This is a genomic window from Micromonospora sp. SCSIO 07396, assembly GCF_053667945.1.
This window is the reverse complement of the sequence record NZ_CM132210.1, coordinates 1-55,410: the sequence shown is the minus strand read 5'-3', so window position 1 is coordinate 55,410 and position 55,410 is coordinate 1. Positions and strand designations below refer to the sequence as shown.

General features: G+C 70.9%; 61 protein-coding genes and 1 riboswitch. Of the genes, 9 read left to right on the top strand and 52 right to left on the bottom strand.

Translation table 11 applies throughout. The features are described from left to right. Positions 1-14: 14 nt before the first annotated feature. Positions 15-1,046 carry an ABC transporter substrate-binding protein gene (locus ACWCHM_RS00305; RefSeq protein ID WP_281902779.1) on the bottom strand — a complete coding sequence of 344 codons (1,032 nt, stop codon included), beginning with the start codon at positions 1,044-1,046 and terminating at the stop codon, positions 15-17. A gap of 260 nt (positions 1,047-1,306) precedes the next feature. On the opposite strand from ACWCHM_RS00305, the gene ACWCHM_RS00300 reads away from it, so the two are divergent. From ACWCHM_RS00300 to ACWCHM_RS00285, 4 genes are all read left to right on the top strand, one after another. Next, entirely contained in the window at positions 1,307-2,092 is a 786-nt protein-coding gene (locus ACWCHM_RS00300) for an ABC transporter ATP-binding protein (protein ID WP_204957719.1), read from the top strand. After that, positions 2,089-3,045: an LLM class F420-dependent oxidoreductase gene (locus ACWCHM_RS00295; RefSeq protein WP_421490067.1), complete on the top strand. Its 957-nt coding sequence runs from the start codon at positions 2,089-2,091 to the stop codon at positions 3,043-3,045. The genes ACWCHM_RS00300 and ACWCHM_RS00295 overlap by 4 nt, the downstream gene beginning before the upstream one ends. After that, positions 3,042-3,350, top strand: coding sequence for a cupin domain-containing protein (locus tag ACWCHM_RS00290; RefSeq protein WP_204957717.1), 309 nt, complete (start codon positions 3,042-3,044; stop codon positions 3,348-3,350). The genes ACWCHM_RS00295 and ACWCHM_RS00290 overlap by 4 nt, the downstream gene beginning before the upstream one ends. 86 nt (positions 3,351-3,436) lie before the next feature. Then, positions 3,437-5,605, top strand: coding sequence for a hypothetical protein (locus ACWCHM_RS00285; protein ID WP_454221226.1), 2,169 nt, complete (start codon positions 3,437-3,439; stop codon positions 5,603-5,605). Between the two features lie 328 nt (positions 5,606-5,933). On the opposite strand, the gene thiC is transcribed toward ACWCHM_RS00285, so the two are convergent. The 7 genes from thiC to thiE all read right to left on the bottom strand — a co-directional run bounded on the left by thiC (position 5,934) and on the right by thiE (position 11,704). Continuing rightward, positions 5,934-7,526, bottom strand: a complete 1,593-nt coding sequence (gene thiC / locus ACWCHM_RS00280) for a phosphomethylpyrimidine synthase ThiC (RefSeq protein WP_454221225.1) — start codon at positions 7,524-7,526, stop codon at positions 5,934-5,936. A gap of 17 nt (positions 7,527-7,543) precedes the next feature. Beyond that, on the bottom strand, positions 7,544-8,332 hold the full coding sequence (gene thiD, locus ACWCHM_RS00275; RefSeq protein WP_454221224.1) for a bifunctional hydroxymethylpyrimidine kinase/phosphomethylpyrimidine kinase: 789 nt from the start codon (positions 8,330-8,332) through the stop codon (positions 7,544-7,546). Further along, positions 8,329-9,030, bottom strand: a complete 702-nt coding sequence (locus ACWCHM_RS00270; RefSeq protein WP_454221223.1) for a thiamine phosphate synthase — start codon at positions 9,028-9,030, stop codon at positions 8,329-8,331. Before ACWCHM_RS00270 ends, thiD begins: the two co-directional genes overlap by 4 nt. Next, positions 9,027-9,797 (bottom strand): thiazole synthase, encoded by a 771-nt coding sequence (locus ACWCHM_RS00265; RefSeq protein ID WP_421490062.1) that lies wholly within the window; start codon positions 9,795-9,797, stop codon positions 9,027-9,029. Before ACWCHM_RS00265 ends, ACWCHM_RS00270 begins: the two co-directional genes overlap by 4 nt. 5 nt (positions 9,798-9,802) lie before the next feature. Further along, positions 9,803-10,003 (bottom strand): sulfur carrier protein ThiS, encoded by a 201-nt coding sequence (gene thiS / locus ACWCHM_RS00260; RefSeq protein WP_204957712.1) that lies wholly within the window; start codon positions 10,001-10,003, stop codon positions 9,803-9,805. Between the two features lie 10 nt (positions 10,004-10,013). After that, the gene (thiO, locus tag ACWCHM_RS00255; protein WP_454221222.1) at positions 10,014-11,084 is read right to left on the bottom strand and encodes a glycine oxidase ThiO; all 1,071 of its coding nucleotides are present in this window, start codon (positions 11,082-11,084) and stop codon (positions 10,014-10,016) included. After that, positions 11,078-11,704 carry a thiamine phosphate synthase gene (gene thiE / locus ACWCHM_RS00250; protein ID WP_454221221.1) on the bottom strand — a complete coding sequence of 209 codons (627 nt, stop codon included), beginning with the start codon at positions 11,702-11,704 and terminating at the stop codon, positions 11,078-11,080. The genes thiO and thiE overlap by 7 nt, the downstream gene beginning before the upstream one ends. Next, positions 11,699-11,808, bottom strand: a riboswitch (TPP riboswitch). It overlaps the preceding gene by 6 nt. Before the next feature lie 337 nt (positions 11,809-12,145). On the opposite strand from thiE, the gene ACWCHM_RS00245 reads away from it, so the two are divergent. Together ACWCHM_RS00245 and ACWCHM_RS00240 are read left to right on the top strand one after the other, a co-directional pair. Further along, positions 12,146-17,965, top strand: a complete 5,820-nt coding sequence (locus tag ACWCHM_RS00245; RefSeq protein ID WP_204957709.1) for a ThuA domain-containing protein — start codon at positions 12,146-12,148, stop codon at positions 17,963-17,965. A gap of 75 nt (positions 17,966-18,040) precedes the next feature. After that, positions 18,041-18,583 carry a hypothetical protein gene (locus ACWCHM_RS00240; RefSeq protein WP_454221220.1) on the top strand — a complete coding sequence of 181 codons (543 nt, stop codon included), beginning with the start codon at positions 18,041-18,043 and terminating at the stop codon, positions 18,581-18,583. 159 nt (positions 18,584-18,742) lie between these two features. Here ACWCHM_RS00240 and ACWCHM_RS00235 read toward each other — a convergent pair whose 3' ends face one another. The 3 genes from ACWCHM_RS00235 to ACWCHM_RS00225 form a co-directional block, all read right to left on the bottom strand. Then, positions 18,743-19,705: an aldo/keto reductase gene (locus tag ACWCHM_RS00235; RefSeq protein ID WP_204957707.1), complete on the bottom strand. Its 963-nt coding sequence runs from the start codon at positions 19,703-19,705 to the stop codon at positions 18,743-18,745. Between the two features lie 86 nt (positions 19,706-19,791). Further along, positions 19,792-21,471, bottom strand: coding sequence for an ABC-F family ATP-binding cassette domain-containing protein (locus ACWCHM_RS00230; protein ID WP_204957706.1), 1,680 nt, complete (start codon positions 21,469-21,471; stop codon positions 19,792-19,794). Positions 21,472-21,512: 41 nt separating this feature from the next. Continuing rightward, a complete protein-coding gene (locus ACWCHM_RS00225) occupies positions 21,513-22,118 on the bottom strand; it encodes a class I SAM-dependent methyltransferase (protein ID WP_204957705.1) in 606 nt (201 codons plus the stop codon). A 154-nt stretch (positions 22,119-22,272) separates the two neighbouring features. Here ACWCHM_RS00225 and ACWCHM_RS00220 point away from each other — a divergent pair, with 154 nt between their 5' ends. Then, positions 22,273-23,376 (top strand): hypothetical protein, encoded by a 1,104-nt coding sequence (locus ACWCHM_RS00220; protein WP_454221219.1) that lies wholly within the window; start codon positions 22,273-22,275, stop codon positions 23,374-23,376. Between the two features lie 79 nt (positions 23,377-23,455). On the opposite strand, the gene ACWCHM_RS00215 is transcribed toward ACWCHM_RS00220, so the two are convergent. Further along, a complete protein-coding gene (locus ACWCHM_RS00215; RefSeq protein WP_239484969.1) occupies positions 23,456-23,950 on the bottom strand; it encodes a GyrI-like domain-containing protein in 495 nt (164 codons plus the stop codon). Positions 23,951-24,104: 154 nt separating this feature from the next. On the opposite strand from ACWCHM_RS00215, the gene ACWCHM_RS00210 reads away from it, so the two are divergent. Together ACWCHM_RS00210 and ACWCHM_RS00205 are read left to right on the top strand one after the other, a co-directional pair. Further along, a complete protein-coding gene (locus ACWCHM_RS00210) occupies positions 24,105-24,914 on the top strand; it encodes a phytanoyl-CoA dioxygenase family protein (protein WP_454221218.1) in 810 nt (269 codons plus the stop codon). After that, positions 24,911-25,753 carry a TrmH family RNA methyltransferase gene (locus ACWCHM_RS00205; protein WP_454221217.1) on the top strand — a complete coding sequence of 281 codons (843 nt, stop codon included), beginning with the start codon at positions 24,911-24,913 and terminating at the stop codon, positions 25,751-25,753. The genes ACWCHM_RS00210 and ACWCHM_RS00205 overlap by 4 nt, the downstream gene beginning before the upstream one ends. Here the strand turns inward: ACWCHM_RS00205 and truA are convergent. From truA to ACWCHM_RS00005, 40 genes are all read right to left on the bottom strand, one after another. Beyond that, positions 25,750-26,580 (bottom strand): tRNA pseudouridine(38-40) synthase TruA, encoded by an 831-nt coding sequence (gene truA, locus ACWCHM_RS00200; RefSeq protein ID WP_454221216.1) that lies wholly within the window; start codon positions 26,578-26,580, stop codon positions 25,750-25,752. The two genes, ACWCHM_RS00205 and truA, sit on opposite strands and share 4 nt — an antisense overlap. Positions 26,581-26,654: 74 nt before the next feature. Further along, complete coding sequence (gene rplQ / locus ACWCHM_RS00195; protein WP_204957699.1) at positions 26,655-27,224, bottom strand: 50S ribosomal protein L17; 570 nt, start codon at positions 27,222-27,224, stop codon at positions 26,655-26,657. Positions 27,225-27,258: 34 nt separating this feature from the next. After that, complete coding sequence (locus ACWCHM_RS00190) at positions 27,259-28,281, bottom strand: DNA-directed RNA polymerase subunit alpha (protein ID WP_007073009.1); 1,023 nt, start codon at positions 28,279-28,281, stop codon at positions 27,259-27,261. 96 nt (positions 28,282-28,377) lie between these two features. Further along, the gene (gene rpsD / locus ACWCHM_RS00185) at positions 28,378-29,004 is read right to left on the bottom strand and encodes a 30S ribosomal protein S4 (RefSeq protein ID WP_067301470.1); all 627 of its coding nucleotides are present in this window, start codon (positions 29,002-29,004) and stop codon (positions 28,378-28,380) included. A gap of 14 nt (positions 29,005-29,018) precedes the next feature. Then, the gene (rpsK, locus tag ACWCHM_RS00180; RefSeq protein WP_030329919.1) at positions 29,019-29,426 is read right to left on the bottom strand and encodes a 30S ribosomal protein S11; all 408 of its coding nucleotides are present in this window, start codon (positions 29,424-29,426) and stop codon (positions 29,019-29,021) included. A 69-nt stretch (positions 29,427-29,495) separates the two neighbouring features. After that, positions 29,496-29,876, bottom strand: coding sequence for a 30S ribosomal protein S13 (gene rpsM, locus ACWCHM_RS00175; protein WP_088646990.1), 381 nt, complete (start codon positions 29,874-29,876; stop codon positions 29,496-29,498). Between the two features lie 263 nt (positions 29,877-30,139). Beyond that, positions 30,140-30,253: a 50S ribosomal protein L36 gene (gene rpmJ / locus ACWCHM_RS00170; protein WP_012184307.1), complete on the bottom strand. Its 114-nt coding sequence runs from the start codon at positions 30,251-30,253 to the stop codon at positions 30,140-30,142. Between the two features lie 93 nt (positions 30,254-30,346). Then, positions 30,347-30,568, bottom strand: a complete 222-nt coding sequence (gene infA / locus ACWCHM_RS00165; RefSeq protein WP_007073013.1) for a translation initiation factor IF-1 — start codon at positions 30,566-30,568, stop codon at positions 30,347-30,349. A gap of 251 nt (positions 30,569-30,819) precedes the next feature. Next, the gene (locus ACWCHM_RS00160) at positions 30,820-31,422 is read right to left on the bottom strand and encodes a DUF1707 SHOCT-like domain-containing protein (protein WP_281902747.1); all 603 of its coding nucleotides are present in this window, start codon (positions 31,420-31,422) and stop codon (positions 30,820-30,822) included. 509 nt (positions 31,423-31,931) lie between these two features. After that, a complete protein-coding gene (gene map / locus ACWCHM_RS00155) occupies positions 31,932-32,783 on the bottom strand; it encodes a type I methionyl aminopeptidase (RefSeq protein WP_204957698.1) in 852 nt (283 codons plus the stop codon). A gap of 95 nt (positions 32,784-32,878) precedes the next feature. Next, the gene (locus ACWCHM_RS00150) at positions 32,879-33,532 is read right to left on the bottom strand and encodes an adenylate kinase (protein ID WP_204957697.1); all 654 of its coding nucleotides are present in this window, start codon (positions 33,530-33,532) and stop codon (positions 32,879-32,881) included. After that, positions 33,533-34,861 (bottom strand): preprotein translocase subunit SecY, encoded by a 1,329-nt coding sequence (secY, locus tag ACWCHM_RS00145; RefSeq protein WP_145921749.1) that lies wholly within the window; start codon positions 34,859-34,861, stop codon positions 33,533-33,535. It abuts the gene before it with no gap. Positions 34,862-35,095: 234 nt separating this feature from the next. After that, positions 35,096-35,539 (bottom strand): 50S ribosomal protein L15, encoded by a 444-nt coding sequence (gene rplO, locus ACWCHM_RS00140; RefSeq protein WP_088646994.1) that lies wholly within the window; start codon positions 35,537-35,539, stop codon positions 35,096-35,098. Beyond that, a complete protein-coding gene (gene rpmD / locus ACWCHM_RS00135) occupies positions 35,539-35,721 on the bottom strand; it encodes a 50S ribosomal protein L30 (protein ID WP_088646995.1) in 183 nt (60 codons plus the stop codon). The genes rplO and rpmD overlap by 1 nt, the downstream gene beginning before the upstream one ends. Next, the gene (gene rpsE, locus ACWCHM_RS00130) at positions 35,721-36,335 is read right to left on the bottom strand and encodes a 30S ribosomal protein S5 (protein ID WP_088646996.1); all 615 of its coding nucleotides are present in this window, start codon (positions 36,333-36,335) and stop codon (positions 35,721-35,723) included. Before rpsE ends, rpmD begins: the two co-directional genes overlap by 1 nt. Positions 36,336-36,368: 33 nt before the next feature. Further along, positions 36,369-36,758: a 50S ribosomal protein L18 gene (gene rplR / locus ACWCHM_RS00125; protein ID WP_110563093.1), complete on the bottom strand. Its 390-nt coding sequence runs from the start codon at positions 36,756-36,758 to the stop codon at positions 36,369-36,371. Continuing rightward, positions 36,755-37,297 (bottom strand): 50S ribosomal protein L6, encoded by a 543-nt coding sequence (gene rplF, locus ACWCHM_RS00120; RefSeq protein ID WP_204957696.1) that lies wholly within the window; start codon positions 37,295-37,297, stop codon positions 36,755-36,757. The genes rplR and rplF overlap by 4 nt, the downstream gene beginning before the upstream one ends. Before the next feature lie 16 nt (positions 37,298-37,313). Next, on the bottom strand, positions 37,314-37,721 hold the full coding sequence (gene rpsH, locus ACWCHM_RS00115) for a 30S ribosomal protein S8 (protein WP_067301438.1): 408 nt from the start codon (positions 37,719-37,721) through the stop codon (positions 37,314-37,316). Between the two features lie 96 nt (positions 37,722-37,817). After that, positions 37,818-38,003, bottom strand: coding sequence for a type Z 30S ribosomal protein S14 (locus ACWCHM_RS00110; RefSeq protein WP_007073023.1), 186 nt, complete (start codon positions 38,001-38,003; stop codon positions 37,818-37,820). A 1-nt stretch (position 38,004) separates the two neighbouring features. Continuing rightward, positions 38,005-38,574: a 50S ribosomal protein L5 gene (gene rplE, locus ACWCHM_RS00105; RefSeq protein WP_204957695.1), complete on the bottom strand. Its 570-nt coding sequence runs from the start codon at positions 38,572-38,574 to the stop codon at positions 38,005-38,007. Beyond that, positions 38,574-38,894, bottom strand: a complete 321-nt coding sequence (rplX, locus tag ACWCHM_RS00100; RefSeq protein WP_194821781.1) for a 50S ribosomal protein L24 — start codon at positions 38,892-38,894, stop codon at positions 38,574-38,576. Before rplX ends, rplE begins: the two co-directional genes overlap by 1 nt. Continuing rightward, positions 38,891-39,259, bottom strand: coding sequence for a 50S ribosomal protein L14 (gene rplN, locus ACWCHM_RS00095; protein WP_007073026.1), 369 nt, complete (start codon positions 39,257-39,259; stop codon positions 38,891-38,893). Before rplN ends, rplX begins: the two co-directional genes overlap by 4 nt. Positions 39,260-39,359: 100 nt before the next feature. Beyond that, positions 39,360-39,641 carry a 30S ribosomal protein S17 gene (gene rpsQ / locus ACWCHM_RS00090; RefSeq protein WP_088646999.1) on the bottom strand — a complete coding sequence of 94 codons (282 nt, stop codon included), beginning with the start codon at positions 39,639-39,641 and terminating at the stop codon, positions 39,360-39,362. Beyond that, complete coding sequence (gene rpmC, locus ACWCHM_RS00085; protein WP_013288628.1) at positions 39,638-39,874, bottom strand: 50S ribosomal protein L29; 237 nt, start codon at positions 39,872-39,874, stop codon at positions 39,638-39,640. Before rpmC ends, rpsQ begins: the two co-directional genes overlap by 4 nt. Beyond that, entirely contained in the window at positions 39,874-40,299 is a 426-nt protein-coding gene (gene rplP / locus ACWCHM_RS00080; RefSeq protein ID WP_088647000.1) for a 50S ribosomal protein L16, read from the bottom strand. Before rplP ends, rpmC begins: the two co-directional genes overlap by 1 nt. Positions 40,300-40,302: 3 nt before the next feature. Beyond that, positions 40,303-41,175 (bottom strand): 30S ribosomal protein S3, encoded by an 873-nt coding sequence (gene rpsC / locus ACWCHM_RS00075; protein WP_088647001.1) that lies wholly within the window; start codon positions 41,173-41,175, stop codon positions 40,303-40,305. Beyond that, the gene (rplV, locus tag ACWCHM_RS00070; protein WP_088647002.1) at positions 41,175-41,633 is read right to left on the bottom strand and encodes a 50S ribosomal protein L22; all 459 of its coding nucleotides are present in this window, start codon (positions 41,631-41,633) and stop codon (positions 41,175-41,177) included. Before rplV ends, rpsC begins: the two co-directional genes overlap by 1 nt. A gap of 40 nt (positions 41,634-41,673) precedes the next feature. Beyond that, positions 41,674-41,955, bottom strand: a complete 282-nt coding sequence (gene rpsS, locus ACWCHM_RS00065) for a 30S ribosomal protein S19 (protein ID WP_007073032.1) — start codon at positions 41,953-41,955, stop codon at positions 41,674-41,676. A 12-nt stretch (positions 41,956-41,967) separates the two neighbouring features. Next, entirely contained in the window at positions 41,968-42,807 is an 840-nt protein-coding gene (gene rplB / locus ACWCHM_RS00060; RefSeq protein WP_204957694.1) for a 50S ribosomal protein L2, read from the bottom strand. Between the two features lie 12 nt (positions 42,808-42,819). Continuing rightward, a complete protein-coding gene (gene rplW, locus ACWCHM_RS00055) occupies positions 42,820-43,122 on the bottom strand; it encodes a 50S ribosomal protein L23 (protein ID WP_067301418.1) in 303 nt (100 codons plus the stop codon). Beyond that, positions 43,119-43,799, bottom strand: coding sequence for a 50S ribosomal protein L4 (gene rplD, locus ACWCHM_RS00050; RefSeq protein ID WP_204957693.1), 681 nt, complete (start codon positions 43,797-43,799; stop codon positions 43,119-43,121). The genes rplW and rplD overlap by 4 nt, the downstream gene beginning before the upstream one ends. Beyond that, entirely contained in the window at positions 43,796-44,461 is a 666-nt protein-coding gene (gene rplC, locus ACWCHM_RS00045; RefSeq protein WP_454221215.1) for a 50S ribosomal protein L3, read from the bottom strand. The genes rplD and rplC overlap by 4 nt, the downstream gene beginning before the upstream one ends. Before the next feature lie 11 nt (positions 44,462-44,472). Beyond that, complete coding sequence (rpsJ, locus tag ACWCHM_RS00040) at positions 44,473-44,781, bottom strand: 30S ribosomal protein S10 (RefSeq protein WP_007073037.1); 309 nt, start codon at positions 44,779-44,781, stop codon at positions 44,473-44,475. A gap of 354 nt (positions 44,782-45,135) precedes the next feature. Continuing rightward, positions 45,136-46,329 carry an elongation factor Tu gene (gene tuf / locus ACWCHM_RS00035; RefSeq protein WP_204924855.1) on the bottom strand — a complete coding sequence of 398 codons (1,194 nt, stop codon included), beginning with the start codon at positions 46,327-46,329 and terminating at the stop codon, positions 45,136-45,138. 220 nt (positions 46,330-46,549) lie between these two features. Then, a complete protein-coding gene (gene fusA, locus ACWCHM_RS00030) occupies positions 46,550-48,646 on the bottom strand; it encodes an elongation factor G (protein WP_204924854.1) in 2,097 nt (698 codons plus the stop codon). Between the two features lie 75 nt (positions 48,647-48,721). Then, complete coding sequence (rpsG, locus tag ACWCHM_RS00025; RefSeq protein WP_088647009.1) at positions 48,722-49,192, bottom strand: 30S ribosomal protein S7; 471 nt, start codon at positions 49,190-49,192, stop codon at positions 48,722-48,724. Position 49,193: 1 nt separating this feature from the next. Beyond that, positions 49,194-49,568 (bottom strand): 30S ribosomal protein S12, encoded by a 375-nt coding sequence (rpsL, locus tag ACWCHM_RS00020; RefSeq protein ID WP_007465318.1) that lies wholly within the window; start codon positions 49,566-49,568, stop codon positions 49,194-49,196. A gap of 475 nt (positions 49,569-50,043) precedes the next feature. Continuing rightward, positions 50,044-50,415 carry a DUF4190 domain-containing protein gene (locus tag ACWCHM_RS00015; protein ID WP_145923052.1) on the bottom strand — a complete coding sequence of 124 codons (372 nt, stop codon included), beginning with the start codon at positions 50,413-50,415 and terminating at the stop codon, positions 50,044-50,046. A 623-nt stretch (positions 50,416-51,038) separates the two neighbouring features. Further along, positions 51,039-51,407 (bottom strand): hypothetical protein, encoded by a 369-nt coding sequence (locus tag ACWCHM_RS00010; RefSeq protein ID WP_421490054.1) that lies wholly within the window; start codon positions 51,405-51,407, stop codon positions 51,039-51,041. A 112-nt stretch (positions 51,408-51,519) separates the two neighbouring features. Next, on the bottom strand, positions 51,520-55,410 hold the full coding sequence (locus tag ACWCHM_RS00005; RefSeq protein ID WP_088644796.1) for a DNA-directed RNA polymerase subunit beta': 3,891 nt from the start codon (positions 55,408-55,410) through the stop codon (positions 51,520-51,522).

Here is a 55,410-nt window from a genome sequence, read left to right as displayed (position 1 = left end):
ACCGTCGGTGCCGGTCAGGCCTTCGGTACGAGGTCGAAGTTGATGATCTGGTCCGGCGTGATGTTCGACTTGAGCGCGCCGGCGCCTTGGAGGATGGCGATGCTCTTGGCGACCCGGTCACTGTCCAGGGTGCCGATGGCGGTGCCGGAGTTGCTGGAGCGGACGTAGCCGGCCATCAGCTGCAGCTCGGCAGCGGCGGCGGCCGGGTTGGTGGCGTCCACGTTCTTCTTCAGGATCGTGGCCGCCTCCTGCGGGTTGGCCAGGGCGTACTCCAGGCCCTTGAGCAGGGCGGCGGTGAACTTCTTCACCTTCTCCGGGTTCTCCTTGGCCATCTTGCTGGAGGTGATCAGCGCGTTGCCGTAGAGGTCCTGCATGACGTTGCTGTACGGCAGCACGACGGGCTTCTTCTTGGTGACCGCCTCGACGGTCGGCTGGCCGACGACGAACTGGCCGATCCCGTCCACCTGGCCGGAGGCCAGCGTGCCCATCAGGTTCTGCGCCTGGTCGTTGACCCAGGTGACCTTGGTGTAGTCCACCCCGGCCATCCGGGCGTAGGTCGGGAAGAGGTTGCGCACGACGGAGCCGGGGGTGTCCGCGAGCTTCTTGCCCTCCAGGTCCTTCGGCGTGGCGATGTTCTTGCCCTCGACCGAGACGATGGCGGCCATGGTGCGCTGCTGGATCGCGGCTACCGCCACGAAGTCCTTGGCCTGCCCGTTGCCGACCTGGAGCAGGCCACCGGTCAGGTCGATCGGGCCGAAGTCGGCCTGGCCGCCGACGATGGTCTGGATGACCGCGCCGGTGCCCTGACCGGGCTTGATCTCCACGTCGAAGCCGGCCTCCTTGAAGAAGCCCTTGTCCTTCGCCACCCAGGCGTAGGAGTCACGACCGAAGTTGCCGAACGAGGTGAGGTAGGTCACCTTCTCCAGCGACGAGCCGTCGCCGGTCTTTGCTGCATCCGCCGAGTCGGACCCGCCACTGCAGGCGGAGACCAGGGCGAGGGCGGTGGCCAGGGTGGCCGCGGCGACCGTGCGGGTCAGCCTTGTCATCTGTGCACCATGTCCTTTCCGACCGGGCGGTGTACCCGGAGGGGGTTGTCGGTCGGCGGCACGGCGTGAGGGGGCACCGAGCCGCCGTCGTGAAGGGACTCTTCGCTGGCACAGCGTACGAGACACCCACCGTCACCACACCAGGCGGATCGGGTTGCGGAACGGAAACAACTCCACTCCACCCCGGACAGTGAGCGGCCAACACGCTGGGGATATCCTTGTCGGATTCCTGACCGCCGAATCAGGGGAGACCGACGGCGATGATCCGACTGTCCGATGTGTCGCGTACGTTCGACGGCCGTTCCGGGCGGGTCGAGGCGTTGCGCGGGATCAATCTCGACGTGGCCGAGGGCGAGTTCGTCGCCGTGCTCGGCCGCTCCGGATGTGGCAAGTCGACACTGCTCCGGATGATCGCCGGGCTGCTTCCGGTCAGCGGTGGCGAGATCACTGTAGCCGGCAGCCGGATCACCAGGCCCCGCCGGGACGTCGCCATGCTCTTCCAGAAGCCGGCCCTGCTCCCCTGGCGCAGCGTGCTCGACAACGTGCTGCTGCCCGCCGAGATCTTCGGCTGGAGCCGGGCCAAACACCGCGACCGTGCCCGCCAACTGCTGGAACTCTCCGGCCTGGCCGGCTTCGAGAAGCGGCTGCCACACGAACTGTCCGGCGGCATGCAGCAGCGGGTGTCACTGTGCCGGTCGCTGATCGGCCAACCCCGGGTGATGCTGATGGACGAACCCTTCTCCGCCCTGGACGCGCTCACCCGCGAGGAACTCTCCGGTGAGCTGCAACGGGTGCACATGGAGACCGGGGCGACAGTCGTCTTCGTCACCCACTCCATCGACGAGGCGGTGCTGCTCGCCGACCGGGTGGTCGTGCTCAGCCCCCGCCCGGGGCGGATCCGCAGGATCGTCGACGTGGACATCCCCCGGCCCCGCACCCTCGGCCGCAACGCACACCTGGCCGACGTCGCCCGGGTCAGCGCCGACCTGCACGAACTGCTGATGGAACGGGACCTGCCGGCGACAGCCGGGGTGGAGGGACGATGACCGTACGGGTGGCAGTGTTCACCGAGCCGCACCGGGGCGCCAGCTACGACGACCAGCTCCGGTTCGCCCGGCTCTGCGAGGCCGGCGGCTTCGACGCGTTCCTGCGGGCCGACCACTACCGGGCGATGGGCGACGAACCCGGGCTGCCCGGCCCCACCGACGCCTGGCTGACCCTCGCCGCGCTCGCCCGCGAAACCTCCCGCATCCGGCTCGGCACCCTGGTCACCTCGGCCACCTTCCGGCTGCCCGGCCCGCTGGCCCTGATGGTCGCCCAGGTCGACCAGATGAGCGGCGGACGGGTCGACCTGGGCATCGGTGCCGGCTGGTACGAGCGGGAACACATCGCGTACGGCATCCCCTTCCCCGGCGTCGGCGAACGCTTCGACCGGCTCGCCGAGCAGTTGGAGATCGTCACCGGGCTGTGGCGCACCCCGGTCGGCGAGACCTACAGCTGGGCCGGTGAGCACTACCGCCTCGTCGACGCCCCGGCCCTGCCCAAACCGGTCCAGCAACCCGGCCCGCCGATCATCGTCGGCGGCCGGGGACCGAAGCGCACCCCCGACCTCGCCGCCCGGTACGCCGACGAGTTCAACATGCCGTTCACGTCGGTCGGGGAGACCGCCGAGGCGTACGACCGGGTGCGGGAAGCCTGCGACCGGGCCGGCCGGGCCGAGTCGGGGCGGGCGCCGCTGGTGCTCTCCGCCGGGATCGTGGTGGCGATCGGGCGTACCGACGCCGAAGCCCACCGTCGGGCCGCGCCGCTGCATGTCAAGAGCGCCCTGCCGCCGGAGGACCCGGTGGTCGGCTCCCCCGCCCAGCTCGTCGACCGGATCGGCGAGTTCGCGGCGATCGGTGCCACCCGGGTCCACCTGCGGCTGATCGAACTCGACGACCTCGACCACCTGGAGCTCATCGCCACCGAGGTACTCCCCCAACTGGACGGAACCCGATGACCGACGTGACGCACGACCTCGAACTCGGCCCGGTCGGCCAGGAGATCGTCTTCGAGAACGACCGGGTGCGGGTCTGGCACATCCGGCTGGCCCCGGGCGAGCGGCAACCGCTGCACCGGCACGACCACCCGTACCTGGTGGTGGCGATCGAGGGTGCGAAGAACGTGGTGCAGACGGTCGACGGCACCCGGATCGACGCCGACGAACCCACCGGCGGCGTGGTCTACCGGGACCCGGGTGCCGTCCACATGCTCACCAACGTCGGGGAGACGACCTACCTGGCCCGCCTGGTCGAGTTGAAGTAGTCGCTGGTAGAGCTTGGGTAACAGGTCGTCACGGGCACGCCGCGCCGCAGTGGCGATCGGGGGCACCGGGCCGTAACGTGCGCCACATGGCCTTTCGGACGTGGGGCAAACTGCTGCTCACCGCACTCGGGGTGAGCATGTTGGCCGGGGCCGGCCAGCTCGGCATCGCGTACGGCTTCGGCATCGTCCGACTCACCGGCGACTTCACCGACGTCAACCGCTGGCCGGCCCAGCTCGCCTGGGTCGGCTGGTTCGCGGTGACCGCCGCCGTGGTCGGCGCGGTCCTCACCGGCCGGCTCGCCCGGCGCGAGGGGCTGCCCGAGGGCACCCCCGTCCAGCTCGCGATCTCCGGCGTCGCCGCGCTCGGCGCGCTGGTCGTCGCCCCACTCTGCATGCAGCCCGCCCGGGCCGCCGACCTGAACGCCGTCGACCCGGTCTGGGCGGTCGGCATCTGCGCGGTCGCCGGGGCGGTGGTCGGCGCGGGCGCCGCCTCGGCCGTCCTGCTGCGCCCCCCGCTGGGCTGGAACGTCGCCCTGCTGGGTGGGACGATCTGGCTGGTCGCGCTCCTGTCGGTCGCACCGGCGGTACTGTCCAGCGAGCCGCTGCGCACCGTACGCCTGGGGGTGCTGGAACCCTCGTGGCTCGGACCGGACCGGGCACAGCGGGTGGCGATGCTGTTGCTGCCCGTGATCGCGCTGGTGGCCGGCGCGGTGACCGGTGGACTGGCCCGGCGACGGGGACACCCCCGGCTGATCGGCGGGGCGGCCGGGGTGGCCGGGCCGGTGCTGCTCGCCTTCGCCTACCTGACCGCCGGGCCGGGCGACCAGGTCGACCGGTACCAGCTCGCCCCGTACTACGGCGCGGTGATCGCGGTCGTCACCGGCGCGCTCGGCTCGGTCGCCGCCACTCTGCTGCGCTGGCCGCTGCTGCCCACCCGTTCCGCCCGCCGCGACGGCGAGACGGCGATCGAACCGACCGACATCCTCGCCCCGCTGCCGTCCGTGACCGACCCGGCCGTGACCGACCCGGCCGGCTCCGGCCCGGACCGGGCCACCCGGACCGGCACCGACCCGGCCGGCTCCGGCCCGGACCGGGCCACCCGGACCGGCACCGACCCGGCCGGCACCGTCCTCACCGGCTCCGAACTGGCCGGCACCGGCGGGGACGAGCCGGTCACCGTGGACCTGAGCGGGGTGGGGGGCGTCGCCGGTGAGCGGCGCGCCGCCACGCGCCCCCTCCTCCCCGACCAGCCGGACGTCACCCGCTCCCGGGCCGCCGACCGGCCCGCTGCCACCGCACCGCGGAGGGCCACCGTCTCCGGCGCCCCGGCCGACACCACGCCGGGGGTCGGCGGGGTGCCGGCGGTGCCGGGCACGGCGGGGTGGCCGTCGCCCGACGCGCCGGGCACCGGTCGCCACCCGGCCCATTGGGACTGGCCGGACCCCGCCGCCACGGTCGCCGACCGGCACGCCCCCCACACCACGCCGGGCCCGGACCAGCCGACCGGGGACTTGACGCCAGCGGCCCCGAACGGGCCGGCCGGGCACGGAGCGGGTGCGACGTCGCCCGCACAGGCCGGGTCGGACCGGACCGGGTCGGACCGGACCGGGTCGCCGCGAGGCCGTTCCGGCCAGCGGATGGCGGTACCGGCCGAACAGACCGCCGGTGAGGTCGGCGCAGCGGGGCCGGCAGGTGCCGGGGACGAGCCTGCGGCCACACCCAAGCCCCGAGCGAAGCGGGCCAGCCGTGCCCGGTCCACCGCGACCGGAGCTGCGGCGGTCCCCGCCGGGCCACCCGAGCCCTCGCCCGGCGCAGGATCCGGTGACGGCGGGGACGACCAGCCGACCGATGCCCACCGACCCGGACCGGCCCGAGCGACCCTGCCGTTTCCCGCACCCGCCGGGCAGCCGGGTGCTCCGAAGCCTGTCAGTCTCCGCTGGGAGCCGGAGGAGTCCACCGGCACCGCACCGTCGGAGGGTCCCTCCGTCGATCCTGACCAGGCCGATCCCGCTCCGGACGGCGGCAGCGCTCCGGAGCCGACCGGGAAGGCCCGCAGCCGACGGGGACTGTTCCGGCGTAACCGCTCCCCGCAGGATGCTCCGACGGACGAGGCCGACCGGACGTCGGCGGCGCCGGACGACGAATACGTCGACTGGGTCACCGGCCTGAGCAAGCCCCTGGCCGACAACGAACCGGACCGGGAGAGCGGCCGACGCTCACTACGCACCACCGGCCGCCACCACCACCACGACTGACCCACCCCACCCCACCCCACCCACCCCACCCCGCCCCCCCGATTTGCCCCGCCCCGCCCCCGATTTGCCCCGGTGATCAAGAGCTTTACGTCAACCCGCAGGCGAAACCTGACGCAAACCTCTTGATCAACAGCACCAAACCCCGACGAACCGGATATTTAGCCACCGACACGGCCCAGGGGCGCGGTGATCAAGAGCTTTACGTCATCCGCCGGCGCAAATCTGACGCAAACCTCTTGATCACCGGAGCAGACCGGGGTGGAGCCGGCCGGACGGGTGGAGCAGGGTGGAGTGGGGCCGAGTGGGGCCGAGTGGGTGCCCGGGTCGCTCAGGCGAGGGGGAGGTAGACGCGGTTGCCGGTGGAGCGGAACTCTGCCGACTTGGCCTGCATGCCCTGGGCGGCGTACTCCTTCAGCTCCTGGGTGATCTTCATGGAGCAGAACTTCGGGCCGCACATGGAGCAGAAGTGCGCGGTCTTCGCCGGCTCCGCCGGGAGGGTCGCGTCGTGGTAGGAGCGGGCGGTCTCCGGGTCCAGTGACAGGTTGAACTGGTCTTCCCAGCGGAACTCGAACCGCGCCTTGGACAGCGCGTCGTCCCAGGCCTGCGCGCCGGGGTGCCCCTTGGCCAGGTCGGCCGCGTGCGCCGCGATCTTGTACGCGATCACGCCGGCCTTCACGTCGTCCCGGTCGGGCAGCCCGAGGTGCTCCTTCGGGGTGACGTAACACAGCATCGCGGTGCCGTACATGCCGATCATCGCGGCCCCGATCGCCGAGGTGATGTGGTCGTACGCGGGGGCGATGTCGGTGGTCAGCGGGCCGAGGGTGTAGAACGGCGCTTCGTGGCACCACTCCTGCTGGAGGTCCACGTTCTCCTTGATCTTGTGCATCGGCACGTGACCGGGACCCTCGATCATCACCTGCACGTCGTACTCCCAGGCGATCCGGGTCAGTTCACCGAGGGTACGCAGCTCGGCGAACTGGGCCTCGTCGTTGGCGTCGGCGATCGAGCCGGGGCGCAGCCCGTCGCCGAGGGAGAAGGTCACGTCGTACCGGGCGAGGATCGCGCACAGCTCCCGGAAGTTGGTGTAGAGGAAGTTCTCCTCGTGGTGCGCCAGGCACCAGGCCGCCATGATCGAGCCACCCCGGGAGACGATCCCGGTGACCCGGTCGACGGCCAGCGGCACGTACGGCAGCAGCACCCCCGCGTGCACCGTCATGTAGTCCACACCCTGCTCGGCCTGCTCGATGACGGTCTCCCGGAACACCTCCCAGCTCAGCTTGACCGGGTCGCCGCCGACCTTCTCCAACGCCTGGTAGATCGGCACGGTGCCGATCGGCACCGGCGAGTTGCGGACGATCGCCTCCCGGGTCTCGTGGATCCGCTTGCCGGTGGACAGGTCCATCACGGTGTCCGCGCCCCACCGGGTGGCCCAGGTCAGCTTCTCCACCTCCTCGGCGACCGACGAGGTCACCGCCGAGGTGCCGATGTTGGCGTTGACCTTCACCAGGAACGCCCTGCCGATGATCGCCGGCTCGCACTCGGGGTGGTTGACGTTGAGCGGCAGCACCGCCCGGCCGGCGGCGATCTCGTCGCGCACCAGTTCCGGCGGCAGTCCCTCCCGGATCGCCACGAACTCCATCTCCGGGGTGATCATCCCGGCGCGGGCGTACCAGAGCTGGGTGGGGCGTTTGCCGTCGACGCCGGCCAACGGGCTGCCCGCGCCCCGGGCCGGCGCGACGTCCCCCCGCTCGGCGATCCACGGCCCGCGCAGCGGCGGCAACCCCACCTGCGGGTCCGAGCCGGGGCCCGAGGTGTCGTACAGGCGCAGCGGCGGGTTGTCCCCGGCCAGTTCCACCTCGGCGAACGGCACCCGGACGTCCGGTCGGGACCCCTCGACGTAGACCTTGCGACGTGCCTGCATGACAGCCTCCCTGTTGGTCATCGGGACCAGCCGAAGTGGTCCAGCGGGCCGCGTCCCGCGCCCAGTTCCCAGTCCCGCGCGCCGGTCATCGCGCGGGTGACGTACTCCTTGGCGGTGGCGACCGCGACCGGCACCGGGTCACCGGCGGCCAGCCGGACGGCGATCGCCGCCGAGAACGAGCAGCCGGTGCCGTGGCTGTGCCGGGTGTCCACCCGGGGTGCGCGCAGCAGGGTGGTCGTCCCGCCGCCGGCCAGCACGTCGACCGACTCGCCGGCCGCGTCGACGTCGCCGCCGGTGACCACCACGAACTGCGGGCCGCCGGCCGCCAGGGCCTGCGCCGCCGCGACCATCTCCTCGACCGTGGTCACCGGGCCTCCGGTGAGGGCGGCGGCCTCCGCGCAGTTCGGCGTCGCCACCCGGGCGTACGGCAGCAGCCGCTCGACGGCCGCGACCACCCCGAGCCGGTGTCCGCTGGTGGCGACGAGCACCGGGTCGACGACGAGGTGCGGCAGCCGGCCCGCCTTCGCCGCCTCGGCCACCGCGTCGGCGACCGCCGGGGTGCCGAGCATCCCGGTCTTCACCGCCCGGACCGCGAAGTCGGCGAGCACGCTGTCGAGTTGTTCGGTGACGGTGCGCGGGGGCAGCGGCAGCACGGCGTCCACGCCCCGGGTGTTCTGCGCGGTGACGGCGGTCAGCACGCTGGTCCCGTACGCGCCGAGGGCGGCGAACACCTTCAGGTCGGCCTGGATGCCGGCACCACCCCCCGAGTCGGAGCCGGCGATGGTGAGCACTGTCGTCGGTGTCATGCCCCCTCCTCGGGCCGCGCCCCGCCGACCGGGATACGGTCCGTCGTCCGGCGGGTCGACGGGAAGACGCTGGCGAGGGTGGCGGCGACCTCGGCCGGGTCGGCGGCCCGCATGATCGCGCCGAGCACCGCTACCCCGACCGCGCCCGCCTCGGCACAGGCCGTCACCTGCTGCGGGGTCTCGATGCCACCCAGGGCGAGGACCGGCACCGGGCTGAGCCGGACCAGCCGGCGCAGCCCGTCCGGGTGCAGGGGTGGGCCGTAGCCGGGTTTGCTGCGGGTGGTCCAGACCGGCGAGAGCGTCACGTAGTGCTCGGTGCTGAGCCGGGCCAACTCCGCAGCGTCGTGACAGGACCGCCCGACGAGCCGCAGGGCAGGCGGCGGGTACGGCCCGGCCGCCGGCAGATGCACCGCCCCACCGGCACCGCCCGGGTCCGGGCCGAGCGGGTCGGAGCCGTCCGAGCCGTCGTCCAGCGGGTCAGGGCCGGCGACGATCAGGGTGCCGTCGACCTGCGTCAGGGCGGCCCGCAGGTCGACGGCGAGCGCGGCCCGGTCGGCGCGGGGCAGGTCCTTCTCCCGCAGCACCACCCACCGCACGCCGCCGCGCACCGCCCCCGCGACCACGTCGACGAGGTCCCCGCGCGCCGTCCGCCGGTCGGTCAGCAGCACCAGCCCGCGCGGGGCGGCGGGGCGGGTCACAGGTCGGGTCTTCCGTCGTCGGGGGTGGAGGCGAGGGCGTGGAAGCGCCGGGGGATCCGCCCGGCGGTGTACGCGAGCCGCCCGGCCCGTACGCCGTACCGCATGGCGGTGGCCATCGCCGTCGGGTCGGCGGCCCGGGTGACGGCGCTGGCCAGCAGCACCCCGTCGCAGCCCAGTTCCATGGCGAGCGCCGCGTCGGAGGCGGTGCCGATCCCGGCGTCGAGGATCACCGGCACGTCGACGCTCTGCCGGATCAGCCGGATGTGGTGCGGGTTGGTGATCCCCAGTCCGGAACCGATCGGCGCACCCGCCGGCATCACCGCCGCGCAGCCGACGTCGGCCAGCCGACGGGCCAGCACCGGGTCGTCGGAGGTGTACGGCAGCACGACGAACCCGTCGGCGACGAGTTCCTCGGCGGCCCGCAGCAGCTCCACCCCGTCCGGGAGCAGGGTGCGTTCGTCGCCGATCACCTCCAGCTTCACCCAGTCGGTGTCGAACGCCTCCCGGGCCAGCCGGGCGACCTTGACCGCCTCGGCGGCGGTGTAGCAGCCGGCGGTGTTGGGCAGCAGCCGCACCGCGCACCTGTCGAGCAGGTCGAGCAGGCCACCGGCGGTGCCGGGGGCGGTGTCGACCCGACGCAGGGCGAGGGTGACCAGTCCGGTGCCGGAGGCCCGGACCGCCTGTTCCAGCACGTGCAGGTTGGCCGCGCCGCCGGTGCCGAGGATGAGCCGGGAGGGCAAAGTCTGTCCGGCGATGGTGAGGGGCATCCGGGTCACCCGCCCTGGGCGGCGCTGAGCACCTCGACCCGGTCGCCGTCGCGCAGCACGGTGGCCGGCCAGCCGCCCCGGGGGACCACCTCGCCGTTGACCGCGACGGCGATTCCGCGCCGCTGCCCGGTGACCGTGGCGACGAGGTCCGCGACGGTCGTGCCGCCGGCCAGCTCGCGTCCGACACCGTTGACGATCAGTCGCACGTTGTCCTCCTCAGTGGAACCGGTCGGCGGTGAAGGGGGTGAGTAGCGGGTCCGGCCGACCGGTGACGATCAGGTCGGTGATCAGGTCGGCGGTGACCGGGGTGAGCACGATGCCGTGCCGGTGGTGGCCGGTGGCGGCGAGCACGCCGGGTCGGTCGGGCAGCGGGCCGAGGATCGGCGCGTTGTCCGGGGTGCCGGGGCGCAGCCCGGCGGTCGCCTCGGTCAGCGCGTACTCGGCGAGTTCGGGGACGAGGTCGACGGCGGCGCGGAGCAGGCGCAGCACCGCCCCGGCGGTCACCTCGGTGTCGGTGCGTTCCTCGACGGTCGCCCCGAGCACCACCTCGCCGTCGTCGCGGGGGACGAGGTAGACCGACTCGCCGTCGGCGTACCCCCGGATGACGTGCCGGAAGCCGGGCGGGCGGTGGTCGGGCGCGCGTAGCCGCAGCACCTGGCCCTTGACCGGGCGGACCGGCAGCCCGGTCAGCGCGGCGGCGCCGCAGCCGGCGGCGACCACGACGACCGGCGCGTCGAGGTCGGCCAGTCGGGTCACCGCGCCGGGCAGCAGGGTCGCCCCGGCCCGTTCGGCGGCGACCCGCAGCGCGTCGACCAGCCGGCGCGGGTCGACCTGGTGGTCGCCGGGGGCGACCGCGCCGCCGCGCAGCCGGGGGGTCAGCGCCGGTTCGCGTTCGCGCAGCTGCGAGGGCCGCAGCGCGCTGATCGGGAGCCCCAACCCCTGCTGGTACGACCAGAGCCGGCGCGCCTCGGCCAGGTCGTCCCCGGTCAGCCCGACGACGATGGTGCCGTCGGTGCGGTGGCCGAACTCGCGGCCGGTGGCTTCGGTCAGTTCGGCGGCGAAGCCCGGCCAGCGGGCGGCGGACGCGGTGAGCAGCCCGGTCAGCTCCCGTTCCCCGAAGTACGCCTCGGCGACCGGGGCGAGCATCCCGGCGGCGACCCGGGACGCGCCGGAGCCGGGGGCCGGGTCGTGCACGGACACCCGCAGGCCCCGGGTGGCGCAGCGCCAGGCGATCGCCAACCCGACCGGCCCCGCGCCCACGACGGCGACGTCGGGCCGGGTCAGCACGTCAGCGCCGCGATCAGTGCGGCGGTGGCCCGACCCGGGTCGGCGACGGTGGACAGCGCCCCGACGACCGCCACCCCGTAGGCGCCTGCGGTCCGCAGCGCCGGCACCGTGGCGGCGGTGACCCCGCCGATGGCGATCACCGGCACGGCGACGGCGGCGACGACGGCGTGGATGCCGGCGGGGCCGATCGGGTCGGGCAGGCCGGTCTTGGTGGCGGTGGGATGGCACGGGCCGACGCCCAGGTAGCCGGCCCCGGCGGCGACGGCCCGGGCGGCGGCGTCCGGTTCCCGGGCGGTCGCGCCGAGCACGGCGGCGGGGCCGAGGACCCGGCGGGCCGCCGCGACGGGCAGGTCGTCCGCGCCGACGTGGCCGCCGTGGGCGTCCACCGCGAGGGCGACGTGCAGCCGGTCGTTGACCAGGCAGGTCGCCTCGTACGGCACGCAGAGCGCGCGTACCCGTCGGGCCAGGTCGTACGCCTGCCGGTCGGTGGTGTCGTCGGTCACCCGGACCTGGACGACGAGGTCGGCGCGGGCCACCGGGAGGGCGGCCCGCACGACGGCGAGCGGGTCGCACCCGGGGCGGGTGTCGGTGATCAGATGCAGTCGGCCGAGGGACGGCACGGCAACTCTCCTCCCTGCGCCGGCATTACCCGGATCAGGTTCGACGGTCGGGGGCTCTCAGCCCCCCTCTCAGCCCGGTGTACCGGGCTCCCGTGGGTCACGTGCCTGTGACCGTACGACAGATCCGCTGATCCGCCAAGGGGTGTTAGATTGATCCATGACCATCGATGCATACGGTTGTGGGCTTGTATCCACATAAGCCGGAAAAGCGAGTCGCCGATACCGAATCGTTACATGCTCATGCCTTGCCGGAAACCAATCCAGCGGCGCTAATTTGTTCAACCGATCGACATTATTCAGGTGCGGAGCCTCGGCGTGGCCCGCACCTGATCGCCACTGGTGCGGACCTCGGCGGGCCCACACCGATCCGACCGGGGACGGTCTGCGGCGAGTCGTCCCCATGCCCCCACCACTGTCCAGCACGGACAAAAGGAGCATGGAGTGTCTCCATCCCGCCATCGCCGCGCACGTCGCGGCCCACTGGGTGCCGGTCTACTGGCCCTCTCCCTACTTGCCGGCGGCCTGATCGGCGGCACCGCCGCCCAGGCCGCTCCCGCCGCGGCGGCCCTGCCACAGGCCGCACCGGCACCGGCGGCAGCCGCCGCCGAACCCTTCTCGGTCCTGGTCTTCTCCAAGACCGCCGGATTCCGGCACGACGCCATCCCGGCCGGCATCGCCGCGATCCAGAAGCTCGGCACCGAGAACGGCTTCACCGTCGACACCACCGAGGACGGAGCCGCCTTCAACGACACCAACCTGGCCAAGTACCAGGCGGTGATCTGGCTCTCCACCACCGGTGACGTGCTCGACGCCACCCAGCAGGCCGCGTTCGAGCGCTACATCAAGGCCGGCGGCGGCTACGCGGGCGTGCACGCCGCCTCCGACACCGAGTACGACTGGGCCTGGTACGGCAACCTGGTCGGCGCGTACTTCTCCGGCCACCCCGCCAACCAGCAGGCCACCGTCAAGGTCGAGGACCCCGCGCACCCGTCGACCGCCGACCTGCCGGACCGCTGGTCCCGGTTCGACGAGTGGTACAACTTCCGCACCAACCCGCGCTCCAAGGTGCACGTGCTGGCCAGCCTGGACGAGAAGTCCTACAGCCCGGGTGCCGGCGCGATGGGCGCCGACCACCCCACCGCCTGGTGCCAGGACTACGACGGCGGTCGCTCCTGGTACACCGGCGGCGGCCACACCCAGGCGTCGTACACCGAGCCGGAGTTCCTCAGCCACCTGCTCGGCGGCATCCGCACCGCGGCCGGCGTCGAGAACGCCGACTGCGGCGCCACCAAGACCGCGAACTTCGAGAAGGTCACCCTCGACAGCAACACCAACAACCCGATGGAGCTGGACATCGCTCCCGACGGCCGGGTGTTCTACGCCGAGCGCGACGGCCGGGTGCAGATCGTGAAGCCGGACACCGGCAACACGGTCACCGCGACCCGGCTGGACGTCTTCACCGGCAACGAGGACGGCCTGCTCGGGTTGCGCCTCGACCCGGACTTCACCACCAACAAGTGGATCTACCTGTACTACGCACCGGCCGGTGGCGCCCCGCGCAACTACCTGTCCCGGTTCACCGTCAACGGTGACACCATCGACAAGGCCACCGAGAAGGTCGTGCTCCAGGTCGACACCCAGCGCAACACCTGCTGCCACGCCGGCGGCAGCATGACCTTCGACTCGCAGGGCAACCTCTACCTGGCCACCGGCGACAACACCAACCCGTTCGAGTCCAGCGCCTTCACCCCGATCGACGAGCGGGCCGGCCGGCAGGACTACGACGCGCAGCGCAGCGCCGGCAACACCAACGACCTGCGCGGCAAGGTGATCCGGATCCACCCGGAGGACGACGGCACCTACACCGTCCCGGCGGGCAACCTGTTCGCCCCGGGCACCGCGAAGACCCGTCCCGAGATCTTCGGCATGGGCTTCCGTAACCCGTTCCGGATCGGCGTCGACCAGAAGACCGACACCCTGTATGTGGCCGACTACGGGCCGGACGCCTCGGCGGCCAACCCGAACCGGGGCCCCGAGGGCCTGGTGGAGTGGAACATCGTCGCCACGGCCGGCAACTACGGCTGGCCGTACTGCACCGGCAACAACAAGGCGTACAACGACTACACCTTCCCGTCCGGGCCGAGCGGGGCGAAGTTCGACTGCGCCGCGCCGGTCAACGACTCGCCCAACAACACCGGCCTGACCAACCTGCCGCCGGCCATCGCGGCGACGGTGGACTACGGCTACGCCGGCGACCCGCGCTTCCCCGAGATCGGCGGCGGCGGCGCCCCGATGGGCGGCCCGGTCTACCGCTACGACGCCGACAGCACGTCGAGCCGCAAGTGGCCGGCGTACTACGACGGCAAGGCGCTGCTCGGCGAGTGGAACCAGTCGAAGATGTACACGATGCAGGTCAGCGAGGACGGCAAGACGCTGGTCGACATCAACCAGTTGCTCACCGGCATGCCGATGATCCGCCCGATGGACTTCGAGTTCGGCCCGGACGGCGCGCTCTACATGATCGAGTGGGGCACCGGGTTCGGCGGCAACAACGACGACTCCGGGGTCTACCGGATCGACTACACCGCCGGTGACCGCGCCCCCATCGCCGAGGCCAGCGCCGACCCCACCTCCGGGGCCGCGCCGCTGACCGTGAACTTCTCCAGCGCCGGGTCCCGTGACCCGGACGGCGGCACGCTGACCTACGCGTGGAAGTTCGGTGACGGGCAGACCTCCACCGAGGCCAACCCCACCCACACCTACACCGCGGCCGGCGACTACACCGCGCAGCTCACCGTGACCAACCCCAAGGGCCGCACCGCCGTGGCGAACGTGCCGGTGACGGTCGGCAACACCGCCCCGACGGTGACCATCGAGTTCCCGCCCAGCGGCGGTTTCTTCGACTGGGGCGACCAGGTCAAGTACACGATCAAGGTGACCGACCCGGAGGACGGCACCGTCGACTGTGACCGGGTGCAGCTGCAGGTGCTGCTCGGCCACGACGAGCACGCCCACCCGCTGGAGCAGCACACCGGCTGCACCGGCACCGTGCAGACCTCGCTGGCGTCCGGGCACGGCGCGGAGGCCAACGTCTTCGCGGTCTTCGAGGCCACCTACACCGACGACGGCGGCACCGGCGGCGCCGGCCCGCTGACCGGTCGGGCGATCGAGATCCTCCAGCCCAAGCGCAAGCAGGCCGAGTACTTCACGGCCACCGGGCGGGCCCCGGGCAGCACCGGCGGCGGTGACCCGGGCGTGCAGAAGGAGACCACCACCGACCCCGCCGGTGGCGGCCAGAACATCGGCTTCATCGAGGACGGCGACTGGTGGTCGCTCGTCCCGGCCAACCTGACCGGGGTCGAGCAGATCCGGTTCCGGGTGGCCTCCGAGGTCCAGGGCGGCCGGATCGACGTGCACGCCGGTGCCGTCGACGGTCCGGTGGTGGCCACGGCCACCGTGCCGGGCACGGGCGGCTGGCAGCAGTTCGTCGACGTGACCGCGCCGGTGACGGCCGGCGCGGAGGGCGCGCTGTACTTCGTCGCCAAGGACCCGGCCGGTGGCGCGGGTTCGCTGTTCAACGTCAACTGGATGGACTTCATCGGACGGGGCGTCACCGACAACGCGCCGCCGCAGGTGACGGCCACCGCCACCCCGGCGACCGGCACCGCGCCGGTCACCGTGACCTTCACCGGCACGGCCACCGACACCGAGGGTGACACCCCGCTGACGTACGCCTGGGACTTCGGTGACGGTGGGACGGCGACGACCCTGAACGCCACCCACACCTACACCACCCCGGGCACCTTCACCGCCACCCTGACGGTGACGGACAGCCGGGGCGCGAAGTCCTACGCCACCGTCCCGGTCAAGGTGGACGCGCCGACCAACTCGTGCCTCGGCGCGCGGTCGGACGAGTTCACCGGCAACAGCCTGAACAAGGACCGCTGGTCGGTGGTCCGGGAGAACCAGCTCTACTCGGTCTCCGGCGGGGCGCTGCGACTGCCCACCGCCTCCGGTGACCTGTACGGCTCCCGGAACGACGCGACCAACCTGGTGCTCCAGCCCGCACCCAGCGGGGCCTGGCAGGCCACCACGAAGGTCACCGTGCCCGTCACCGCCGACTACCAGCAGGCCGGCCTGCTGATCTACGGCGACGACGACAACTACGCCAAGGTGGACCTGCTCTACGGCGGTTCGCGCAAGGTGGAGTTCATCCGGGAGACCGCCGGTACGCCGCGTAACGACTCGGCGGACGCCGTGGCCGCCCCGGCCGGTGACACCATCTGGCTGCGGCTGATCAGCGACGGGACCAACCTGACCGCGCAGTTCTCGACCGACGGCACCACGTTCACCCCGGTCGGCCGGTCCGCCGCGCTGGCCGGCATCACCAACCCGCGGATCGGTCTGCTCGCCCTCAACGGCGCCACCACCGCCCCGGTGGTGGACGCGGTGTTCGACTCGTTCGTGGTCTCGCCGGACGCCCCGGCCGGCCCGGTGGACCCGTCGGACGAGTTCACCGGCACCACGCTGGACAAGTGCCGGTGGAACGCGGTGCTCCGGGAGGACCCGGCCGCCTACCGGGTGGCCGACGGCGCGCTGAAGATCGACGTGCCGAAGGGTGACATCTACGGCACCAGCAACACCGGGCCGACGAACTTCATCCTCCAGACCGCGCCGAGCGGCGACTGGACCCTGGAGACGAAGGTCGACGGCAGCGCGCTGGCCGAGCAGTACCAGCAGGCCGGTCTGATCGTCCACGCCGACGACGACAACTACGTCAAGTTCGACTTCATCGTGGACAACCAGGCAGGTCAGACCCCGTCGCGGCGGATCGAGTTCCGTGGCGAGGTCGCCGGGGTGACGCAGAACCCGCAGCCGCAGGTCTCCAACCTGACCTCGGCGGTGTGGTACCTGCGGCTGGCCCGCGCCGGTGACACCTTCACCGCGTCGTACTCGGCCGACGGGCAGGAGTGGACGACGTTCGAGACGCTGACGAACACCGCCGTCGGGGCCACCCCGAAGGTCGGTCTGTTCACCCTCGGCGCGAACGCGGCCACCTCCAAGACGGCCTCGTTCGACTACTTCCGGCTCTCCACCAAGGCGGCCGACACGACCGCCCCGGTGACCACGGCCACCGTCTCCGGCACCCCGACCGAGGGTTGGTACACCGGCCCGGTCACGGTGACGCTGGCGGCGGCCGACGAGGCCGGCGGTAGCGGGGTGGCGAGCACCGAGTACCAGCTCGACGGGGCCACCACCTGGACCGCGTACACCGAGCCGGTGCAGGTCACCGGGGACGGCACGCACGAGGTGCGGTTCCGGTCGACGGACGCGGCAGGCAACGTGGAGGCGACGAAGAAGGTCGCCGTGAAGATCGACGCCACCGCGCCGGTCAGCTCGGCGTCGTTCGCCCCGGCCAACGACGACGGCTGGCACAACGGCACCGTCCCGGTGGTGATCACCTCCACCGACGCCGGTTCCGGGGTGAAGAAGCTGGAGTGGTCGCTCGACGGCGGTGCCTGGACGGCGTACACCACGCCGGTCGAGGTGACCGGGGACGGCACGCACGAGCTGCTGTACCGGGCCACCGACGCCGCCGGCAACGTCGAGGCGCTCAAGTCGGCGGTCGTGAAGATCGACGGCACCAAGCCGACGCTGCTGGTCTCCGGCATCGCCGACGGCCAGCTCTACGGTGACAGCCAGGACGTCCGGATCTCGTGGCAGGCGGTCGACCCGACCTCCGGCATCAAGACGACCTCCGGCGTGCTGGACGGCCGGGCGTACGCCAGCGGCACCCTGCAGGCGCTGTACGAGCTGCCGCTCGGCCTGCACGAGCTGACGGTGACCGCGACCGACAAGGCGGGCAACTCCACCACCTCGACGGTCCGGTTCTTCGTCACCACCTCGTTCCGGGACATGCAGAACCTGCTGGACCGGTTCAAGGCGACCGGACGACTCACCACCAAGGCGCACCGCCAGCTGTCCAACAAGCTGGACGCGGTGCGGGAGTCCGAGGCGGCGGGCAACGACAAGCGGGCGGTGCAGCAGTTGACCGCCTTCAAGGCGTTGGCCACCGACACCGCCGTGGTCACCGACACCGACGTCCGGGACGTGCTGGTCCGGGACGCCGACGCCATGATCGTCCGGCTCGGTGGCGCGGCCACCAAGGCCGGCGTCAAGGCGAACGACAACAAGTCGGTCGACGGGGCCGGCCGGCTCGGTGCCGACCCCACCCGGATCGCCGAGGGCGGTTCGCTGTAAGGAGCACCACGGGGCCGCTCCCACCGTCGACACCGACGGTGGGGGCGGCCCCCTCCATATCGGAAGGAGACGTCGATGCGTAGCTTGAGAGCCCTTGCCGCGCTGGTCGTGGCGGTCCTGGTGGCCCTGCCTGCGGGCCCGGCGGCGGCGCACGGCGGGAAAATCAAGCTGACCGTGGCCGGTGACGGTGCCGGCGGGGTCACCGTGATGGCCGTGTACGCCGACGGGCACCGGCTGGACCAGCTGGTCCGGCTCACCCTGACCGCCGAGGGCGAGGGTGGCCGGACGGCGGGTCCGGTGCAGATCGAGCCGGCCGGGGAGGGTCAGGGCTTCTACAGCAGCGGCCCGCTGCTCTCCCCCGGCGACTGGCGGGTGACGGTCAGCGCCCCCGCCCCGTACCAGAGCACGGCGACGGCGCAGGTGCAGGCCCGGGTGGCCCAGTCGCCGTCACCGGTCGCCATTGAACGCCCGGCGGACCGGACCGATCCGGCCGGGGTGCGGTGGTGGCCGTGGCTGGCCGGCGGACTCGTGGTGGTCGTCGCCGCGGCGGCGCTGCTGTGGCGTCGTCGCCGGGTCGACCCCGGACCCGGGGACCAGCCGGCCGGTCTGGGCGGCTGACGCCCCGGCACCGGTTCCCGCCACCCACCGACGACCGATCGGCCCCGGACACCCACCGGTGTCCGGGGCCGAAGCGTCGGCCCTACCAGGCCGGAACTCGTCCGGGCAGGTCAGCCTCCAACCGGCCCGGTGGGCCCGTCATCCCGCCCGACCGTCGGCTCAGAGCAGGGCGTCCAGGGCGTCGAGGTCGTCGTCGGTGGGCTGCCAGGTGCCGGCGGCGGCGTTCGCCCGGACCTGCTCGGCGGTGGTGGCGCCGGCGATGACCGAGGCCACCGCCGGTCGGGCGGCCAGCCCACCGATGGCCACCTGGAGCAGCGTGAGCCCCCGCTGCGCAGCGAACGTCTCCAGCGCCTCGATGGTGTCCCAGCGGGCGGCGGCGAGCCGCTCGGCGTACCGGCCGCCACCGGCGAGGCGGCTGCCGGCGGGCGGCGCGGTGTCCCGCCGGTACTTGCCGGTGAGCAGCCCGTTGGCCAGCGGGAAGAACGGCAGCAGGCCCAGGCCGAACCGCTCGCAGGCCGGAATGATCTCGACCTCGGCGTCCCGGTGGAGCAGGTTGTAGTGGTTCTGCGCGCTGACGAACCGGGTCAGCCCCCGGGTCTTCGCCGTCCAGTCCGCGTCGGCGATCTGCCAGCCGGAGAAGTTGGAGTTGCCCAGGTAGCGCACCTTGCCGGCGCGGACCAGGTCGTCCAGCGCGGCGAGCGTCTCGTCGACCGGAGTGTCCGGGTCGGGTTCGTGCAGTTGGTAGAGGTCGATGTGGTCGGTGTCGAGCCGGCGCAGCGACGCCTCGACGGCCCGCACCACGTACCGCCGGGAGCCGCGCACCCCGAAGTCGCGGCCGTTGCGACCGCCCATCGACATGCCGAACTTGGTGGCCAGCACCACGTCGTCCCGCCGGCCCTTGAGGGCCTGCCCGAGCAGTTCCTCCGAGCCGCCCGGCGGCTCGCCGTAGATGTCGGCGGTGTCGAAGAAGGTGATCCCGGCGTCGAGCGCGGCGTCGACCACCGCCCGGGTGCCGTCGATGTCGAGCTTGCGGCCGAAGTTGTTGCAGCCGACGCCGACCACGGACACCACGAGCCCGGAGTCGCCCAGCCGGCGGTAGGTCATCTCAGTCACGAGATCCACCCTATGCCGGCCGGACCGGCCCCGACCGGCGACGACCACGCCCGGTGACCGGTCGTGGTCGTCGCCTCACATTCCGCGTAGGCGGCTCAGCCCACGTCCCAGACCGGCTCCGGGGTCTCCACCACGTCACCGTCGCCCCGGAACAGCACGAACCTGTCGAACGACCGGGTGAACCAGCGGTCGTGGGTGACCGCCACGACCGTACCGGCGAACGCCGCCATTCCCGCCTCCAACGCCTCCGCCGAGGCCAGGTCGAGGTTGTCGGTCGGCTCGTCCAGCAGCAGCAGGGTCGCCCCGGACAGCTCCAGCAGCAGCACCAGGAACCGGGCCTGCTGGCCGCCGGAGAGGGTGCCGAAGCGTTGGTCACCCTGGGCGGCCAGCTCGTAGCGGCTCAGCGCCGCCATCGCCGCGTGCCGGTCCATCCCGTCCCGGTGCTCGTCACCGCGCCACAGCACCTCGACCAGGGTCTTCGCCATCAGCTCCGGCCGGTCGTGGGTCTGCGAGAAGTGCCCCGGGCGCACCCGCGCACCCAGCCGGACCACCCCGCCGTGCGCCACCGGGGCCAGCGCGGCGGCCCCGTCCACCGGGCCGTTGGCCGGGTCGGGGTCGGTGCCGCCCCGGGCCAGCAGGCGCAGGAAGTGCGACTTGCCGGTGCCGTTGGCCCCGAGCACCGCCACCCGGTCGCCGTACCACAGCTCCAGGTCGAAGGGGTAGGTCAGGCCGTCCAGCTCCAGCTGCTCGCAGATCACCGCGCGCTTGCCGGTCCGTCCGCCGGCCAGCCGCATCCGGATGTCCTGGTCCTTCGGTGGTACGGGCGGCGGCCCGGCCTCCTCGAACTTGCGCAGCCGGGTCTGTGCCGCCTGGTAGCGGGAGGCGAGCCCGTCGTTGTACGCGGCCTTCTGCTTGTACATCAGCATCAGCTCACGCAGCTTCTGGTGCTCCTCGTCCCAGCGGCGGCGCAGCTCGTCGAGGCGGGCGTGCCGGGCCGTGCGGGCCTCGTGCCAGCTGGCGAAGCCCCCCGGGTGCACCCAGGCGCTACCCCCTTCGACGGCGACCACCCGGTCGGCGGTGTGCGCGAGCAGTTCCCGGTCGTGCGAGACGTACAGCACCGACTTGGTGGACTCGCGCAGCCGCTGCTCCAGCCAGCGTTTGCCCGGTACGTCGAGGAAGTTGTCCGGCTCGTCGAGCAACAGCACCTCGTCGGGGCCACGCAGCAGCAGCTCCAGGGCGAAGCGCTTCTGCTGCCCGCCGGACAGGGTGCGCACCGGCCGGTCCCGGGAGGCGTCCCAGGGCAGGTCGAGCACGGTGGTGGTGACGGTGTCGAAGAGCACCTCGGCGTCGTACCCGCCGGCCTCGCCCCAGGCGGCCAGCGCGTCGGCGTACGCCAGTTGGGCCTTGCCGGCGACGGTGCTGTACTTGCCGCGCAGCTCGGCGTCGCGCATGGCCCGTTCGGTGTCGGCGAGCCGGCGGCCGGCCGCGCGCAACGCCGGTGGGGCCAGCGACAGGGCCAGGTCGGCGAGCGTCGACTCGTCGCCGATCATGCCGATGAACTGCCGCATCACGCCGAGCCCACCGGAGCGGGCGATTGCGCCGGTACGCACCGGCAGGTCACCGGCGACCATCCGGAGCAGCGTCGTCTTGCCGGCGCCGTTCGGCCCGACCAGGGCGACCTTGGCCCCCTCACCGACCCGGAACGACACGTCGGCGAAGAGTTCCCGACCGTCCGGGAGGATGTGCCCGACCGCTGCCACGTCCACGTATCCCACGCCGGCATCCTGCCCGAGGCGCGGGGGCGGGCGACACCGGATTACCTGGTGACCCGCAGCACCCGGTAGCCCTTCTGGCTGGCCTGCCGGGTCACCGCGAACCCCTCGTCGAGCAGCCAGCGGTGCAGCGAGTCGCCGCCCAGGTGCCGGGCCACCACCAGCCAGCCGACGCCGTCCGGGGCGAGCCGGGGCAGCCAGCGGCGCAGCAGGGCGTGCAGTTCGGGCTTGCCGATGTGGATCGGCGGGTTGGACCAGACCTGGGTGAAGGTGACGTCGGTCGGCACCTCGTCCGGGGCGACGGCGTGGATCCGGTCGGCGGCGTCGAGGCGGACGGCGTTCGCGGCGGTCAGCGCGCGGGCCCGCTCGTTGACGTCGACCGCCCAGACGGTGGCGGTCGGCGCGAGGTCGGCCAGCACGCAGCTGATCGGACCGAATCCGGAGCCGATGTCGAGCAGGTGGCCACCGGTGGCGGCGGTCGGCAGCTCGGCCTTGCGCAGCAGGACGGCGGTGCCGGGGTCGAGCCGGGTGGCGGAGAAGACCCCGCTTGCGGAGGCGAGTGTGTAGTCGCGCCCGGCGACGTGGAACTCGACCTCGCGGGGCTGGGCCGGGGCGCTGGGCTCCGGGGTGAAGTAGTGGTCGCCGGTCACCGGGGCATTGTTCCACCGGCCCGTACCGGTCCCGTCGTCGGCGGTCGGTGTGCCCGGCGGCACGCCGGGGTGGACGGCCCGGGGCATCCGACGCGCCGCGCAGTATTTCCTGATTTTATCCCCTAAAGGGGCAATGGACCCTACTCTGGGCGACATGGTATATCGGTACGAGTCCGCTGAGGACGCGTTTGAGGAGAACCCGCGGCCCGGGGCGGACCTGCCGCTGTTCCAACCCGGCCCGACCGCACCGGCCGGTCCCTCCCCGTCCCGCTTCCCGGCACCCTCCCTGCCCCGGACCAGCCGGCCGGCACCGCCGGAGGCCGATCCCGTCCCGATCCGCTCCGCCGTCCAGGTGCCCGCCCCGACGCCCACGCCACAGCGGTCCCGGTCCCGCCGCTCCGGTGACGCCCGGGGCGGCCGGCTCTGGCAGATCGCCGTCGGCGGGGCGGCGGTGCTGATGCTGCTCGGCCTCTGCGGCATCGGCGGGGCCCTGCTGCTCATCGACCGCTCCGCCACCGACGATCCGGGGCAGACCGGGGCCGCACCCACGGCGTCGACGAGCACCGCCCCGACCGACCCGACCGCCGCCGGCCCCCTGGACACCCGGGACGTCGACAGGCAGCCGCTGACCACCAAGGAGGTCTTCCCCGACAAGACCCTGGTCGTCGGCGTCGACAGACACGAGTACCAGGTGCTCAAGACCCAGTCCGGCGCGAACTGCGCCGTGGCCGCCACCGGCGAGATCGCCGACCTGCTGGTCACCCTCGGGTGCAGCCAGGTCGTCCGGGCCACCCTGCGCTCCCCCGACGGCGACCACCTGCTCACCGCCGGCCTGCTCAACCTGACCGACCTGGCCACCGCGCAACGCGTCCGGGACCGGATCAGACCGCTGCTCGACGACCGGCGCGGCCGGTTCCGGGGGATGCCCGCCGGGGACGACACCGAGTCGGTCGCCACCGCCGCCGCCCGCGTCGCCTGGCAGGTACGCGGCCACTACGTCGCCTACTGCCTGGTCACCCGGGACGACGCCGGTGCCGTCCCGGCCGGTGACCGCGCCGTCCGCGAGATCATCTACGACCTGATCGAGCTGCACCTGGACAAGGGGGTGCTGGACCGCCGCGCCGCCGGCGTCAGTGTGGACCAGCCCACCGCGAAGGCCACCGGTCCTGCGGCGACCCCGTCCGCCGGGACGAGCCGGACACCCACCGCCACCCCGCGCGGCGACGACCCGGACACCGACGAACTGCCAGGCGACTGACCACCGTCGACACGGGCCCGGCCACTCCGGCCGGGCCCGCGTCATGCCGGGCGACCCGGCTGCGGCGGCGGACCGGTCGCTACGCCGGCTCGACGGGCAGCCAGAGCTCCCGGGCCGTACCGCCGGGGTCGTCCGTCCCCGCGGACACCGCGACGATCTCCGGCCCCGGCCGCAGCCGCCACGGGTTGAAGGGGAACCACCCCGTCACGGCGGTGGCCCAGGTCTCCTGCAGGACCTGCGGATCCGGCCCCACCACCCGCAGGACCACCCAACGGCCCGCCGGGACCTCGATGACGTCCAGATCGGCCGGGACCGGCGTGCCCCGTGACACGGCGACCCCGTGCAGGTACGTCAGCTCGCTGCCCTCGTCGAAGTCCGCGTCGAGGTCGGCGCAGACCGCGAGCAGGCCGGCCGGCTCGGTGTCGCCGAGCGCCTTCAGCCGCAGGTGCTCCCGCGCCGGCAGCGCCGCGACGTGCCGCTGGATGTACGGGTTGACGCCCCGGTGGATCAGGGGAACCCGGGTGGCGTGCCCCACGAGCCGGAATGCGGGACGGCCGACGATGCGGGTTTCCATGCGTTCGTTCCCTTCGGCGCTGCGGCGGAACCTGAGCCGTCGTACCGGGCGACCCGACCCTTCGTATCGTGGTCGGCACCGGTGCGGCACACCCGACCGAAGCGGAGCGGAAAGTGTCGGGCGACCGGGCCCGGTGCCGCCCCACGATGGGCGCATGGACGACACGACACTGGTATCCCGGTTCCTTCACGACGGCTTCGTGAAGGTGGCGGGAGCCGTCGCGCCACGGGTGGCCGCGGACTGCGCGCGGCTGCTGTGGCGGGAGACCGGCTGCGACCCGGACGACCCGGCCACCTGGACGAAGCCCGTGCACTGGGTGCCCGGCATGGCGCAGGGGCCGTTCGCCGCCGCACCCAACTCCCCGTACCTGCACCACGCGTACGACCTGCTCGTCGGCGCGGGACGCTGGGAGCCGCGCTACTCACTGGGCACCTTCCCGTTGCGTTTCCCGCACCCGGACGAGCCGGACGACGCGGGCTGGCACATCGAGGGCAGCTATCTGCCGGAGGGCGCGAGCTGGTACTTCACGAACATCCGCTCCCAGGGTCGGGCCCTGCTGATGCTGTTCCTGTTCAGCGAGGTCGGCGCCGGGGACGCCCCGACCCGGATCAGGGTCGGCTCGCACCTCGACGTGCCGAAGGTGCTCGAGAAGTACGGGGAGGACGGGGCGAGCGGGCTCGACCTCGCGCCCGAGCTGGTGGCGGCGTCGGACCACCGGCCGGTCGCGCTGGCCACCGGGTCCCCGGGTGACGTCTTCCTCTGCCATCCGTTCCTGGTGCACGCGGCGCAGCCGCACCACGGGACACGGCCCCGCTTCATGGCCCAGCCGCCGCTGCTGCCGGCGGCACCGTACGAACTGGAACGGGCCGACGGCGCTTACTCGCCCGTGGAGATCACGATCCGCCGGGGACTCGGGCAGGAGACCCCCGATCCCGAGGTAGCGGGGAGGCGGGAACAGTCGTGAGCGGGCGGGTCAGTGGCCGCAACGCGCGGTTCCAGCAGTGGGAGGCGCTGCTGCACAACCGGACCAAGCGGCAGCGGCGCGGCGAGTTCCTCGTGCAGGGCGTACGCCCGATCGCGATGGCCGTCGAACACGGCTGGCAGATCCGGGAGCTGCTCTACGACGCCGACGTCCAGTTGTCCGGCTGGGCCCGCACGACCCTGGACACCGTCCCGGCCGAGCGGTACGCCGTCGCCCCCGACCTGATGCACGAGCTGGGCGGCAAGACGGACACGGTGCCGGAACTGCTGGCCGTGGTCGCCCTGCCGGAGGACGACCTGGGCCGCATCCCGGTCGGGCCGACCATGCTCACCGTCGTGTTCGACAGGCCCACCAGCCCCGGCAACATCGGGACGCTCATCCGGTCCGCGGACGCCTTCGGCGCGTCCGGCGTCATCGTCACCGGCCACGCCGCCGACGTGTACGACCCGAAGGCGGTACGGGCGAGCACCGGCTCGTTGTTCGCGCTGCCCGTGGTCCGGGTACCCGCACACCAGGCGGTGCTGTCCTGGGTCGCCGACCTGCACGCCGGTGGTGTCGACCTCGGCATCGTGGGTGCCGACGAGCACGCCCCCGTCGATGCCGCCGGATACGACTTCACCCGGCCCACGCTGATCCTGATCGGCAACGAGACCTCAGGTCTCAGCGTCGGCTGGCGTACAGCCTGCGACCAACTCGTCCGGATCCCGATGTCCGGGGCCGCCAGCTCCCTGAACGCGGCGGCCGCCGCGACCGTCGTGCTCTACGAGTCGGCACGCCAGCGCAGCGCCGCCGCCAGCCGGCAGCACCAGCCGACCGGCTAGGACTCCACCGGGAGCCGCAGGCGGCGGGTCCGGTCCGCGCGGTCGGCGTAGTCGGCCGGGTCGTCCGGATAGCCGACGGCCACCAGGGTCAACCCGTGCGCCGGGGCGACCGTCACCTCGCTTGCGCGGTCCCGCCGCACGAGCAGCCCGGCCGGCCAGTCGACCGGCCGGCGGCCGTCCCCGGCGGTCAGCATCGCCCCCACCAGGCTGCGCACCATCGCCTGGCAGAACGCGTCGGCCTGCACGGTGGCGACCAGGATCCCGTCGGCGTCCCGCCGCCAGTCCAGCCTGGTCACCTCGCGCACCGTGGTGGCGTTCTCCTTGCGCCGGCAGAACGCGGCGTAGTCGTGCTCCCCCACCAGGCCGGCCGCCGCGACGTTCAGGGCAGCCGGGTCCAGCGCCCGGGGCCAGGCGAGGGTGTCCCGTCGCCGCAGCGGCTCGGCACCCCACGGGGCGTCGGTCACCCGGTACTCGTAGCGGCGGAAGGTCGCCGAGAAGCGGGCGTCGAAGTCGGCGGGCACCTCCGTCATCGCCCGCACCCGCACGTCACCGGGGAGCAGCCGGGCCAACCGGCGCAGCAGCCGTTCCCGGTGCTCCGCCCAGACGGCGGCGGGCAGGTCGAGGTGGCAGACCTGCCCGGTGGCGTGCACCCCGGCGTCGGTCCGCCCGGCCACCGTCAGGCCGGTCACGGTGCCCGCCCCGAGCACCAGGTCCAGGGTCGCGAGCAGCACCCCGGCCACCGTGCGCCGGGTCGGCTGGGCGGCCCAGCCGGAGAAGTCGGTGCCGTCGTACGCGACGTGCAACCGCAGCCGGATCCGCTCGTCCACCTCGTACCTTCCCTTCACGACGTCGGGCCCGGCACCCCAGGAAGGGGTGCCGGGCCCGACGGTGCTGCCGTTGCTCAGGCCTTCTTCTCGGTGGCCTCGGTCTCGGTAGCCTCGTCGCTGTCCTCGCGGGCGGCGGCGGTGTCACCGGACGCCGAGACTGGCGCCTCGGAGTCCTGGTCGGCCGGGGCCGCCGGGGTCTCCTCGGCCGGGGCGAGCGCCTCGACCTTGTCCTGCTGGGCGGCCTTGCGGGCGGCGGTCTTCCTGTTCGCCTTCGGCTCGGCGACCTGAAGCTCCTCCACCAGCTCGATGATCGCCATCGGAGCGGCGTCACCCTTGCGCGGGCCGGTCTTCACGATCCGGGTGTAGCCACCGTTGCGGTTGGCGTACCGGGGCGCGATCTGGTCGAACAGGGAGTAGACCACGTCCTTGTCCTTGACGACGCCCAGCACCCGACGGCGGGAGGCGAGGTCGCCCCGCTTGGCCTTGGTGATGAGCTGCTCGGCCAGCGGACGCAGCCGCCGGGCCTTCGTCTCGGTGGTCTGGATCTTGCCGTGCTGGAACAGCGCGGTGGCCAGGTTGGCCAGCATCAGCCGCTCGTGCGCGGGGCTGCCGCCGAGGCGGGGGCCCTTGGTGGGCGTGGGCATGCTTGGTGCTCCTCAGGTGTGGCGGCAGCGCGGACTAGAGCTGCTCGGTCTCGCGATAGTCGTCGGTGTCGTAGTCGGCCTCGCCGAAGGCGTCCACGACGTGTGCCGGGTCGAAGTTCGGGGCCGAGTCCTTCAGCCCCAGACCCATCCCGGCGAGCTTCATCTTGACCTCGTCGATCGACTTCTGACCGAAGTTGCGGATGTCGAGGAGGTCGGCCTCGGTACGCCCGATCAGCTCACCAACGGAGTTGATGCCCTCGCGCTTGAGGCAGTTGTAGGAGCGGACCGTGAGGTCCAGCTCCTCGATCGGCAGGGCGAGGTCGGCCGCCAGCTGGGCGTCCTGCGGGGACGGCCCGATGTCGATACCCTCGGCGGTCTCGTCCAGCTCCCGGGCCAGCCCGAACAGCTCCACCAGCGTCGAACCGGCGGAGGCCAGCGCGGTACGCGGGCCCATCGACGGCTTGGTCTCGACGTCGATGATCAGCCGGTCGAAGTCGGTCCGCTGCTCGACACGGGTCGCCTCGACGCGGTACGTCACCTTCAGCACCGGCGAGTAGATCGAGTCGACCGGGATCCGGCCGATCTCGGCACCGGCCTGCTTGTTCTGCGCCGCCGTCACGTAGCCGCGACCCCGCTCGACGGTCAGCTCCATGTCGAGCCGGCCCTTGCCGTTGAGGGTGGCGAGCTTGAGGTCGGGGTTGTGCACCGAGACACCGGCCGGGGGCTGGATGTCACCGGCGGTCACGTCGCCCGGCCCCTGCTTGCGCAGGTACATGCTGACCGGCTCGTCGTGCTCGGAGCTGACGCAGAGCTCCTTGATGTTCATGACGAGCTCGACCACGTCCTCCTTGACCCCGGGGATCGTGGTGAACTCGTGCAGCACACCGTCGATCTTGATCGAGGTGACCGCGGCACCCGGGATGGACGACAGCAGCGTACGCCGCAGCGAGTTGCCCAGGGTGTAGCCGAAGCCGGGCTCCAGCGGCTCGATGGTGAACCGGGAGCGGGTCTCGTTGATCGACTCTTCGGAGAGAGACGGTCGCTGGCTGATGAGCATTTCTTCTCTTCTCTTCCGGGACGCCCGCTATATGACGCCCACGACACAAACTGTTCCGGTGGCCCGCCCCGCAGGACGGGCCACCGCAACGAGCCCTTACTTGGAGTAGAGCTCGACGATCAGCTGCTCCTGGACCTGGGTGTCGATCACCTGGCGGGCCGGGAGCGAGTGCACCAGGACCTTCATCTGGCTCGGGATCGCCTCCAGCCACGCCGGAACGGTCTTCGAGCCGGCCTGGGCCTGCGCCACGATGAACGGGGTGAGCTCCTTGCTCTTGCCCCGGACCTCGATGATGTCGTGCTCCTTGACGCGGTACGACGGGATGTCGACCTTCTTGCCGTTCACGGTGAAGTGACCGTGCTTGACAAGCTGGCGGGCCATGTCCCGGGAGTGCGCGTACCCGGCCCGGTAGACCACGTTGTCGAGCCGCGACTCGAGGATCTGCAGGAGGACCTCACCGGTCTTGGCCTGCTTGGCCACGGCCTCCTCGTAGTACCCGCGGAACTGCTTCTCCAGCACGCCGTAGACACGACGGGCCTTCTGCTTCTCGCGGAGCTGGAGCAGGTACTCCGTCTCCTTCGTGCGGCCACGGCCGTGCTGCCCGGGCGGGAACGGCCGGGACTCGAACGGGCACTTCGGGCCATCGCACTTGCTGCCCTTGAGGAACAGCTTCATCTTCTCCCGCCGGCAACGGCGGCAGTCAGCACCGGTGTAACGAGCCATCTCTCTCTAACCTCTCAGACCCGGCGACGCTTCGGCGGACGGCACCCGTTGTGCGGCTGCGGGGTGACGTCGGCGATCTGGCCGACCTCCAGCCCGACGGCCTGCAACGAACGGATGGCGGTCTCCCGGCCGGAGCCGGGACCCTTGACGAACACGTCGACCTTGCGCATGCCGTGCTCCATCGCCCGGCGCGCGGCGGCCTCGGCGGCCAGCTGCGCGGCGAACGGGGTCGACTTGCGGGAGCCCTTGAAGCCCACCTGGCCGGCGGAGGCCCAGGAGATGACCGCACCGGTCGGGTCCGTGATGGACACGATGGTGTTGTTGAACGTGCTCTTGATGTGCGCCTGCCCGTGGGCGACGTTCTTGCGTTCCTTGCGCCGGACCTTCTTGACTGCGGCTCCGGCACGAGCCTTCGGTGGCATAAGTCTTCTGCGCTCCTGTATGGGTTCTCGATCGGCTGCTGGCTCTTGGCCTGGGCGCCGGCGTGGGAATTACTTCTTGCCGGGCTTCTTCTTGCCGGCCACGGTCCGCTTCGGGCCCTTGCGGGTCCGCGCGTTGGTGCGGGTCCGCTGACCGCGCACGGGCAGGCCCCGGCGGTGCCGGATACCGGCGTAGCAGCCGATCTCGACCTTGCGGCGGATGTCGGCGGCGACCTCGCGGCGCAGGTCGCCTTCAACCTTGTAGTTCGCCTCGATGTGGTCGCGGAGCTGAACGAGCTCCTCGTCCGTGAGGTCCCGAGCGCGCTTGTCCGGCGAGATGCCGGTAGCGGCGAGCGTCTCCTGGGCGCGGGTGCGACCGACCCCGAAGATGTAGGTGAGCGCGATCTCCATCCGCTTCTCGCGGGGGAGATCCACGCCGACTAGACGTGCCATGTGCGGGCGTACTCCTCGTGATGTGTGGCGGAGGTGTGGACCCGTCCCACCCCGCTACCGACCTGTTCCGGTTCCGGCGCGTCGTGCGCCGGCGACCGGACGGCCGCTGCCCGAGCGGGCCCCGGCCTCCGACCGGGGGTTGGCCACGAGAAGGTACGCGTGCGTACGTTCCGCGGCTGGGACGAGCTGGTGACGTGTTGTCGTCGGATCTGCGCGACCCGGACCGGTCCACCGCCCTCCGTCATGCGGAGAGCGGGCTCGGATCAGCCCTGGCGCTGCTTGTGGCGCGGGTCGGTGCAGATCACCATGACCCGGCCGTGCCGGCGGATAACCCGGCACTTGTTGCAGATCCTCTTGACGCTCGGCTTGACCTTCACGGTTGCCTTACTTCCCATCCGGCCCGGCGACGCGGTGACCACGACTCCGGACGTCGAAGACGGACACGGGGACTTCCCGGCCGCCGTCAGGCTTTACTTGTAGCGGTAGACGATGCGCCCGCGGGTCAGGTCGTACGGCGAGAGTTCGACGACGACCCGGTCCTCCGGCAGGATGCGGATGTAGTGCTGCCGCATCTTGCCGCTGATGTGAGCCAGCACCTTGTGGCCGTTCGCGAGTTCCACCCGGAACATGGCGTTCGGCAGAGGCTCGATGACCCGACCCTCGATCTCGATGGCTCCGTCTTTTTTCGGCATGTACTCCGCTGTCCTGACGTCGGTTGTTCCGGACGACCCACAACGTCTTACACGGGCCATCCGACGGTCATCGGGGACCCGCGCCAGCCGCGGCTCCGGGCTCCCACCGAAGCGCGTGGCGGGCATGCCGGAGTGGACGCTGTGCGCCGATCTGAAAGTGTACGCCCGCCCACTGGCGGTCGCCAAACCGGCCACCCGTGGTGTCACCCACCCGGACGAAACCGGGCACCACCCCGCGCAACACCCGGCCGTCAGCGGTCGGGCCGGCGCCTGCGTCGCCGGGTCGCGCGGGCCGCCCGCCGGCGGTCCCGCGCGGGAGCGGCACCGGCGAAGCCACCGGTGGTGCGGAAGAGCAGCAGGACACCCCACGGGCCGAGCGCCCAGACCGGCCAGTAGAACAGCAGTTCCCGGCTGCCGACCGAGGAGATCGCCCAGATCGCGGTGAGCAGGGCCGCCACCCGCAGCCAGGGCCCCCACACCGCCACCGGCCACCGGCCGGCGGCGGCACCCGTCGGCGCCGACTTCCCGACCGCGGTTTCCCCGGTCACCGGCGGCCCCGGCGGCACCTCCCCGCCGGGCACCGACGCCCCGGGTCCGGACACCGGCGGGGGCTGCGGGCCGCGCGGGGTCAGCGCGGAGCGCTGCGCGGACGCCGGCCTCGGCAGGTCAACCAGTACGGTATCCAGCTCCGCGTACGTTTTCGCCCCGTACGTCTGTTGCAGCCGCTCGTCGTACTCGTGCAGGTCCAGCCGGCCCTCTTCCAGGGCGACCCGGAGTCGTTCCGCCGTCGCCTCCCGGTCGGCGTCCGCCGCCCGCATCCGGTCCCGCCCCTGCTCGCCGGCTCGCCCCTCCATGTCGGCAAGCATGACACCACGGGGCCACCGCCGCCGAACCTGCAACCGCCCCCGGTGTCCCGGCGGGCTGCCGCGCCGGCTGCCCGACCACCCGACCACCCGTCCCGCGGCGGGCGGCGGGCGGCGGGCGGCGGGCGGCGGGCGGCGGGCGGCGGGCGAGGATCATGCCGACCCCGGCTCCCATCCGACGAGCCACCCCGCTCTCACCGGTGGCATCCCTCCCCCACCACATCTGTCCTCGGGTCCTTTCGACCTGATGACGTCAGCGATTCACGTACGTCTCCCGGGCAACGGTCGGATTCACGTCCTTCCCCGGGACGACGCTCGAATCGTCAACGTCATCAGGTCGAAAGGACCCGTACTCGTCTAGCCTGGCACCGGCTCCGCCGGGAAAGGGGCCGCGATGACCCGCACCACCGGCCCAGGCACACCCCCACGCCCCGTCCGGACACGCTCCCGACCCGTAGGCGACGGGAACCGCGTGGGGAGGGGAAGCTGCGGCGACGGGGTCAGGTGGCCGGGGAGTCGGCCGGCTGCCGGGCGGTCACCAGGTCGCCGAGCCGCGCCCGCCCGCCGTCGAACGCGGTCAGTACCCAGACCCCGTCCTCCAGCAGTGCCATCGAGTGCTCGACGTGCACCGCCATCGACCGGTCCCGGGTGACCACGGTCCACCCGTCGGACAACTCCACGGTACGCGGGGAACCCATGGTGATCATCGGCTCGATCGCCAGCGCCATGCCCGGCACCAGGCGTGGTCCCTTGCCGGGCCGCCCGTGGTTGAGCACGTGCGGGTCCTGGTGCATCTCGGTGCCGATGCCGTGGCCGCCGTAACCGTCGACGATGCCGTACCGGCCGCCCCTACGGACGGCGGTCTCGACGGCGTGCGAGATGTCGGTGAGCCGGCCACGGCCGTTCGCGGCACCCCGCGCGGCGGCGGCGATCCCGGCCCACATGGCGTCCTCGGCGACCGAGGCCATCTTCAGCAGCGCCGGGTCGACCTCGCCGACCCCGACGGTGACCGCCGCGTCGCCGTGCCAGCCGTCCAGCACCGCACCGCAGTCGATGGAGATCAGGTCGCCGTCCCGGAGCACCTGGTCGGCGGCGGGGATCGCGTGCACCACCTGCTCGTTGACCGACGAGCAGATCGAGGCGGGGAAGCCGTGGTAGCCCTTGAAGGACGGGATCGCGCCCGCCTCACGGATGGTCGCCTCGGCGATGGCGTCGAGGTCGGCCGTACTCACCCCGGGGGCGACCGCAGCGCTCATCCGGCGCAGGGCCTCGGCGACCACCAGGCCGGCGGCCCGCATCTTCTGGATCTGGTCAGGGGTCTTCAGCTGGATGTCCAGCTGGGCACGGCGCATGGAGCGGTCACCTTTCGTTGCCTTGCACAGCGAAACAGCGGGGCACGTCGCGTACCCCGCTGTTCGCACTCTATCCGCCGGGCCCCGGCGGGAGGTCAGCCGCCGTACGAGCGCAGCGCGTCGATCGCGCGGACGGTGACGTCCTCCACGGGGCCGGTGGCGTCGATCCCGACCAGCTTGTTCTGGGCGCCGTAGTAGTCGACGAGCGGCGCGGTCTTCTCGGCGTATTCCCGCAGCCGGGCGGCGATGGTCTCCGGCTTGTCGTCGTCGCGTTGGAACAGCTCGGCGCCGCACCTGTCGCAGATGCCGTCCTTGGTGGTCGCGTCGAACTCGACGTGCCAGATCTTGCCGCAGCCCCGGCAGGTACGCCGGCCGGAGAGCCGCCGGATCACCTCGTCGTCGTCGACGACCAGCTCCAGCACCAGATCCAACGCGGTGCCCAGGTCGGCGAGGAGCTTGTCCAACGCGGCGGCCTGCGGCGTGGTGCGCGGGAAGCCGTCGAGCAGGAAGCCCTCGGAGGCGTCCGGCTCGGCAAGCCGGTCCCGGACCATGTTGATGGTCACCTCGTCCGGGACCAGCTTGCCCGCGTCCATGTACCGCTTCGCCTCGACTCCCAGGGGCGTCCCCTGGGAGACGTTGGCCCGGAAGATGTCACCGGTCGAGATCTTCGGCACCGAGAGGTGTGCGGCGATGAACTCCGCCTGTGTGCCCTTGCCCGCGCCCGGCGGGCCAACCAGAACGAGTCGCATCTACCGCAGGAACCCTTCGTAGTTCCGCTGCATGAGTTGGCTCTCGATCTGCTTCACGGTCTCCAGACCGACGCCGACCATGATGAGCACAGCGGTGCCGCCGAACGGGAAGTTCTGGAACTGCTGGCTGTTCAGCCAGATGAAGAAGAAGTTCGGCAGGACCGCCACGATACCCAGGTAGAGCGCGCCCGGCAGGGTGATCCGGCTGAGGATGAAGTCGAGGTAGTCGGCGGTCGGCTTGCCGGGGCGGATGCCCGGCACGAAGCCGCCGTACTTCTTCATGTTGTCCGCGACCTCGGTCGGGTTGAACGTGATCGACACGTAGAAGTACGTGAAGAAGATGATCAGCAGGAAGTAGATCACGATGTGCAGCGGGGCGTCGGCCTGCACGATGTTGTTCTGGATCCAGGCCTGGGTCTTGCCCGGGTCGTTCTGGTCGAAGAACTGGAGCGCCAGCTGCGGCAGGTAGAGCAGCGACGAGGCGAAGATGACCGGGATGACACCGGCCTGGTTCACCTTCAGCGGGATGTAGGTGGAGGTGCCGCCGTACATCCGCCGGCCGATCATCCGCTTGGCGTACTGCACCGGGATCCGGCGCTGCGCCTGCTCGATGAAGCAGACCGCGGTGATGACCACCAGGACCAGGGCGAGCACCAGGGCGAACTTGCCCCAGCCCTCGTTGGTCTTGATCTTCCAGCCCTCGCTGGGGAGCCGGGCCGCGATCGAGGTGAAGATCAGGACGGACATGCCGTTGCCGACGCCCCGGTCGGTGATCAGCTCGCCGAGCCACATCACCATGCCGGTGCCGGCGGTCATCGTCATGACCAGGATGCCGAGGGTCAGCCAGTCCGGGATGCCGGTGCCCTCGGGCACGATCGGGAACTGGTCGCAGCGGTTCTGGAACAGCTGGCCGGAACGGGCCAGCGCCACGAACGCCGACGACTGGAGGATGCCCAGGCCGAGGGTCAGGTAGCGGGTGTACTGGGTGATCTTCGCCTGGCCGGCCTGGCCCTCCTTGCGGAGCTGCTCCAGCCGGGGGATGACCACCGTCAGCAGCTGCAGGATGATCGACGCGGTGATGTAGGGCATGATGCCCAGCGCGAAGACCGAGAGCTGCAACAGCGCGCCGCCGGAGAACAGGTCGAGCAGGTTGAGCACGCCCGTGTTCTGGCCCTGCAGACTGTCGAGACACTTCTGCACGTTGCCGTACGAGACGCCGGGGCTGGGCAGAGTGGCGCCGAGCCGGTAGACCGCGATGATGCCTACTGTGAACAGCAGCTTCTTGCGCAGGTCAGGCGTACGGAACGCACTGAGAAAGGCGGACAGCAACTTCTTCCTCCTGCGCGCGGGCCGCCCGGTGGTGGTCCCTGGCGGGTGGGGTGGGTGCCGGGCGAGTGCCCGATATCCATGGCTGGGAAGGGACTCTAACAGCCCGATCCCGCTCCGGGCAGGTGTGCCCGGCTACATAAACCGAATCCGATGTTACCCGGCGAACACGCTCCGGGTAGACCAGGGCGCCCGCCCAGTCACGAAGAACTGAGCGGGCGCCATGGTCTGCCTGTCTTACAGCTCGGTGACCGAGCCGCCGGCAGCGGTGATCTTCTCCTTGGCCGACGCGCTGAATGCCTGCGCCGACACCTGGAGGGTCACGCCACCGAGGTCGCCGGTGCCGAGGATCTTGACCGGGTGGCCCTTGCGGACCGCGCCGGCCTCGACCAGCTCCAGCGGGCCGACCTGGCCGCCGTTGGGGAACAGTTCGGCCAGCCGGTCCAGGTTGACCACCTGGAAGACGACCTTGAACTTGTTCTTGAAGCCCTTCATCTTCGGCAGGCGCATGTGGATGGGCATCTGCCCACCCTCGAACGCCGCCGAGATGTTCTTGCGGGCCTTGGAGCCCTTGGTGCCGCGACCGGCGGTCTTGCCCTTGGAGCCCTCACCGCGACCCACGCGGGTCTTCGCGGTCTTGGCGCCCGGGGCCGGACGGAGATGGTGAACCTTGATCGTCATTACTCGACCTCCTCGACCTTCACGAGGTGGCTGACCGTGAAGATCATGCCCCGAATCTCGGGACGGTCCTCCTTGACCACCACGTCATTGATCCGCTTCAGGCCGAGCGAACGCAGCGAGTGCCGCTGGTTCTGCTTCCGCCCGATCTCGGACCGGATCTGGGTGACCTTCAGGCGTGCCATCAGGACGCCACCCCCGCCCGCGACGCCAGCATGGCGGCCGGCGCGACGTCCTCGACCGGCAGGCCACGACGGGCCGCGACGGCCTCCGGGGATTCGAGCCCCTTCAGCGCCGCCACCGTGGCGTGCACGATGTTGATCGGGTTGGACGAGCCGAGGCTCTTGGAGAGCACGTCGTGGATGCCCGCGCACTCCAGCACGGCACGCACCGGGCCACCGGCGATGACGCCCGTACCGGCGGACGCCGGCTTGAGCAGCACCACACCGGCCGCGGCCTCACCCTGGATCGGGTGCGGGATCGACTGGCCGATCCGCGGCACCTTGAAGAAGTGCTTCTTGGCCTCCTCGACGCCCTTGGCGATCGCCGCGGGCACCTCCTTGGCCTTTCCGTAGCCCACGCCGACCGTGCCGTCGCCGTCGCCCACGATCACCAGGGCGGTGAAGCTGAAGCGACGACCACCCTTCACGACCTTGGCGACGCGGTTGATCGCGACGACCCGCTCGAGGTGCGGGGTCTTCTCGACGGGCGCGTTTCCGCGGCCGCCCTCACGGCGGTTGTCGCGGCGACCACCCTCGTTGCCACCGGACCCGCCGCCACGGCGCTGTTGACCTGGCATCAGCAGCCTTCCTTATCTCTCGTGACGGGGTTTCTAGAACTCGAGCCCGGCTTCGCGGGCGGCATCGGCAAGCGCGGCGACCCGCCCCGCGTACCGGTTGCCACCGCGGTCGAAGACGACCTTGGAGACGCCGGCGGCCTTGGCCCGCTCGGCGAGCAGGGCGCCCACCTTGCCGGCGAGGGCGCTCTTGTCGCCCTCCGTGCCGCGCAGCGAGGCGTCCAGGGTCGACGCCGACGCCAGGGTGTGACCCTTGGTGTCGTCGACGATCTGGGCGACCATGTGGCGCAGCGAACGGGTGACGACCAGGCGCGGACGCTCGGCCGTGCCGCTGACGTTCTTGCGGACGCGGAAGTGCCGACGCGCACGGCCGACGGCGCGCTTGGCGGCGACGCCGCGGCGGCGCTTGAGCAGCGTGGCGCTCACTTCTTACCTGCCTTTCCGGCCTTGCGGCGGATGACCTCGCCCTGGTACTTGACACCCTTGCCCTTGTAGGGCTCCGGCGGGCGGATCTTCCGGATGTTGGCGGCGACCTCACCGACCTGCTGCTTGTCGATGCCGGCCACGTGGAACAGCGTCGGCCGCTCCACCGTGAAGGTGATGCCGTCCGGTGCCTGCACCACGACCGGGTGCGAGAACCCGAGCGCGAACTCCAGGTCCTTGCCCTTGGCGGTGACCCGGTAACCCGTGCCGGCGATCTCCAGGCTCTTGCGGTAGCCCTCGGTCACCCCGACGATCATGTTGGCGACCAGGGTACGGCTCAGGCCGTGCAGCTCCTTGGCCTTGCGCTCGTCGTTCGGCCGGTTGACGTGCAGCTGGCCGTCCTCGCCCCGCTCCGCGGAGATCGGCTCGGCGAGCGTGTGCGCCAGCTCGCCCTTGGGGCCCTTGACCTTGACGGTCTGGCCCTCGATCGTGATGTCGACGCCGGAAGGCACCGGGATCGACTTACGTCCAATACGCGACATTTCTACCTGTCTCCCGTTACCAGACGAAGGCGAGGACTTCCCCGCCAACGCTCCGCTTGCGGGCCTGCCGGTCGGTGAGCAGCCCCTGGGACGTCGAAATGATCGCCACGCCCAGCCCGCCGAGCACCCGCGGGAGCCCGTCCGACTTGGCGTACACCCGGAGGCCGGGCTTGGACACGCGCTTGATGCCGGCCAGGCTCCGCTCCCGGTTCTGGCCGTACTTCAGCTCGACGACCAGTCGCTTGCCGACGGCGCCCTCCTCGGGCTCCTCGACCAACCAGGTGGCGATGTAACCCTCGGCCTTGAGGACCTCGGCGATGTTCGCCTTGATCTTCGAGTAGGGCATCGTCACCCGGTCGTGGTACGCCTGGTTGGCGTTCCGCAGACGCGTGAGCATGTCTGCGATCGGGTCGGTCATCGTCATGAAATTCGTCAACCTTTCTCGCCGGGGTTCCCCGGGCACGGCCCGGGGCCTACGGCGAAGAGACAGTTCAGCTGACGCGCGGAGCGCGCCGGGCTATTACCAGGAAGCCTTGGACACGCCGGGCAGCTCACCGCGGTGGGCCATCTCCCGGATGCACACCCGGCAGAGGCCGAACTTGCGGTAGACCGCCTTCGGACGCCCGCACCGCTGGCAGCGGGTGTACGCGCGAACCGAGAACTTCGGCTTCGCGGCGGCCTTGAGGATCAGCGCCTTCTTGGCCATCTCAGTTCTCCTTGAACGGGAAGCCCAGGAGCTTGAGCAGCGCCCGGCCCTCGTCGTCGGTCGTGGCGGTCGTGACCACCGTGATGTCCATGCCCCGCTGGCGATCGATCCGGTCCTGGTCGATCTCGTGGAACACCGACTGCTCGGTCAGGCCGAACGTGTAGTTGCCGTGCCCGTCGAGCTTGCGTCCGTCCAGGCCGCGGAAGTCACGGATACGCGGCAGCGCGATCGACAGCAACCGGTCGAGGAACTCCCACATCCGGTCGCCGCGCAGGGTCACCTTCGCGCCGATCGGCATGCCCTCACGCAGCTTGAACTGCGCGATCGACTTGGTGGCCCGACGCACCTGCGGCTTCTGGCCGGTGATCGTGGCCAGGTCGCGGACGGCGCCGTCGATCAGCTTGGCGTCGCGGGCAGCCTCGCCCACGCCCATGTTGACGACGATCTTGACCAGCCGCGGCACCTGCATGGGGTTGCCGAAGTTGTGCTGCTCCTGCAGCTTGGCCACGATCTCGTTGCGGTACCGCTCCTTGAGGCGCGGCAGGGTCTTGGTTTCGGTAGCCGTGGTCATCACAGGTCCTTACCGGTGCTACGCGCGATGCGGACCTTCTGGCCGTTGTCGTCGAACCGGTAACCGACCCGGGTCGGGTTCCCGTCGGAGTCCAGGACCTGCACGTTCGAGACGTGGATCGGGGCCTCCTGGGTGACGATGCCACCGGTCTTGGCGCCGCGCTGGGTGGTGCTGACACGGGTGTGCTTCTTGACCCGGTTCACGCCTTCGACGAGGACCTTGTCCTGCCGCGGGTAGGCCGCGATGACCTTGCCCTTGGCGCCCTTGTCCTTGCCGGCGATGACGATGACCGTGTCGCCCTTCTTGACCTTCACGGTCACAACACCTCCGGCGCGAGGGAAATGATCTTCATGAACCGCTTGTCCCGCAGCTCGCGGCCCACCGGGCCGAAGATACGGGTGCCGCGCGGGTCCCCGCCGTCCTTGATGATGACGGCGGCGTTCTCGTCGAAACGGATGTACGAGCCATCCGGCCGCCGCTTCTCCTTGGCGGTGCGGACGACGACGGCCTTGACCACGTCGCCCTTCTTGACACCGGCACCCGGGATCGCGTCCTTGACGGTGGCCACGATGACGTCGCCGATGCTCGCGTAGCGCCGACCGGAGCCACCGAGAACCCGGATGCACAGGATCTCCCGGGCACCCGTGTTGTCGGCGACGCGCAGTCGCGACTCCTGCTGAATCACGTCTATCTCCTATGTCTGCCGGTTCTCCGGCCGCCCTCGCGGACGGCCGGAGCCTGGCGGAACCTGCGCCCGACCGAAACCGGCCGAGCTCGAGCCTTCGCTACTTGGCCTTCTCGAGGATCTCCACGATCCGCCAACGCTTGGTGGCGGACAGCGGCCGGGTCTCCATGATCAGGACCCGGTCACCGATGCCGGCAGCGTTCTGCTCGTCGTGGACCTTCAGCTTGCTGGTACGGCGCATGATCTTGCCGTACAGCGCGTGCTTGACCCGGTCCTCGACCTCGACCACGACGGTCTTGTCCATCTTGTCGCTGACCACCAGGCCCTCACGGACCTTACGGCGGGCCCGCACGGTGGTGGCGGTGTTCTCGGTCTCACTCATGATGCAGTCACCTCAGTCGGCGCGGCCGAGAGACCCAGCTCGCGCTCACGCATGATCGTGTAGATCCGGGCGATCTCCCGACGGATGACCTGCAGCCGCCGGTTGTTGTCCAGCTGACCGGTCGCGGCCTGCACGCGGAGGTTGAACAGCTCCGCCTTGGCCTCGCGCAGCTTCGTGACCAGCTCCTCCTCGGAGAGTTCACGCAGCTCGGAGGGCTTGACGCCCGCTGCCATCAGGATTCACCCACTTCGCGCGTAACAATGCGGCACTTCATCGGGAGCTTGTGGATCGCGCGACGCATCGCCTCTCGCGCGATCTGCTCGTTGGGGAAGGACATCTCGAAGAGAACCCGCCCCGGCTTGACGTTCGCGACCCACCACTCGGGCGAGCCCTTGCCGGAACCCATCCGGGTCTCGGCCGGCTTCTTGGTGAGGGCCTGGTCCGGGAAGACCGTGATCCACACCTTGCCGCCACGCTTGATGTGCCGGGTCATGGCGATACGTGCCGACTCGATCTGCCGGTTGGTCACGTACGCCGGCTCGAGAGCCTGGATTCCGAACTCGCCGAACACCACCCGGTTACCGCCCTTGGACGCGCCGTGGCGGTCCGGGTGGTGCGGCTTGCGGAAGCCCTTCGGGGGCTTGCGCGGCATCAGCATCTGTCAGCCCTCCTGCTGCGTTTCTGCCGGCTGGGTGGCGGCTGCGGCGACAGCGGAGCTGTCGACCGGCTCGCCACTCGGCGTCTCGGCCTGCTGCGCGATGGTGGTCGCGGCAGCCCGGCCGGCCTCGGTACCGCCGGCGGTCGTACCCGACGAACCCGACCGGCCACGACGCGGCCGCTCGGGCCGGTCGCCACGCTCACCACGACGCGGGCGGGACGGACCGGCCTCGGCCGGAGCCTCCCGGCCCGGCACGGCGTCGCCCTTGTAGATCCAGACCTTCACGCCGATCCGGCCGAAGGTGGTACGGGCCTCGAAGAAGCCGTACTCGATGTTGGCCCGCAGCGTGTGCAGCGGAACCCGACCCTCGCGGTAGAACTCCGTCCGGCTCATCTCGGCGCCGCCGAGACGGCCCGAGACCTGCACCCGGATGCCCTTGCAGACGGGGTTCTTCATCGCCGACTGCATCGACTTGCGCATGGCCCGACGGAAGCTGACCCGGCTGGAGAGCTGCTCGGCGACACCCTGGGCGACCAGCTGCGCGTCCGACTCGGGGTTCTTGACCTCGATGATGTTCAGCTGCACCTGCTTGCCGGTGAGCTTCTCCAGCTCGCCGCGGATCCGGTCGGCCTCCGCACCCTTACGGCCGATGACGATGCCCGGCCGGGCGGTGTGGATGTCGACCCGGACCCGGTCCCGGGTCCGCTCGATGTCGACCTTGGAGATGCCGGCCCGCTCAAGACCCTTGGACATCATCCGGCGGATCTTGACGTCCTCGCCGATGTAGTCCTTGTAGAGCTTGTCGGCGAACCAGCGGGACTTCCAGTCGGTCGAGATGCCGAGCCGGAACCCAGTGGGGTGAACCTTCTGACCCATTACTCGGCACCCTCCGTCTTGCTCTCGGTCGCCGCGGGCTCGGCCTGCTGCGCCGGCGCCGCCTTCTTCGCCGCGGACTTCTTCGGCGCGGCCGGCGCGACCGCCTCGACCGCCACGGTGATGTGGCAGGTGCGCTTGCGGATCCGGTACGCCCGGCCCTGCGCCCGCGGCCGGAACCGCTTCATCGTCGGGCCCTCGTCGACGAACGCCTCGCTGACGAGCAGCGCGTCGGGGTCCAGCCGCTCGTTGTTCTCCGCGTTGGCGATCGCGCTCGCGAGCACCTTGTACACCTGCTCGCTCGCCGCCTGCGGCGCGAACTGCAGCACCGTGAGCGCCTCCTTCGCGGGCAGGCCGCGGACGAGGTTGACCACCCGGCGCGCCTTCATCGGCGAGATGCGCACGTGTCGCGCAACCGCCCGCGCGCCCGGAAGCACCGGAGCGTCGCCCTTTCCTGGCATCGCTGTAACCCCTTGTTCCTCTATCCGTATGCCCGCGGCGTCAGCGCCGGCGGCTCTTCCGGTCGTCCTTCTCGTGACCCTTGAACGTGCGGGTCAGCGCGAACTCGCCGAGCTTGTGCCCGACCATGGCCTCGGTCACGAACACCGGGACGTGCTTACGTCCGTCGTGCACGGCGATCGTGTGCCCGAGCATCTCGGGGATGATCGTCGAACGGCGCGACCAGGTCTTGATGACGTTCTTCGAGCCCTTGTCGTTCTGCGTCTCCACCTTCTTGAGCAGGTGGTCGTCGACGAACGGGCCCTTCTTCAGGCTGCGAGGCATGCTCTATCTCCCTCAGCCGCGCTTACGCGTGGCGTAGCGGCGGCGGACGATCAGCCGGTCGCTCGGCTGGCCCTTACGACGGGTGCGGCCCTCGGGCTTACCCTGCGGGTTCACCGGGTGGCGACCACCGGAGGTCTTACCCTCACCACCACCGTGCGGGTGGTCGACCGGGTTCATCGCGACACCACGGACGGTCGGGCGCTTGCCCTTCCACCGCATCCGGCCGGCCTTGCCCCAGTTGATGTTCGACTGGTCGGCGTTGCCGATCTCGCCGACGCTGGCACGGCAGCGCACGTCGACCCGCCGGATCTCGCCGGACGGCATACGCAGGGTCGCGTAGACGCCCTCCCGGCCGAGCAGCTGGATGCCGACGCCTGCCGAACGGGCCAGCTTGGCGCCGCCGCCCGGACGCAGCTCCACGTTGTGGATCGTGGTACCGACCGGGATGTTGCGCAGCGGCAGGTTGTTGCCCGGCTTGATGTCGGCACCCGGCCCGGACTCGACCCGGTCGCCCTGCTTCATGTCCTTCGGCGCGAGGATGTAGCGCTTCTCGCCGTCGGCGTAGTGCAGCAGCGCGATGCGCGCGGTGCGGTTCGGGTCGTACTCGATGTGCGCGACCTTCGCCGGCACGCCGTCCTTGTCGACCCGCTTGAAGTCGATCAGGCGGTACTGCCGCTTGTGGCCGCCGCCGTGGTGCCGGGCGGTGATCCGGCCGTGGGCGTTGCGTCCGCCCTTCTTCGGCAGCGGGGCCAGCAGGGACTTCTCCGGCGTGGACCGGGTGATCTCGGCGAAGTCGGCGACGCTGGAGCCGCGTCGGCCCGGCGTCGTCGGCTTGTACTTACGGATAGCCATTGTCTACACCCCTCAGCTGACCGGGCCGCCGAAGGCCTCGATACGGTCACCGTCAGCCAGCTTCACGATCGCCCGCTTGGTCGCCTTGCGCTGACCGAAGCCGGTCTTGGTGCGCTTGCGCTTGCCCTGGCGGTTGAGCGTGTTGACCGTCAGGACGCGGACGTTGAAGATCTGCTGGATAGCGATCTTGATCTCGGTCTTGTTCGCGTCCGGGTGCACCAGGAAGGTGTACCAGTTCCGGTTCAGCTCGCTGTAGCTCTTCTCCGAGACGACCGGCGCGACGATGACGTCCCGCGGGTCGGCGATCGTGCTCACTTGCCACCCTCCTCGGTGGTCTCGGCGGCGGACTCGGCCGCAGGGCCGGCCTCCGCGGGCACGCCCAGGAACTCGTCCAGGGCGTCCTTGCTGAAGACCACGTCGTCGGCCACCAGCACGTCGTACGTGTTGAGCTGGCCGGACTCGATCAGGTGCACCCGCGGCTCGTTGCGCAGCGACACCCAGTTCAGCTCGTCGGTGCTGCTCAGCACGACCAGCACCCGCCGGGCCCCGGTCAGCTTGGCCAGGGTGGCCAGGGCCGCCTTGGTCGACGGCTTCTCGCCCGAGACGAAGGTCTCGACGACGTGCACCTGGCCGGCGCGGGCCCGGTCGGAGAGGGCGCCACGCAGGGCGGCGGCCTTCATCTTCTTCGGGGTCCGCTGGCTGTAGTCGCGCGGCACCGGGCCGTGGACCACGCCACCGCCGGCGAACTGCGGCGCGCGGATCGAGCCCTGCCGGGCACGACCGGTGCCCTTCTGCTTGTACGGCTTCTTGCCGCCGCCGGAGACCTCGCCACGGGACTTGGCCTTGTGGGTGCCCTGCCGGGCCGCCGCGAGCTGAGCCACCACGACCTGGTGCATCAGCGCGATGTTGGCCTGGACGTCGAAGATGTCGGCCGGCAGCTCGACGGAGCCGCTCTTGGCGCCTTCGACGTTGAGGACGTCAACGGTGGTCACTTGGCCACACCGCCCTTCTTCGCCTTCGTCTTGGCCGCGGTGCGGACCAGGACCAGCGCGCCCTTGGGGCCGGGAATGGCACCACGGACGAGCAGGAGGTTGTTCTCGGTGTCGACCGCCTGGACGGTCAGGTTCTGGACGGTGTAGCGCATGCCACCCATCCGGCCCGCCATCCGGGTGCCCTTGAAGACGCGACCCGGGGTCGCGCAGGCGCCGATGGAGCCCGGCGAGCGGTGCTTGCGCTCGACACCGTGGCTGGCCCGCAGACCGTGGAAGCCGTGCCGCTTCATCGGGCCGGCGTAGCCCTTGCCCTTGGTCTTGCCGGTGACGTCGATGACCACGCCGACCGGGAACTCCTCGACCGTGACCTCCTGGCCGAGCGAGTAGTCCGCGGCATCGGTGGTGCGCAGCTCGACGATGTGCCGGCGCGGCGCCACGTCCGCCTTGGCGTAGTGCCCGGCGAGCGGCTTCTTGGCCTTGCGCGGGTCGATCGTGCCGTAGGCGAGCTGGACCGCGGAGTAACCGTCCTTCTCGGCGCTACGAACCTGGCTGACGACGCAGGGGCCGGCCTGAACCACGGTCACGGGGACAACCTTGTTGTTGTCCCAGACCTGGGTCATGCCGAGCTTTGCGCCCAGGATCCCCTTGACTTGCCTGTCCATTTGTCCGGTCCCTACAGCTTGATCTCGATGTCGACGCCAGCCGGCAGGTCGAGGCGCATGAGCGAGTCGACCGTCTTCGGGGTCGGGTCGATGATGTCGATCAGCCGCTTGTGCGTACGCATCTCGAAGTGCTCGCGCGAGTCCTTGTACTTGTGCGGCGAGCGGATGACGCAGAAACGGTTGATCTCCGTGGGCAGCGGCACCGGGCCCGCGACCTGCGCCCCGGTGCGCGTCACCGTCTCGACGATCTTCCGCGCCGAGGAGTCGACGACCTCGTGGTCATAGGCCTTGAGCCGGATGCGGATCTTCTGTCCCGCCATGGTGGCTTCTGTTCCTTCTCTCGATGCCGCTGTGTTGCGGGCACCTGTACCGGCTGGCACAGGCCCACTTCGCCGACCCCCGCGGTCGGGCGTGTCGCGCCCTCGGACCAGGCTCCGCCCCGGGACTCCGGAGCGACTCTCTGACCACGCGGTGGGTCAAGGCGCCGATCGCATCACAGCGATCTGGACGCCGTGCGAGGGTGGTTGACCGCCAGGGGCGATCAACCACCCTACGCGCGACTGTTGGTCTTCCCGGAGGTCCAGCTTTCGCCGGACACGGGCGACTAACCGTCGTTACGCAACCTGACTAGTATGCCGCACGACCGGCGGCGACGCTAATCGGGGTTACCTGGGTCACTTGATGATCTTGGTGACGCGACCCGCGCCGACCGTACGACCACCCTCGCGGATCGCGAACTTGAGGTTGTCCTCCATCGCGATGGGCTGGATGAGCTTGACGGCCATCGTGGTGTTGTCGCCCGGCATGACCATCTCGGTGCCCTCGGGGAGGGTGACGACACCGGTGACGTCGGTGGTGCGGAAGTAGAACTGCGGGCGGTAGTTCTGGAAGAACGGGGTGTGCCGGCCGCCCTCCTCCTTGGAGAGGATGTAGACCGTCGCCTCGAACTCCGTGTGCGGGGTGCTGGTGCCCGGCTTGACGACCACCATGCCGCGCTCGACGTCCTCGCGCTTGATGCCACGCAGCAGCAGACCGACGTTCTCGCCCGCGCGGGCCTCGTCGAGCAGCTTGCGGAACATCTCGATGCCGGTGCAGACCGTCTTCTGCGACTTCTCGCGGATGCCGACGATCTCCACCTCCTCGTTCGGCTTGAGGATGCCGCGCTCGGCGCGACCGGTGACGACGGTGCCACGACCGGTGATCGTGAAGACGTCCTCGATCGGCATCAGGAACGGCTTCTCGGTCTCCCGCTCGGGCTGCGGGATCGCGGTGTCGACCGCGTTCATCAGCTCCAGCAGGCGGCCGGTCCACTCGGGGTCACCCTCGAGGGCCTTCAGCGCCGAGACCCGGACGACCGGCAGGTCGTCACCCGGGTACTCCTGCGCCGAGAGCAGCTCGCGGACCTCGAGCTCGACGAGCTCCAGGAGTTCCTCGTCGTCGACCATGTCGCTCTTGTTGAGCGCCACGACGATGTACGGCACACCGACCTGACGGGCCAGCAGCACGTGCTCGCGGGTCTGCGGCATCGGGCCGTCGGTCGCGGCGACCACCAGGATCGCGCCGTCCATCTGCGCGGCACCGGTGATCATGTTCTTGATGTAGTCGGCGTGCCCGGGGCAGTCGACGTGCGCGTAGTGCCGCGCCTCGGTCTGGTACTCGACGTGTGCGATCGAGATCGTGATACCGCGGGCCTTCTCCTCCGGCGCCTTGTCGATCTCGTCGAACGGCGTGTACGGGTTGAGGTCCGGGTACTGGTCGTGCAGGACCTTCGTGATGGCCGCCGTCAGCGTCGTCTTACCGTGGTCGATGTGACCAATGGTGCCGATGTTGACGTGCGGCTTAGTCCGCTCGAACTTCGCCTTCGCCACTGGTGTCCTCCTGTGGACTTCTTGGTTCTTCTCGCCCCGGCGCGCCGGACGGCGCTTAGGACTCTGTCGACAGCCTTTCCGGCCTGCGGCCGGAGAGCTTGGTGGGTTCTGCGGCGATGAAGCCTACAGGCCCGGATTCACACAACCCGACCGAGGTGGTCGCGGGCGGGACTCCCGTCCGCGACCGGCCCCGGCTCACCGGATCAGCAGCAGGTGAGCGTCACTCACCCGTCGCCTTGGCGATGATCTCCTTCGCCACGCTCTGCGGCACCTCGGCGTAGGAGTCGAACTGCATGCTGTAGCTTGCCCGGCCCTGGGTCTTCGACCGCAGGTCGCCGACGTAGCCGAACATCTCCGACAACGGCACCAGGGCCCTCACGATGCGGGCGCCGCTGCGCTCCTCCATCGCCTGGATGATGCCACGGCGGGAGTTGAGGTCGCCGATGACGTCACCCATGTTCTCCTCGGGAGTGGTGACCTCAACGGCCATCATCGGTTCGAGGAGCGCGGGGTCGGCCTTGCGGGCCGCCTCCTTCATCACCATCGAGCCGGCGATCTTGAATGCCATTTCGGACGAGTCGACCTCGTGGTACTGGCCATCCAGCAGGGTCAGCTTGACACCGACCAGCGGGAAGCCCGCCAGGATGCCGTACTGCATGGCGTCCTGCGCACCGGCGTCCACCGACGGGATGAACTCCCGGGGGATGCGGCCACCGGTGACGGCGTTGGCGAACTCGTAGGTCGGCGACTCGTTGTCCAGCGGCAGCGGCTCGATGCTCACGATGACGCGGGCGTACTGGCCGGAGCCACCGGTCTGCTTCTTGTGGGTGTACTCGATCTTGTCCACCTTGCGGCGGATCGTCTCGCGGTACGCCACCTGCGGCTTGCCGATGTTCGCCTCGACGTTGAACTCGCGGCGCATCCGGTCGACCAGGATGTCCAGGTGCAGCTCGCCCATGCCGGCGATGACCGTCTGACCGGTCTCCTCGTCCAGCTTGACGCGGAAGGTCGGGTCCTCCTCGGCCAGCCGCTGGATGGCGGTGCTGAGCTTCTCCTGGTCGGCCTTGGTCTTCGGCTCGATCGCCACCTCGATGACCGGCTCGGGGAAGGTCATCGACTCCAGGATGACCGGGTTCGCCGGGTCGCAGAGGGTGTCACCGGTGGTGGTCTGCTTGAGACCCTGCACCGCGATGATGTCGCCAGCCTGGGCCGAGCCGCGCTCTTCCCGCTTGTTGGCGTGCATCTGGTAGATCTTGCCGATCCGCTCCTTGCGGTCCTTGGTGGAGTTCACCACCTGGTTACCGGTCTCGACCACGCCGGAGTAGACCCGGACGTAGGTGAGCTTGCCGAGGTGCTTGTCGGTCTGGATCTTGAAGGCCAGGCCGGAGAAGGGCTCCGCCTTCGACGGCTTACGCTGCAACGGCGTCTCGCCGTCGGTCGCGGTGCCCTCGATGGCCGGCACGTCCAGCGGCGACGGCAGGAAGTCGACCACGGCGTCGAGCATGGGCTGCACGCCCTTGTTCTTGAACGCCGAGCCGCACAGCACCGGGTTGGCCTTGCTGGCGATGGTGGCCCGCCGGATGGCGGCCTTGATCTCCTCGACGGAGATCTCCTCGCCCTCCAGGTACTTCTCCATCACCGCGTCGTCGACGTCGGCCAGGGTCTCCATCAGCTTCTCGCGCCACTCGGCCGCGGAGTCGGCCAGGTCGGCCGGGATCTCCTCGATGGCGTAGTCCTCACCCTTCTGGGTCTCCCCGCGCCAGGTGAGGGCGCGCATGCCGATCAGGTCGACGACACCGATGTGGTCGCCCTCGAGCCCGATCGGGATCTGGAGCACCAGCGGGGTGGCGTTGAGCCGGTCGATCATCATCTGGACGCAGCGGAAGAAGTCCGCGCCCGTACGGTCGAGCTTGTTGACGAAGCACATCCGCGGGACGTGGTACTTGTCGGCCTGCCGCCAGACGTTCTCCGTCTGCGGCTCCACGCCGGCCACGCCGTCGTAGACCGCGACCGCACCGTCCAGCACCCGCAACGACCGCTCGACCTCGACCGTGAAGTCGACGTGACCGGGCGTGTCGATGATCTGGATCGTGTGGCCCTTCCACTCACACTTGGTGGCAGCGGAGGTGATGGTGATACCACGCTCCTGCTCCTGCTCCATCCAGTCCATGACGGCAGCGCCCTCGTGGACCTCACCGATCTTGTAGGTGATACCGGTGTAGAACAGGATCCGCTCGGTGGTCGTGGTCTTACCGGCATCGATGTGCGCCATGATGCCGATGTTGCGTACGTTGGCGAGCGCGTCTGCGGCGGCCACTTCAATCCCTACTTATCGTCGTCTCGACTCGACCGGTGGCGGTTCCGGCGCCGGTCCGGCGCCGGAACCAGGCTGTTACCAGCGGTAGTGCGCGAAGGCCTTGTTGGACTCCGCCATCTTGTGGGTGTCCTCGCGCCGCTTGACGGCGGCGCCCAGACCGTTGCTCGCGTCGAGCAGCTCGTTCATCAGCCGCTCGACCATGGTCTTCTCGCGGCGGGCCTTGGAGTACGTGACCAGCCAGCGCAGACCGAGGGTGGTCGCCCGGGCCGGACGGACCTCGACCGGCACCTGGTAGGTGGCGCCACCGACCCGGCGGCTGCGCACCTCCAGGGTCGGCTTGACGTTGTCCATCGCGCGCTTGAGGGTGACGACCGGGTCGGTGCCGCTCTTCTCGCGGCAGCCCTCCAGGGCGGCGTACACGATGCGCTCGGCGAGCTGCCGCTTGCCGCGCATCAGGATCTTGTTGACCAGCTGGGTGACCAGCGGCGAGTTGTACACCGGGTCAGCGACCAGCGGCTTCCGCGGAGCGGGTCCCTTACGCGGCATGTCAGCTCTTCTCCTTCTTCGCGCCGTACCGGCTGCGCGCCTGCTTGCGGTTGCGGACACCCTGGGTGTCCAGCGAGCCGCGGACGATCTTGTAACGCACGCCGGGGAGGTCCTTCACCCGGCCGCCGCGAACGAGCACGATCGAGTGCTCCTGAAGGTTGTGACCCACGCCCGGGATGTAGGCGGTCACCTCGATCTGGCTGCTGAGCTTGACACGCGCGACCTTGCGGAGCGCCGAGTTCGGCTTCTTGGGGGTGGTGGTGTACACGCGGGTGCACACACCGCGCCGCTGAGGGGATCCCTTCAGCGCCGGGGTCTTGGTCTTGGTCGTCTTGGCCTGGCGGCCCTTTCGGACCAGCTGCTGAATGGTGGGCACCGGGTTTCTCCGCTCCCTTCGGCCGCGTCACGCGACCGCGCCGTCTGCTCGTTAGCCGACCTGGTGGCCGGCTCTCCTACATTCCGACCGGGTCCGCCTCGCGGCGGTCCCGGTACCCGCGGTCGGGTGTGTCGCCCGGTTCGCGGTCCCGGTGCCGTCGCTCGCGCGGGTGGCACCGGCTTCTGTCACCGGCGCGTGGTCGTCCGCCCGCCGGGTCCTGTGGACTGTGTCGTACGGCCGCTCGATCTCCGGATCAATCCGGATCCCGCGCACGCACGAGTCGCCCGGGCATGCCCGGGCGCAAGGGGAAAGAGTACCTACCACAGCCTCGCAGGTCAAAACGGGCTGGTCCGCCGGGTCTCAGAACTCCGTCGGTCGCGCCGTGCGCCCTGCCTGCTCGCCCGTGACGGGCCCCTAGGCTGTCCAGTGTACCGGCTGCCGCGCGTCGCAGCCCGTCACCCCCGGGCGACGGGGGTCACGCCAACTGCACCAGCAACGCCAGCCCCAGGCCCAGCAGGCTGAGCACCAGCCCCACCCCGCCGCAGCTGATCCCGGCCGTCGCCAGGCCCCGACCGGTGAACCGCACCGCCGGTGGTGGCGCGGCCCGGCGGATCTGCCGGCGGGCCAGCAGCCCGGCGACGATCGCCGCCGTACCGGCCAGCACCCCCGGCACGGTGAACGCGCCGGCCGCCCAGGCGCCACCGAGCTGCGCTCCCCCGACGCCGAAGCAGATCACCAGGAACGACACCAGGATCGACCCGATGCCGGCGATCAACGAGCCCACCGCCGGCCCGGAGGTGACCGCTGGCACGTCCAGGTGCACCACCCCGAAGGGGGTGCCGGGCACGGCGTCGACCCGCTTGGGTGCGCGCGGGGCCTCCGGCGGCGGTGGTGGCAGCGGCCCCGGCCCGTGCCCCGACGGCGTCGGCCAGCCCGTCCCGGCCGCCGGCTGTCCCGGGTACGACCCGGCCGCCACCATCGCTCCACCCGGGCCGGGGTACGGCGACGGCCCGGCCGACGGTCCCCCGGCCCCGGGGAACGGCCCGCCGACGGGCGGCCCACCACGGAACGGGGCAGCACTAGAGGGGGCAGCACTGAACGGGGCGGCACCGGCCGGCCCGCCACCCGATGGTGTGCCGCCGGCCCCGGACATCGGCGGTGGGGCGTACCCGAGGGGGGTGGCCTCCGGTGGGATGCCGGCGCCGTGCACCGGGCCGGGCTCGGACGGCGCGCCCCACGGGCCGGCGGCCCACGGGTCGGGCGGGCGGGTCGTCCCGGCGTCGGTGCCGGGCGCGGCCGGCTCCGGGGAGCCGACGGGCGGTCCGCCCGGGTCGCCTCCCGACGGCGACGCCGGTTCCGTCACGGGGTCCTCCTGTCGCGATCTGGGTCCACCGTCACGCGACGGACACCGGCCAGGCTACCGCCGCCGCGCACCGCGGGTGCCCCCTGCCGGATCATCACCCCGACGGGTCAGTCGACGTTCGGGGCGAAGTCCTGCCCGTACGGGGACCCGGCCAGCCGGACCACGCCGATCACCACCAGCGTCACCACCGCGACCGCGACCAGCACCAGGCCCACCCAGGCCAACCGCTCCCCCCGCCGCAGCCAGGCCGCACCGGTGAGGAACCCACCCGAGGCGTACGCCTCCCGGCGGGCCTGCCGGGCCAACTGGAGGGCGATCGTGGCGGGCACCACCCCGCCGACGAAGAGCCCGGTCAACGCCCCGATCAACCCGAGCGCGAAGACGGCCCGGGCCTTGGTGGCGCGGACCGGGTCGGGGTCGAGCGGATGACGTGGTGGCTGGTGCGCCAACGGCACCTGCCCCGCAGCGGTCGTCATGCCCACCATCATGCCCGCCCTCCGGCCGTACCTGACACTTCCCGCCGGCACCGGCCCCGTGACGAGGAAGGCCCCCGGCGCGACGCCGGGGGCCTTCCTCGTCAACTGGTGCTCAGCGGTACGACCCGAAGTCGAAGTCGTCAAGCGGAACCGCCTGGCCGCTGGCCGGCCCGAAGCCGTAGTCGGTCTCCGGGTAGCCGGTCATCGAGTAGACCTTGGCCTTCGCCTCCTCGGTCGGCTCGACCCGGACGTTGCGGTACTTGCTGATGCCGGTACCGGCCGGGATGAGCTTACCGATGATCACGTTCTCCTTGAGGCCGACCAGCGAGTCGCTGCGCGAGTTGATCGCCGCGTCGGTCAGCACCCGGGTGGTCTCCTGGAAGGAGGCCGCCGAGAGCCAGGAGTCGGTGGCCAGCGAGGCCTTGGTGATACCCATCAGCACCGGACGACCGGCGGCGGGCTCGCCACCCTCGCCGACGAGCCGGCGGTTCTCCGACTCGAACAGCGCCCGGTCGACCAGCACACCCGGCAGGAACTCGGTCGAGCCGGAGTCGATGACCGTCACCCGCTTGAGCATCTGGCGGATGATGATCTCGATGTGCTTGTCGTGGATGAGCACACCCTGCGAGCGGTAGACCTCCTGGACCTCCTGGGTCAGGTGGACCTGGACCGCGCGCGGGCCGAGGATGCGCAGCAGCTCGTGCGGGTCGATGGTGCCCTCGGTGAGCTTCTCGCCGACCTCGACGTGGTCCCCGTCGTGGGTCCGCAGCCGGACCCGCTTGGAGATCTTGTCGTAGACGATCTCGTCGCTGCCGTCGTCCGGCACCACGATGATCTTCCGGGACCGCTCGCCGTCCTCGATCCGGATCCGGCCCGGGGTGTCGGCGATGGGCGCCTTGCCCTTCGGGATACGGGCCTCGAAGATCTCCTGGACACGCGGCAGACCCTGGGTGATGTCCTCACCCGCGACACCACCGGTGTGGAAGGTACGCATCGTCAGCTGCGTGCCCGGCTCACCGATCGACTGGGCGGCGATGATGCCGACCGCCTCGCCGACGTCCACGGTCTTGCCGGTCGGCAGCGAGCGGCCGTAGCACGCACCGCAGACGCCCAGCTTCGACTCGCAGGTGAGCACGCTGCGCACCCGGACCGTCTCCACCCCGGCGGCGACGATCTTGTCGACCCCGATGGAGTTGATGTCCTGACCCCGGTGGGCCACCACGGTGCCGTCCGGCCCCTTGATGTCGTCGGCCAGGGTACGGGCGTGCACGCTGGTCTCGGCGTGCTCGTGGACGACCAGCCGGCCACCCTCCAGACGCTCGCCGATCTGCATCGGGATCGCCCGGTCGGTGCCGCAGTCCTCCTCGCGGATGATGACGTCCTGCGAGACGTCCACCAGACGACGGGTCAGGTAACCCGAGTCGGCGGTACGCAGCGCGGTGTCGGCCAGACCCTTTCGGGCACCGTGCGTGGAGATGAAGTACTCCAGCACGGACAGACCCTCCCGGTACGACGCCTTGATGGGTCGCGGGATGATCTCGCCCTTCGGGTTGGCCACCAGACCACGGATCGCCGCGATCTGCCGGAGCTGGAGCAGGTTACCGCGGGCGCCCGAGTTGATCATCTTCCACAGCGGGTTCTCCTGCGGCAGCGCGGTGTCCATCTCCTTGGCGACCTCGTTGGTCGCCTTGGTCCAGATCTCGATGAGTTCGCCGCGACGCTCCTCGGCGGTCATCAGACCACGCTGGTACTGCTTGTCGATCCGGTCGGCTTCCTTCTCGTACCGCTCCAGGATCTCCCGCTTGCGCGGCGGAGCGATGACGTCCTCCATGCCGATGGTGACGCCGGACCAGGTGGCCCAGTGGAAACCGGCCTCCTTGAGCCCGTCCAGGGTCGCGGCCAGCGCCACCTTGGGGAAACGCTCCGCGAGGTCGTTGACGATCGCGGAGAGCTGGCCCTTGCGGATCTCGTAGTTCACGAAGCGGTAGCCCTGCGGCAGCGTCTCGTTGAACAGGACCCGGCCGAGCGTGGTCTCCACGGTCAGCGGCTCACCCTCGACCCAGCCCTCCGGGGCCACCCAGGGCTCCGCGCCGTTGCCGTTGTCGACACCGATCACGTCCCGCAGCCGGATCTTGACCGGGGTCTGCAGGTGCAGCTCGCCCGCGTCGAAGGCCATCCGCGCCTCGGCGTCCGAGCTGAACGCCCGGCCCTCGCCGATCCCACCCGGGGTCAGGTGGGTGAGGTGGTAGAGACCGATGACCATGTCCTGGGTGGGCATGGTGACCGGCTTGCCGTCGGCCGGCTTGAGGATGTTGTTCGACGACAGCATCAGGATCCGCGCCTCGGCCTGGGCCTCGGCCGACAGCGGCACGTGCACCGCCATCTGGTCACCGTCGAAGTCGGCGTTGAACGCGGTGCAGACCAGCGGGTGGATCTGGATCGCCTTGCCCTCGACCAGCTGCGGCTCGAAGGCCTGGATGCCCAGGCGGTGCAGCGTCGGCGCGCGGTTGAGCAGCACCGGGTGCTCGCCGATGACCTCTTCCAGCACGTCCCACACGACCGGGCGCTGCCGCTCGACCATCCGCTTGGCGGACTTGATGTTCTGCGCGTGGTTGAGGTCGACCAGCCGCTTCATCACGAACGGCTTGAACAGCTCCAGCGCCATCTGCTTGGGCAGGCCGCACTGGTGCAGCTTCAGCTTGGGGCCGACCACGATGACCGAACGGCCGGAGTAGTCGACGCGCTTGCCGAGCAGGTTCTGCCGGAACCGGCCCTGCTTGCCCTTGAGCATGTCGGACAGCGACTTGAGCGGGCGGTTACCCGGGCCGGTGACCGGCCGGCCACGACGGCCGTTGTCGAACAGCGCGTCGACGGCCTCCTGGAGCATCCGCTTCTCGTTGTTGACGATGATCTCGGGCGCGCCGAGGTCGATCAGCCGCTTGAGCCGGTTGTTCCGGTTGATCACCCGGCGGTACAGGTCGTTCAGGTCGGAGGTCGCGAAGCGGCCACCGTCGAGCTGCACCATCGGGCGCAGGTCCGGCGGGATGACCGGGACGCAGTCCAGCACCATGCCCAGCGGCGAGTTGCGGGTGTTCAGGAACGCCGCGACGACCTTCAGCCGCTTGAGCGCACGGATCTTGCGCTGGCCCTTGCCGGAGCGGATGGTCTCGCGGAGGTTCTCAGCCTCGGCGTCGAGGTCCATGTTCTGGACCAGCGCCTTGATCGCCTCGGCGCCCATGCCGCCGGTGAAGTACTCGCCGAACCGGTCACGCAGCTCGCGGTAGAGCAGCTCGTCGGTGACCAGCTGCTTGGAGTCGAGCTTGCGGAACGTGTCGAGGACCTCGTCGAGGCGGTCGATCTCGCGCTGGGCCCGGTCGCGGATCTGGCGCATCTCGCGCTCTCCGCCCTCCTTGACCTTGCGCCGGACGTCCGCCTTGGCACCCTCGGCCTCCAGCTCGGCCAGGTCGGCCTCCAGCTTGGCGGCCCGCTTCTCGATCTCCGAGTCGCGGCTGTTCTCGGACTGCCGCTTCTCGGCCAGGATCTCGTTCTCGATCGTCGAGAGGTCACGGTGACGCGCCTCGGCGTCCACGCTCGTCACGACGTACGAGGCGAAGTAAATGATCTTTTCGAGGTCCTTGGGGGCGAGGTCCAGCAGGTAGCCCAGCCGGCTCGGCACGCCCTTGAAGTACCAGATGTGGGTCACCGGAGCGGCCAGCTCGATGTGCCCCATCCGCTCCCGACGGACCTTGGAGCGGGTCACCTCGACGCCGCAGCGCTCACAGATGATGCCCTTGAACCGGACCCGCTTGTACTTGCCGCAGTAGCACTCCCAGTCCCGCTGAGGACCGAAGATCTTCTCGCAGAAGAGCCCGTCCTTCTCCGGCTTGAGGGTGCGGTAGTTGATCGTCTCGGGCTTCTTGACCTCACCGTGCGACCACTGGCGGATGTCGTCCGCGGTCGCGAGGCCGATGCGCAGCTCGTCGAAGAAGTTGACGTCGAGCAC

What these genes read in the sequence shown, in the direction of transcription:
- rplE (WP_204957695.1), bottom strand. Translation starts at nt 38,574, where the DNA reads ATGACCACGGCTACCGAAACCAAGACCCTGCCGCGCCTCAAGGAGCGG.
- map (WP_204957698.1), bottom strand. Translation starts at nt 32,783, where the DNA reads ATGCGCCGTGCCCAGCTGGACATCCAGCTGAAGACCCCTGACCAGATC.
- rplO (WP_088646994.1), bottom strand. Translation starts at nt 35,539, where the DNA reads ATGACGATCAAGGTTCACCATCTCCGTCCGGCCCCGGGCGCCAAGACC.
- ACWCHM_RS00290 (WP_204957717.1), top strand. Translation starts at nt 3,042, where the DNA reads ATGACCGACGTGACGCACGACCTCGAACTCGGCCCGGTCGGCCAGGAG.
- rpsJ (WP_007073037.1), bottom strand. Translation starts at nt 44,781, where the DNA reads ATGGCGGGACAGAAGATCCGCATCCGGCTCAAGGCCTATGACCACGAG.
- ACWCHM_RS00190 (WP_007073009.1), bottom strand. Translation starts at nt 28,281, where the DNA reads ATGCTCATCAGCCAGCGACCGTCTCTCTCCGAAGAGTCGATCAACGAG.
- rpmD (WP_088646995.1), bottom strand. Translation starts at nt 35,721, where the DNA reads ATGGCACGCCTGAAGGTCACCCAGATCCGGTCCGAGATCGGGCGGAAG.
- thiD (WP_454221224.1), bottom strand. Translation starts at nt 8,332, where the DNA reads ATGACACCGACGACAGTGCTCACCATCGCCGGCTCCGACTCGGGGGGT.
- rplQ (WP_204957699.1), bottom strand. Translation starts at nt 27,224, where the DNA reads ATGCCCACGCCCACCAAGGGCCCCCGCCTCGGCGGCAGCCCCGCGCAC.
- rpsG (WP_088647009.1), bottom strand. Translation starts at nt 49,192, where the DNA reads ATGCCGCGTAAGGGACCCGCTCCGCGGAAGCCGCTGGTCGCTGACCCG.
- rpsQ (WP_088646999.1), bottom strand. Translation starts at nt 39,641, where the DNA reads ATGAGTGAGACCGAGAACACCGCCACCACCGTGCGGGCCCGCCGTAAG.
- thiC (WP_454221225.1), bottom strand. Translation starts at nt 7,526, where the DNA reads ATGCAGGCACGTCGCAAGGTCTACGTCGAGGGGTCCCGACCGGACGTC.
- ACWCHM_RS00295 (WP_421490067.1), top strand. Translation starts at nt 2,089, where the DNA reads ATGACCGTACGGGTGGCAGTGTTCACCGAGCCGCACCGGGGCGCCAGC.
- rpsK (WP_030329919.1), bottom strand. Translation starts at nt 29,426, where the DNA reads ATGCCACCGAAGGCTCGTGCCGGAGCCGCAGTCAAGAAGGTCCGGCGC.
- ACWCHM_RS00110 (WP_007073023.1), bottom strand. Translation starts at nt 38,003, where the DNA reads ATGGCCAAGAAGGCGCTGATCCTCAAGGCCGCCGCGAAGCCGAAGTTC.
- ACWCHM_RS00160 (WP_281902747.1), bottom strand. Translation starts at nt 31,422, where the DNA reads ATGGAGGGGCGAGCCGGCGAGCAGGGGCGGGACCGGATGCGGGCGGCG.
- rpmC (WP_013288628.1), bottom strand. Translation starts at nt 39,874, where the DNA reads ATGGCAGCGGGCGTCAAGCCCTCCGAGCTGCGTGAACTCTCCGAGGAG.
- rpsM (WP_088646990.1), bottom strand. Translation starts at nt 29,876, where the DNA reads ATGGCACGTCTAGTCGGCGTGGATCTCCCCCGCGAGAAGCGGATGGAG.
- ACWCHM_RS00240 (WP_454221220.1), top strand. Translation starts at nt 18,041, where the DNA reads ATGCGTAGCTTGAGAGCCCTTGCCGCGCTGGTCGTGGCGGTCCTGGTG.
- rpsE (WP_088646996.1), bottom strand. Translation starts at nt 36,335, where the DNA reads ATGCCAGGTCAACAGCGCCGTGGCGGCGGGTCCGGTGGCAACGAGGGT.
- infA (WP_007073013.1), bottom strand. Translation starts at nt 30,568, where the DNA reads ATGCCGAAAAAAGACGGAGCCATCGAGATCGAGGGTCGGGTCATCGAG.
- ACWCHM_RS00220 (WP_454221219.1), top strand. Translation starts at nt 22,273, where the DNA reads ATGGTATATCGGTACGAGTCCGCTGAGGACGCGTTTGAGGAGAACCCG.
- rpsH (WP_067301438.1), bottom strand. Translation starts at nt 37,721, where the DNA reads ATGACGATGACCGACCCGATCGCAGACATGCTCACGCGTCTGCGGAAC.
- ACWCHM_RS00150 (WP_204957697.1), bottom strand. Translation starts at nt 33,532, where the DNA reads ATGCGACTCGTTCTGGTTGGCCCGCCGGGCGCGGGCAAGGGCACACAG.
- ACWCHM_RS00285 (WP_454221226.1), top strand. Translation starts at nt 3,437, where the DNA reads ATGGCCTTTCGGACGTGGGGCAAACTGCTGCTCACCGCACTCGGGGTG.
- rpsC (WP_088647001.1), bottom strand. Translation starts at nt 41,175, where the DNA reads ATGGGTCAGAAGGTTCACCCCACTGGGTTCCGGCTCGGCATCTCGACC.
- rplB (WP_204957694.1), bottom strand. Translation starts at nt 42,807, where the DNA reads ATGGCTATCCGTAAGTACAAGCCGACGACGCCGGGCCGACGCGGCTCC.
- ACWCHM_RS00010 (WP_421490054.1), bottom strand. Translation starts at nt 51,407, where the DNA reads ATGACGACCGCTGCGGGGCAGGTGCCGTTGGCGCACCAGCCACCACGT.
- rpsD (WP_067301470.1), bottom strand. Translation starts at nt 29,004, where the DNA reads ATGGCTCGTTACACCGGTGCTGACTGCCGCCGTTGCCGGCGGGAGAAG.
- ACWCHM_RS00210 (WP_454221218.1), top strand. Translation starts at nt 24,105, where the DNA reads ATGGACGACACGACACTGGTATCCCGGTTCCTTCACGACGGCTTCGTG.
- ACWCHM_RS00300 (WP_204957719.1), top strand. Translation starts at nt 1,307, where the DNA reads ATGATCCGACTGTCCGATGTGTCGCGTACGTTCGACGGCCGTTCCGGG.
- ACWCHM_RS00215 (WP_239484969.1), bottom strand. Translation starts at nt 23,950, where the DNA reads ATGGAAACCCGCATCGTCGGCCGTCCCGCATTCCGGCTCGTGGGGCAC.
- rplP (WP_088647000.1), bottom strand. Translation starts at nt 40,299, where the DNA reads ATGCTGATGCCGCGCAAGCCCCCGAAGGGCTTCCGCAAGCCGCACCAC.
- rplC (WP_454221215.1), bottom strand. Translation starts at nt 44,461, where the DNA reads ATGGACAGGCAAGTCAAGGGGATCCTGGGCGCAAAGCTCGGCATGACC.
- ACWCHM_RS00265 (WP_421490062.1), bottom strand. Translation starts at nt 9,797, where the DNA reads ATGCCCCTCACCATCGCCGGACAGACTTTGCCCTCCCGGCTCATCCTC.
- ACWCHM_RS00305 (WP_281902779.1), bottom strand. Translation starts at nt 1,046, where the DNA reads ATGACAAGGCTGACCCGCACGGTCGCCGCGGCCACCCTGGCCACCGCC.
- rplF (WP_204957696.1), bottom strand. Translation starts at nt 37,297, where the DNA reads ATGTCGCGTATTGGACGTAAGTCGATCCCGGTGCCTTCCGGCGTCGAC.
- rplV (WP_088647002.1), bottom strand. Translation starts at nt 41,633, where the DNA reads ATGCCAGGAAAGGGCGACGCTCCGGTGCTTCCGGGCGCGCGGGCGGTT.
- rpsS (WP_007073032.1), bottom strand. Translation starts at nt 41,955, where the DNA reads ATGCCTCGCAGCCTGAAGAAGGGCCCGTTCGTCGACGACCACCTGCTC.